The sequence below is a fragment of the Oceanobacillus sp. J11TS1 genome (genome assembly GCF_018333215.1).
Lineage (GTDB): Bacteria > Bacillota > Bacilli > Bacillales > Amphibacillaceae > Oceanobacillus.
This window is the reverse complement of record NZ_BORO01000001.1, coordinates 346,028-403,698: the sequence shown is the minus strand read 5'-3', so window position 1 is coordinate 403,698 and position 57,671 is coordinate 346,028. Positions and strand designations below refer to the sequence as shown.

General features: G+C 37.7%; 55 protein-coding genes, 2 tRNA genes, 1 pseudogene and 2 other annotated features (2 of these 60 running past the window's edge). Of the genes and pseudogenes, 9 read left to right on the top strand and 49 right to left on the bottom strand.

Going from position 1 to position 57,671, the window contains the following annotated elements:
• Window positions 1–232: the end of a BCCT family transporter gene (locus KI343_RS01885; RefSeq protein ID WP_212924729.1), read on the top strand. It extends 1,388 nt beyond the left edge of the window; the window shows 232 of its 1,620 coding nt (coding positions 1,389–1,620); the start codon falls outside the window, past its left edge; it ends in the stop codon at window positions 230–232.
• Window positions 233–302: 70 nt separating this feature from the next.
• On the opposite strand, the gene pheA is transcribed toward KI343_RS01885, so the two are convergent.
• From pheA to rplU, 6 genes are all read right to left on the bottom strand, one after another.
• Window positions 303–1,157, bottom strand: a complete 855-nt coding sequence (gene pheA, locus KI343_RS01880) for a prephenate dehydratase (RefSeq protein WP_212924728.1) — start codon at window positions 1,155–1,157, stop codon at window positions 303–305.
• A 110-nt stretch (window positions 1,158–1,267) separates the two neighbouring features.
• Window positions 1,268–2,548, bottom strand: coding sequence for a GTPase ObgE (gene obgE / locus KI343_RS01875; protein WP_212924727.1), 1,281 nt, complete (start codon window positions 2,546–2,548; stop codon window positions 1,268–1,270).
• A gap of 17 nt (window positions 2,549–2,565) precedes the next feature.
• Window positions 2,566–3,084, bottom strand: coding sequence for a Spo0B domain-containing protein (locus tag KI343_RS01870; RefSeq protein ID WP_212924726.1), 519 nt, complete (start codon window positions 3,082–3,084; stop codon window positions 2,566–2,568).
• A 284-nt stretch (window positions 3,085–3,368) separates the two neighbouring features.
• The gene (gene rpmA, locus KI343_RS01865) at window positions 3,369–3,659 is read right to left on the bottom strand and encodes a 50S ribosomal protein L27 (protein WP_212924725.1); all 291 of its coding nucleotides are present in this window, start codon (window positions 3,657–3,659) and stop codon (window positions 3,369–3,371) included.
• A gap of 14 nt (window positions 3,660–3,673) precedes the next feature.
• Window positions 3,674–4,003: a ribosomal-processing cysteine protease Prp gene (locus KI343_RS01860; RefSeq protein WP_212924724.1), complete on the bottom strand. Its 330-nt coding sequence runs from the start codon at window positions 4,001–4,003 to the stop codon at window positions 3,674–3,676.
• Window positions 4,004–4,020: 17 nt separating this feature from the next.
• Entirely contained in the window at window positions 4,021–4,329 is a 309-nt protein-coding gene (rplU, locus tag KI343_RS01855) for a 50S ribosomal protein L21 (RefSeq protein WP_212924723.1), read from the bottom strand.
• A 15-nt stretch (window positions 4,330–4,344) separates the two neighbouring features.
• Window positions 4,345–4,419: a sequence feature (ribosomal protein L21 leader region), on the bottom strand.
• Window positions 4,420–4,613: 194 nt separating this feature from the next.
• Here rplU and KI343_RS01850 point away from each other — a divergent pair.
• Window positions 4,614–5,396: a M23 family metallopeptidase gene (locus tag KI343_RS01850; protein ID WP_212924722.1), complete on the top strand. Its 783-nt coding sequence runs from the start codon at window positions 4,614–4,616 to the stop codon at window positions 5,394–5,396.
• Complete coding sequence (locus KI343_RS01845; protein ID WP_306432531.1) at window positions 5,380–6,246, top strand: M50 family metallopeptidase; 867 nt, start codon at window positions 5,380–5,382, stop codon at window positions 6,244–6,246. The genes KI343_RS01850 and KI343_RS01845 overlap by 17 nt, the downstream gene beginning before the upstream one ends.
• Window positions 6,247–6,422: 176 nt before the next feature.
• Here KI343_RS01845 and minD read toward each other — a convergent pair whose 3' ends face one another.
• The 8 genes from minD to KI343_RS01805 form a co-directional block, all read right to left on the bottom strand.
• Complete coding sequence (gene minD / locus KI343_RS01840; protein WP_212924721.1) at window positions 6,423–7,217, bottom strand: septum site-determining protein MinD; 795 nt, start codon at window positions 7,215–7,217, stop codon at window positions 6,423–6,425.
• On the bottom strand, window positions 7,210–7,896 hold the full coding sequence (gene minC / locus KI343_RS01835) for a septum site-determining protein MinC (RefSeq protein ID WP_212924720.1): 687 nt from the start codon (window positions 7,894–7,896) through the stop codon (window positions 7,210–7,212). The genes minD and minC overlap by 8 nt, the downstream gene beginning before the upstream one ends.
• 113 nt (window positions 7,897–8,009) lie before the next feature.
• A complete protein-coding gene (gene mreD, locus KI343_RS01830; protein WP_212924719.1) occupies window positions 8,010–8,534 on the bottom strand; it encodes a rod shape-determining protein MreD in 525 nt (174 codons plus the stop codon).
• Complete coding sequence (gene mreC / locus KI343_RS01825) at window positions 8,531–9,409, bottom strand: rod shape-determining protein MreC (RefSeq protein WP_212924718.1); 879 nt, start codon at window positions 9,407–9,409, stop codon at window positions 8,531–8,533. The genes mreD and mreC overlap by 4 nt, the downstream gene beginning before the upstream one ends.
• Before the next feature lie 15 nt (window positions 9,410–9,424).
• A complete protein-coding gene (locus KI343_RS01820) occupies window positions 9,425–10,462 on the bottom strand; it encodes a rod shape-determining protein (RefSeq protein WP_212924717.1) in 1,038 nt (345 codons plus the stop codon).
• Window positions 10,463–10,667: 205 nt separating this feature from the next.
• On the bottom strand, window positions 10,668–11,354 hold the full coding sequence (radC, locus tag KI343_RS01815; RefSeq protein ID WP_212924716.1) for a RadC family protein: 687 nt from the start codon (window positions 11,352–11,354) through the stop codon (window positions 10,668–10,670).
• 274 nt (window positions 11,355–11,628) lie between these two features.
• Window positions 11,629–12,498 (bottom strand): SPOR domain-containing protein, encoded by an 870-nt coding sequence (locus KI343_RS01810; protein WP_212924715.1) that lies wholly within the window; start codon window positions 12,496–12,498, stop codon window positions 11,629–11,631.
• 223 nt (window positions 12,499–12,721) lie between these two features.
• Window positions 12,722–13,966, bottom strand: a complete 1,245-nt coding sequence (locus KI343_RS01805) for a bifunctional folylpolyglutamate synthase/dihydrofolate synthase (RefSeq protein WP_212924714.1) — start codon at window positions 13,964–13,966, stop codon at window positions 12,722–12,724.
• 190 nt (window positions 13,967–14,156) lie between these two features.
• Here KI343_RS01805 and KI343_RS01800 point away from each other — a divergent pair, with 190 nt between their 5' ends.
• The gene (locus tag KI343_RS01800; RefSeq protein WP_212924713.1) at window positions 14,157–15,056 is read left to right on the top strand and encodes a RimK family alpha-L-glutamate ligase; all 900 of its coding nucleotides are present in this window, start codon (window positions 14,157–14,159) and stop codon (window positions 15,054–15,056) included.
• Window positions 15,053–15,901, top strand: coding sequence for an ATP-grasp domain-containing protein (locus KI343_RS01795; protein ID WP_212924712.1), 849 nt, complete (start codon window positions 15,053–15,055; stop codon window positions 15,899–15,901). The genes KI343_RS01800 and KI343_RS01795 overlap by 4 nt, the downstream gene beginning before the upstream one ends.
• Before the next feature lie 85 nt (window positions 15,902–15,986).
• On the opposite strand, the gene KI343_RS01790 is transcribed toward KI343_RS01795, so the two are convergent.
• Entirely contained in the window at window positions 15,987–18,632 is a 2,646-nt protein-coding gene (locus KI343_RS01790) for a valine--tRNA ligase (protein ID WP_212924711.1), read from the bottom strand.
• Between the two features lie 72 nt (window positions 18,633–18,704).
• Window positions 18,705–18,964 (bottom strand) — a binding site (T-box leader).
• Between the two features lie 274 nt (window positions 18,965–19,238).
• Here KI343_RS01790 and KI343_RS01785 point away from each other — a divergent pair.
• A complete protein-coding gene (locus tag KI343_RS01785) occupies window positions 19,239–19,427 on the top strand; it encodes a hypothetical protein (RefSeq protein WP_212924710.1) in 189 nt (62 codons plus the stop codon).
• On the opposite strand, the gene ysxE is transcribed toward KI343_RS01785, so the two are convergent.
• From ysxE to hemA, 7 genes are all read right to left on the bottom strand, one after another.
• Entirely contained in the window at window positions 19,424–20,422 is a 999-nt protein-coding gene (gene ysxE / locus KI343_RS01780) for a spore coat protein YsxE (protein ID WP_212924709.1), read from the bottom strand. The genes KI343_RS01785 and ysxE overlap by 4 nt on opposite strands.
• A 177-nt stretch (window positions 20,423–20,599) precedes the next feature.
• Window positions 20,600–21,769: a stage VI sporulation protein D gene (gene spoVID, locus KI343_RS01775; RefSeq protein WP_212924708.1), complete on the bottom strand. Its 1,170-nt coding sequence runs from the start codon at window positions 21,767–21,769 to the stop codon at window positions 20,600–20,602.
• Between the two features lie 242 nt (window positions 21,770–22,011).
• Window positions 22,012–23,298, bottom strand: coding sequence for a glutamate-1-semialdehyde 2,1-aminomutase (gene hemL / locus KI343_RS01770; protein WP_212924707.1), 1,287 nt, complete (start codon window positions 23,296–23,298; stop codon window positions 22,012–22,014).
• A 48-nt stretch (window positions 23,299–23,346) separates the two neighbouring features.
• Complete coding sequence (gene hemB / locus KI343_RS01765; RefSeq protein ID WP_212924706.1) at window positions 23,347–24,330, bottom strand: porphobilinogen synthase; 984 nt, start codon at window positions 24,328–24,330, stop codon at window positions 23,347–23,349.
• On the bottom strand, window positions 24,323–25,090 hold the full coding sequence (locus KI343_RS01760) for a uroporphyrinogen-III synthase (RefSeq protein ID WP_212924705.1): 768 nt from the start codon (window positions 25,088–25,090) through the stop codon (window positions 24,323–24,325). The genes hemB and KI343_RS01760 overlap by 8 nt, the downstream gene beginning before the upstream one ends.
• Window positions 25,091–25,092: 2 nt before the next feature.
• A complete protein-coding gene (hemC, locus tag KI343_RS01755) occupies window positions 25,093–26,019 on the bottom strand; it encodes a hydroxymethylbilane synthase (protein WP_212924704.1) in 927 nt (308 codons plus the stop codon).
• A gap of 191 nt (window positions 26,020–26,210) precedes the next feature.
• Window positions 26,211–27,584, bottom strand: coding sequence for a glutamyl-tRNA reductase (gene hemA, locus KI343_RS01750; RefSeq protein WP_212924703.1), 1,374 nt, complete (start codon window positions 27,582–27,584; stop codon window positions 26,211–26,213).
• Between the two features lie 366 nt (window positions 27,585–27,950).
• On the opposite strand from hemA, the gene KI343_RS01745 reads away from it, so the two are divergent.
• Window positions 27,951–28,430, top strand: coding sequence for a LiaI-LiaF-like domain-containing protein (locus KI343_RS01745; protein ID WP_212924702.1), 480 nt, complete (start codon window positions 27,951–27,953; stop codon window positions 28,428–28,430).
• A gap of 50 nt (window positions 28,431–28,480) precedes the next feature.
• Here the strand turns inward: KI343_RS01745 and yihA are convergent, their stop codons facing one another.
• The 14 genes and pseudogenes from yihA to KI343_RS01675 form a co-directional block, all read right to left on the bottom strand.
• Window positions 28,481–29,062 (bottom strand): ribosome biogenesis GTP-binding protein YihA/YsxC, encoded by a 582-nt coding sequence (gene yihA / locus KI343_RS01740; RefSeq protein ID WP_212924701.1) that lies wholly within the window; start codon window positions 29,060–29,062, stop codon window positions 28,481–28,483.
• Entirely contained in the window at window positions 29,052–31,388 is a 2,337-nt protein-coding gene (lon, locus tag KI343_RS01735) for an endopeptidase La (RefSeq protein WP_212924700.1), read from the bottom strand. The genes yihA and lon overlap by 11 nt, the downstream gene beginning before the upstream one ends.
• Window positions 31,389–31,606: 218 nt before the next feature.
• Window positions 31,607–32,884, bottom strand: a complete 1,278-nt coding sequence (gene clpX, locus KI343_RS01730; RefSeq protein WP_212924699.1) for an ATP-dependent protease ATP-binding subunit ClpX — start codon at window positions 32,882–32,884, stop codon at window positions 31,607–31,609.
• A 14-nt stretch (window positions 32,885–32,898) separates the two neighbouring features.
• Window positions 32,899–33,042: pseudogene (locus KI343_RS01725) on the bottom strand (ClpX C4-type zinc finger protein); the annotation flags it as partial.
• Between the two features lie 346 nt (window positions 33,043–33,388).
• Window positions 33,389–34,675, bottom strand: a complete 1,287-nt coding sequence (gene tig / locus KI343_RS01720) for a trigger factor (protein WP_212924697.1) — start codon at window positions 34,673–34,675, stop codon at window positions 33,389–33,391.
• 121 nt (window positions 34,676–34,796) lie between these two features.
• Window positions 34,797–35,771, bottom strand: coding sequence for a tetratricopeptide repeat protein (locus tag KI343_RS01715; protein WP_212924696.1), 975 nt, complete (start codon window positions 35,769–35,771; stop codon window positions 34,797–34,799).
• A 195-nt stretch (window positions 35,772–35,966) separates the two neighbouring features.
• Window positions 35,967–36,040: transfer RNA gene (locus KI343_RS01710), tRNA-Arg, on the bottom strand.
• 4 nt (window positions 36,041–36,044) lie between these two features.
• Window positions 36,045–36,118 (bottom strand) — tRNA-Gly (locus KI343_RS01705).
• A gap of 246 nt (window positions 36,119–36,364) precedes the next feature.
• Window positions 36,365–36,874 (bottom strand): metallophosphoesterase, encoded by a 510-nt coding sequence (locus KI343_RS01700; RefSeq protein WP_212924695.1) that lies wholly within the window; start codon window positions 36,872–36,874, stop codon window positions 36,365–36,367.
• A gap of 113 nt (window positions 36,875–36,987) precedes the next feature.
• On the bottom strand, window positions 36,988–37,581 hold the full coding sequence (locus KI343_RS01695; RefSeq protein WP_212924694.1) for an XTP/dITP diphosphatase: 594 nt from the start codon (window positions 37,579–37,581) through the stop codon (window positions 36,988–36,990).
• Between the two features lie 19 nt (window positions 37,582–37,600).
• On the bottom strand, window positions 37,601–38,347 hold the full coding sequence (rph, locus tag KI343_RS01690; protein ID WP_212924693.1) for a ribonuclease PH: 747 nt from the start codon (window positions 38,345–38,347) through the stop codon (window positions 37,601–37,603).
• Between the two features lie 190 nt (window positions 38,348–38,537).
• A complete protein-coding gene (locus KI343_RS01685) occupies window positions 38,538–39,605 on the bottom strand; it encodes a GerMN domain-containing protein (protein ID WP_212924692.1) in 1,068 nt (355 codons plus the stop codon).
• 237 nt (window positions 39,606–39,842) lie between these two features.
• Window positions 39,843–40,652, bottom strand: a complete 810-nt coding sequence (racE, locus tag KI343_RS01680; RefSeq protein WP_212924691.1) for a glutamate racemase — start codon at window positions 40,650–40,652, stop codon at window positions 39,843–39,845.
• 24 nt (window positions 40,653–40,676) lie between these two features.
• The gene (locus KI343_RS01675; protein WP_374705405.1) at window positions 40,677–41,093 is read right to left on the bottom strand and encodes a MarR family winged helix-turn-helix transcriptional regulator; all 417 of its coding nucleotides are present in this window, start codon (window positions 41,091–41,093) and stop codon (window positions 40,677–40,679) included.
• A 629-nt stretch (window positions 41,094–41,722) separates the two neighbouring features.
• On the opposite strand from KI343_RS01675, the gene KI343_RS01670 reads away from it, so the two are divergent.
• Window positions 41,723–41,947, top strand: a complete 225-nt coding sequence (locus KI343_RS01670) for a helix-turn-helix domain-containing protein (RefSeq protein ID WP_040981732.1) — start codon at window positions 41,723–41,725, stop codon at window positions 41,945–41,947.
• 254 nt (window positions 41,948–42,201) lie between these two features.
• Here KI343_RS01670 and KI343_RS01665 read toward each other — a convergent pair whose 3' ends face one another.
• The 4 genes from KI343_RS01665 to KI343_RS01650 form a co-directional block, all read right to left on the bottom strand.
• On the bottom strand, window positions 42,202–42,675 hold the full coding sequence (locus KI343_RS01665) for an acyl-CoA thioesterase (protein WP_212924689.1): 474 nt from the start codon (window positions 42,673–42,675) through the stop codon (window positions 42,202–42,204).
• A 125-nt stretch (window positions 42,676–42,800) separates the two neighbouring features.
• Window positions 42,801–43,565 carry a succinate dehydrogenase iron-sulfur subunit gene (gene sdhB, locus KI343_RS01660; RefSeq protein ID WP_212924688.1) on the bottom strand — a complete coding sequence of 255 codons (765 nt, stop codon included), beginning with the start codon at window positions 43,563–43,565 and terminating at the stop codon, window positions 42,801–42,803.
• A 15-nt stretch (window positions 43,566–43,580) separates the two neighbouring features.
• The gene (sdhA, locus tag KI343_RS01655) at window positions 43,581–45,332 is read right to left on the bottom strand and encodes a succinate dehydrogenase flavoprotein subunit (RefSeq protein ID WP_212924687.1); all 1,752 of its coding nucleotides are present in this window, start codon (window positions 45,330–45,332) and stop codon (window positions 43,581–43,583) included.
• A 34-nt stretch (window positions 45,333–45,366) separates the two neighbouring features.
• Entirely contained in the window at window positions 45,367–45,987 is a 621-nt protein-coding gene (locus KI343_RS01650; RefSeq protein WP_212924686.1) for a succinate dehydrogenase cytochrome b558 subunit, read from the bottom strand.
• A 426-nt stretch (window positions 45,988–46,413) separates the two neighbouring features.
• On the opposite strand from KI343_RS01650, the gene KI343_RS01645 reads away from it, so the two are divergent.
• The gene (locus KI343_RS01645; RefSeq protein WP_212924685.1) at window positions 46,414–46,866 is read left to right on the top strand and encodes a DUF2507 domain-containing protein; all 453 of its coding nucleotides are present in this window, start codon (window positions 46,414–46,416) and stop codon (window positions 46,864–46,866) included.
• Between the two features lie 27 nt (window positions 46,867–46,893).
• On the opposite strand, the gene uvrC is transcribed toward KI343_RS01645, so the two are convergent.
• The 9 genes from uvrC to KI343_RS01600 all read right to left on the bottom strand — a co-directional run.
• Window positions 46,894–48,702, bottom strand: a complete 1,809-nt coding sequence (gene uvrC / locus KI343_RS01640; protein ID WP_212924684.1) for an excinuclease ABC subunit UvrC — start codon at window positions 48,700–48,702, stop codon at window positions 46,894–46,896.
• 140 nt (window positions 48,703–48,842) lie between these two features.
• Entirely contained in the window at window positions 48,843–49,157 is a 315-nt protein-coding gene (gene trxA / locus KI343_RS01635; protein WP_212924683.1) for a thioredoxin, read from the bottom strand.
• Window positions 49,158–49,466: 309 nt separating this feature from the next.
• Window positions 49,467–50,450: an electron transfer flavoprotein subunit alpha/FixB family protein gene (locus KI343_RS01630; protein WP_212924682.1), complete on the bottom strand. Its 984-nt coding sequence runs from the start codon at window positions 50,448–50,450 to the stop codon at window positions 49,467–49,469.
• Window positions 50,451–50,529: 79 nt separating this feature from the next.
• Complete coding sequence (locus KI343_RS01625) at window positions 50,530–51,303, bottom strand: electron transfer flavoprotein subunit beta/FixA family protein (RefSeq protein ID WP_212924681.1); 774 nt, start codon at window positions 51,301–51,303, stop codon at window positions 50,530–50,532.
• Between the two features lie 26 nt (window positions 51,304–51,329).
• The gene (locus tag KI343_RS01620; RefSeq protein ID WP_212924680.1) at window positions 51,330–52,103 is read right to left on the bottom strand and encodes an enoyl-CoA hydratase; all 774 of its coding nucleotides are present in this window, start codon (window positions 52,101–52,103) and stop codon (window positions 51,330–51,332) included.
• Between the two features lie 27 nt (window positions 52,104–52,130).
• Window positions 52,131–52,718, bottom strand: coding sequence for a fatty acid metabolism transcriptional regulator FadR (locus tag KI343_RS01615; RefSeq protein ID WP_212924679.1), 588 nt, complete (start codon window positions 52,716–52,718; stop codon window positions 52,131–52,133).
• 121 nt (window positions 52,719–52,839) lie between these two features.
• The gene (locus KI343_RS01610) at window positions 52,840–54,552 is read right to left on the bottom strand and encodes a long-chain-fatty-acid--CoA ligase (protein WP_212924678.1); all 1,713 of its coding nucleotides are present in this window, start codon (window positions 54,550–54,552) and stop codon (window positions 52,840–52,842) included.
• A 320-nt stretch (window positions 54,553–54,872) separates the two neighbouring features.
• Window positions 54,873–55,283 carry a DUF350 domain-containing protein gene (locus KI343_RS01605; protein ID WP_212924677.1) on the bottom strand — a complete coding sequence of 137 codons (411 nt, stop codon included), beginning with the start codon at window positions 55,281–55,283 and terminating at the stop codon, window positions 54,873–54,875.
• Between the two features lie 143 nt (window positions 55,284–55,426).
• Window positions 55,427–57,671, bottom strand: the 3' portion of a protein-coding gene (locus KI343_RS01600; protein ID WP_212924676.1) for an endonuclease MutS2. It continues 101 nt past the right edge of the window; the window shows 2,245 of its 2,346 coding nt (coding positions 102–2,346); the start codon falls outside the window, past its right edge — the gene reads right to left on this strand; it ends in the stop codon at window positions 55,427–55,429.

Below are 57,671 nucleotides of genomic sequence, written 5' to 3'. Positions count from 1 at the left end.
TGACGCACTGCAATCAGCCGCAATAACAGCTGCACTGCCTTTTAGCATCGTTGTTATATTGTTAATTGTAGCCTTCTTTAAAGTTGCTAATGAAGAAAGAAAATTCTTAGGGTTAGCGATAAAGCCTAGTAAAAAAAGGATGCAAACCTATTTAGAAAAATCACCCGAGGAATACGAAAAAACATTAGAAAATTACAGAGAAAAGCAAAAAGACGATGCAAAAGGAATATAAAAAAGTGCTGAGACAGCCAATGTCTCAGCACTTTTTTTATTACCATTGTATGTACAAAGTGATTAAGCTCTTATAATATATCATAAACGGAATATGATCCTAGAATCGTTACCTGACATCCCAACGCCTCAAGTTCAGCCTTAACTCCAGGCAGCAGTACATCGTCATAGGCTTGATCCACATCAATAATAAAGAAATAATTACCTAATCCCGTTTTCGTAGGTCTTGATTCAATTTTAGATAAGTTCAATTTACGCCAAGCAAAAGCAGAAAGAATTTGATGAAGCGCACCCGCCTGGTCACTTGGTAAAGTGATTAAGAGCGTTGTTTTTTCGCTCTTTGGCTCACCCTTGATTTTTACTTTTTCTGGACGGTGAGAAAGAATAAGAAAACGCGTATGGTTATTGGGGTAATCATGAATATTTTCTTTATAGATCTCCAACCCATACTCTGAAGCCGCAGATCGATTTCCAATTGCTGCAATCGGTTTATCAGAACCACTCACTATTTCTGCAGCTCTCCCTGTTGAAGATGTAAATGCTATTTTAGCGTTATTTAAATTCTGGTGCAGGTACTGATGACACTGTGCTATCGCATGGCTATGAGAATGTACCTCTTCTATTTCGGATTCGTCGTGAATAACATCCCCGCGTACAAGTAAGTGCTGTTGAATCGGCACAACAATCTCTCCAACCACAGGTATACGTACTTGATGAATTAAATAATCAATGGTTAACTGTACCGTACCCTCAATGGCATTTTCCAAAGGGACAACTCCAATATCAATTTCTCCCCGATCTACTGCATCAATACATTCTGGAATCGTTTTAAAAGCTTCTTTATGTTCCCCATTAAATGTTGCGTCTACTGCTAATTTTGTAAATGTTCCTTTAGGACCTAAATAACCAATACTCGTCAACTTCATTTCCCCCTAAACATTAGAAAACTAAGACATTCGCCAATTCTTTGGCTGAATGCCTTCGCTGCACTTATGCAAATAGGAAAGTTTTTATACTTTCCCATTTGCCCAGAAAACTACTCAATAAAATCAAATTCATAATCTAATAAACGAACTGTATCACCGTCTTGTGCCCCGCGTTCTCGAAGCGCCTTATCAACACCCATTCCCCTTAATTGGCGGGAAAAGCGCTGCACAGCTTCATCATGCTGGAAATCAGTCATTTTAAATAATGTTTCAATCCGGTGACCATAGAGCACAAAAGCACCATCTGGATCCCTTGTTATATGGAAAGGCTCTTCTTCCTTTTGATAACGATAAACTACGGTTTCGTCTGCCTTTTCTATCTCTGGTTCATATTTTGGAATTTCTTCAAGCTTATCCGCCACTGCAAATAATAAATCTCTCAGACCATCTTTAGTAATCGCAGAAATTCGATATACTGGTGTTTCATCATCTAACCGCTCTTTAAATTTCTTTAAATTCTCTTCTGCATTCGGCATATCCATTTTATTAGCAGCGATGATTTGCGGTCTTGTTAGAAGTTTCTCATCATATGCGCCCAGTTCTTCATTAATCTTCACGTAGTCTTCATAAGGGTCACGTCCTTCTGTTCCAGCCATATCAATAACGTGAACAATAACCCTTGTCCGTTCAACATGACGCAGGAACTGGTGTCCCAGTCCAACTCCTTGAGAAGCCCCCTCAATTAACCCAGGTAAATCAGCCATAACAAAACTTCGGTGATCTCCAGTATCGACTACACCCAGGTTGGGAGCAATTGTTGTAAAATGATAAGCAGCCACCTTGGGTTTAGCCGCACTAACTACTGATAATAATGTAGACTTCCCTACGCTGGGAAAACCAACTAAGCCGACATCAGCAATAAGCTTTAGTTCTACTTTTATATTACGCTCCTGACCTGGCTCCCCATTTTCAGCCATATCCGGCGCCGGGTTTCGAGGACTGGCAAATCGCGTGTTGCCTCGTCCGCCACGTCCAGCCTTTGCAATTACTGCCTCCTGATCATGCTTTGTTAAATCAGCAATCACTTCGCCAGTATCTTCATCTATTACCGTGGTGCCTGGCGGAACAGGAATAATATACGGTGCAGCATTTTTTCCATGCTGCGTTTTACTCATTCCATTTTCGCCACGTTTCCCTTTAAAATGACGGTTATAACGGAAATCCATCAATGTATTTAAACCTTCGTCTACTTTAAAGACAATATCTGCTCCGTTTCCGCCATCTCCGCCTGCTGGTCCACCTTTAGGAACGTATTTCTCTCTTCGGTATGCAACAAGCCCGTTTCCGCCATCTCCAGCTTTTACATAGACACTAACCTGATCGACAAACATTGCTAATCACCTCTTTCTCATTTTGCTATAATCCATTCAATATTTGTTTGATCTTCTTCTTGCGTTATAGAAACATCACATTGTGTTTCTATATTTTTAATCTTTATTGTTTCAAAAATCGCGTCTTTTATGTTCATACGAAGAGCCCAATGTCCTGCTTTTTCCTCAATATGGAGGAAGAGTTCGTATACTTGCAAATCTTCCGTTTCCTCTAATAAAAAAGCTAATAACCTCTTACTAGTTGAAAGAAGTTTTTGATCATCAATGGAATTTGAGGATAACTCCATTAAATCAACGCGATAAGTTAATGTAAAAGATGGGTATACATCTTGAAACTGTAAAATCCAAATCAAAAATTTATCGGCATTTAACCGCATTAATTTTCGTTCTTCCTCATAAAAAGCAAGCACATTTTCTAAACTTTCCTTTGCTTTATCTGCTTTTCCCATACTCAAATAACCGGAAACAATTTGTAATCGGTTCATTAAATCATGACGATAATTTTGTATCAAACGAATTATTTCCTTTTCGCCCATAAATTCACCTCATTAAAATTGAGTATAGCAGAAAACCCTAGAAATCAAAAGACACAAAAAGGTATACTTTCTATACGATAATGCATTTTTGGTTAAAAATAAAACAAGGCTGCCGAGAGATTATCTCGACAGCCTAGATCGTTGAAGTAAGAAAGTATACAATTGAACATGACGTAATTCTTATTCGTGAAAAGCCATGTCCAGCCCTAAGCGCCGAACTTTAGAGCAAATCAGGCGCTTTTTCGCTTTTTAGCCTCTCTATTCAACTAAATAACATCCAAGAATTAAGCTTCTTTGGCTACAGGATAAACACTAACTTTTTTGCGGTTTCTACCGAAGCGTTCAAATTTCACAACACCATCGATTTTAGCGAAAAGTGTGTCATCCCCACCGCGACCAACGTTCTCACCTGGATAAATTTTTGTACCACGTTGACGATAAAGGATTGAACCACCAGTTACAAACTGTCCATCAGCACGTTTAGAACCAAGTCGTTTTGATTCTGAATCACGACCGTTTTTAGAACTACCTACACCTTTTTTAGCTGAGAAAAACTGTAAATCAAGACGTAACATGAAAATGCACCTCCTTATAAAAATTTCAGTTGAACATGCTCGCCATAACTCTCTTCAATGGTTTGTAAAGAGACTATCATTCCCTGAACTAACCATTGAACCTTATCGAGTTTTTCCGAGTTTATATTCGTTGGAAGCTTCACAGCAAGATAACCGCCGTCGGCTCCCTGATCGATATTAAGGTCTGTCTCACATAGCTTCATAATTGCATTCACAGCACCAAATGTTACAGCCGAAACGCCTGCACAGACAAGATCATATCCATAAGGACCGCTCTCTGCATGTCCAGTAAGCTCAAATGCTGTAACCTGATTATCTGATTGAAAAACAGTTATTTGAATCATTATGAACCACAGAGCCCTTATAAGCTAATTTTGTCGATAACAAGCTTCGTATATGGCTGACGATGACCTTGTGTACGATGATAGTTCTTTTTAGGTTTGAACTTCGTAACAGTGATTTTCTTTTGACGGCCATGTTTTTCAACCTTAGCTGTTACAGATGCGCCATCAACATATGGAGCACCAACCTTCACATCGTCACCACCGACGAATAGGACTTTTTCAAAAGTTACTGTGTCATTAACTTCACCAGCAACCTTCTCTACATAGATTTCTTGTCCTTCAGTTACTTTAACTTGTTTACCACCAGTTTCAATAATTGCGTACATTTATATGCACCTCCTCATTAAACTCAGACTCGCCATTCAGGTACTGCGCTTGGCAGTTTTAACACCTGTTCTGCGCGGTTGTAGCACGGGTGCGCTACTTAGAATAACAGATAAATCTTATCATTTTATAGACACCCTTGTCAACCTTTTTCACAAATCCGATTGTTATTAATGCTACAGAGCAACAGACAATAAAAAGTGGTAATTCCATTTTCATTGTTCATATAAAGAGCTTGTTCATCATATACATACTTGTACAATGAATAAAAAGGATTGTGAGATGTATGGATAAAAACGTAAAGAAAATTCGTAAATCAATTGAAATGCGTCAAAAAGCAAAAGGATTAAATAAAGCAAAGCCGAATAAAGAAGACTATTTACAAAGTAATGTATTACCCGATATGGAAGAATCTCATGGTTTTTATCCTTCCATTTCTACTGGCCATACAAATTCAGCAACTCCTAAAAACCATTCTCGTATCACTAATATCGCTGTCAAAGCAATGTTATCTGTTTCTCTATTTTTAGGAACAGCATTTGTTACCGAGGTGGATAAGCCTTTTATGGATCAACCAAAAGAATGGGTCACAACCTCCTTAACAAATCAATTTCCTTTTGCAAAAGTGAATGCATGGTACTCAGAAGCATTTGGAAACCCATTATCTTTCAGGCCCAGTACCGTTACTACTGAAGAGGTTACCTCTGACACAGCCTATCTTCCGGTCAACGGGACTATCGAAGAACATTTTCATGAAAATGGCCAAGGCATCTATATAGAAGCTGAAGGAGGAGAAAATGTTGCTGCTATTCAAGAAGGAATCGTCGTATTCGCCGGGAATGATCGCAATACTGATAAAACGGTAAAAATCCAACATGCAGATGGTTCTACCTCCCAGTATGGATTTTTGGATTCTATTGATGTTCATCTATATCAATATATTTCGAATGGGCAGGTGCTTGGAACCTTGGAATCAGGAGGTAATCATCAATCCGTGTTTTTTGCGATAGAGCACGAAAACCAATATATTGATCCTGAGCAGGTGATTCTGGTTGATCAACAGCCTTAAACATACAATACAGCTTATTCATTTCCACCCCATTCTATTAATATTTATATTGATATCTTTTTTGACAGGTTCTTTTACAGAACTCGTAATTATTTTTAGCATTGTCCTTCTTCACGAGCTAGGACACTATATTGCAGCAGCATCTTTTAAATGGCGAGTCTCAGCTATTGTCCTTTGGATATTCGGAGGCGTTATGAAAACAGATGAACATGGTAGCCGACCTATACGTGAGGAAGCAATCGTTATATTAGCCGGACCATCTGTACAAGTTCTCATTTTTGGTTTACTTTATGGAGCATCTTCCTTTGGAATGGTTCCAGACTATTATTATGAGCTAATTCTTTATTATAACGCAATTATTCTCCTATTTAACTTACTGCCTATTTGGCCTTTGGACGGCGGGAAGTTGGTTTTTTTACTACTCACTTCCGTCTTGTCTTTTAAGAAAGCATATTATATAACAATTATTGCTTCTTTAACAATATGTGCAGGGATCATTTTAATACAGCTTCTCTTCCTCCCTTTTACTTTAAGCAGCTTTCTAATTTGGCTTTTTTTAATACATGAAAATTGGCAGGAGTGGAAGTATCGTTTTTATGTATTTATGCGATTTCTATTAAAGAGATATGAAGGTGGAAATTTTGTGAGCGCCATCCAGCCGATTTATGCGTCACCGCAGGATAGCTTCTTAGAGGTATTAGCCCGCTTTCACCGTGAGAAAAAGCATACCATCTATATTGAGTATCCTAACAAAGAACGCATTTCTGTAGAAGATAATGAATGCTTAGCATTTTATTTTAATGAAAAACCCTATCGCAAAACAATTGGCGAGGCTTTTACAGGCTATTAAATGGTTACGTCCGAATACGAAAAAAAGCAGGGATACTATTTATGCAGGCAACTGATAATGGGACGTATTTTCTAAGCAGGAGCGGCAGGTTTTTGGCCGCCCCTGTTTATTTTTAAACTACAAAAAACACCCGAAAAAAGCTTCGATCTTTCGGATGTTTTATAAGATTATAACTATTATATTTTAAAGAATTCTTTTACTTTCTGCATAAAACCTTTTTCATCTTCTAATGATTGAAGCGGAACTGTTTCTCCTAAAATTCTTCTTGCTATATTACGATAGCTAATAGATGCTTTGAAATTTGGGTTTAACGCAATTGGTTCTCCTTTATTAGAAGCTTTGATCATTTCTTCATCATCAGCTACAATACCGATTAAATCAATTGCTAAAAGTTGAACAATATCATCCACGTCGAGCATATCCCCGTTTTTCATCATATGATTACGAATTCGGTTAATAACTAATCTAGGCGGTTCATCCATATCCGTTTTCTCGAGAAGCCCAATAATTCGGTCGGCATCACGTACACTGGAATTTTCAGGTGTAGTTACAACAATCGCTCTGTCAGCTCCGGCAATTGCATTTTGAAAACCTTGCTCTATACCGGCAGGACAATCTATAACGATATAATCGTATTCTTGTTTTAGTTCCGTAACAATTTCTTTCATACCATCCGTTGTTACAGAAGATTTATCACTCGTTTGTGCAGCAGGTAATAGTGAAAGGTAATCAAAACGTTTATCTTTAATTAAGGCTTGCTGCAACTTACAACGGCCATGAATAACATCAACAATATCATAAATAATTCGATTTTCGAGTCCCATAATTACATCTAAGTTGCGTAGACCAATATCCGTATCAATTAAACATACTTTCTTGTCCATCAAAGCTAGAGACGTTCCAATATTTGCAGATGTTGTTGTTTTACCAACCCCACCTTTCCCGGATGTAATAACAATTGCTTCACCCATTATTCATTCTCCTCTCAAATGCGCTAATCACCTTTCTCTGTTTAGAAAGTATTTTTATCGAATCAATGACAATCTTATTCTGAACAGGATCGATGATTCCGCATTCCATATATACTCCATCAGCTTCATAATCAGGTGCCCGGCTAATATACTCTGCAATTCGAAGCTGAGCTGGTTTCATATAAGAAGCAGCTATAAAGGCTTCATAATCACCTTCTGTGCCAGCATGCGCAATTCCTAGTAAATTCCCCATAATATAGATATTCCCGCTAGCCCTCACTCTACCGCCAGGATTCACATCCCCAATTAAAAGCAAATCACCTTTTGTTTCCAGGACTTGACCAGATCTGACAATCTGATTAACTACTTTTAATTGACTTTGGTCCAGCCAAGTTTTTGCATCACTTATCGGTATAACATCCGATTCCATTGCTTCAATTTGAAAACGATTCTTCTCTTCAATGATTTCTTTTAATTGACTTCGCTGTTCTTCCGATAAATAACGATTACCAAGTTTTACTTTAACAGAAACAACAGGCTCTTCTTTATTTGGGCTACTAGCGTCTAGCTTTTTAATCAAATCTTTTATAATTTCTTCAAAGGAAGAGTTTTCATCAATGAATATAATTAAACCATCTCTTGTTCCTTTAATCGTGATGGTCGGTTTGGTTTCTTGCACGATAAATTCACCTCTTTTTTCTACAGTCAACTTATGAACATGATGCTGACTGGGAAGAGTCTGTCGCTCTTTCAAAAATATACGACTTGATCGATTTATTTAAAACGATTTGGTTACATTAATTCTGTACCCCATTTTCGCATTGGTTTTATTATGAAAGGATAGATTACTATCAAGAATAAAAGATTCATTAAAACCGTAGGTATTAATCGATTCAATAGATATGTTTCTATCGGCATATCCACTAGTCCAATAACAACGAAAATAGTATAAATACTAAGCTCAGCTATGGCTATTCCAAAAGCTGATAGCAGTAATAACACATAAAAGTTTCCCTGCAGCAATTTCTTCAAGCCTCGAACAATGTAAATAACAAGTGCGTAAGAGAACATATACACCCCTAGAACGCCAGTATATACGACATCAAAGAGCAGACCAAAAATGAGCGCATATAAAACAGCATAATATGTGTCATTACGATCATAAAAGATAGCAATATAAATCAGGATGACAAACAGCCAATGGGGAACAATCATATATGCCCCCATTAATAACTGATGGGGGAGAAGCTCTAAAGCTACCCCTTCTAAAACCATAACAATAAAGAGAATTAAAGGGAATATTATACGTCTAGTCAAGACTCGTCATCCCCTTCTTCTTCACCTTCTGGCTGTTCCATCGAACGGTTGACAACAATCACATTTCGAATATCAAATAAATCTGCGGCTGGTTCAACCATGGCAATTCTTGTTAAACCATATTGATCTGCAACCACTTCTTTTACTTCACCGATTGTAATGCCTTCTGGAAATTCTCCGCCTAATTCTGAAGAATACACTGTGTCTCCTTCTTTTATATCTTCATCAGATTCTTCAATAATACGGAACAGCAGCATCTCCGTTTCATCGTCAAATCCTTCTATCATTCCGAAAATATCGCTCTTATCTTTACGTAAAACGGTTGCCGAGACTCGGTTAAATTCATCAAAACCGGTCAATAATTGCACTGTTGACGTACCACGAGAAGTATGAAGGATTTTTCCAATCATTCCTTCCGCCGTTCGTACAACCATATTCTCCTGTACACCATCATTCGTTCCACGATTAATGGTTACCTGGTCCACCCATTGTTCTGGGGAACGAGCAATAACACTTGCATAGATTGGTTCATAATCGCGCGCCGTGTTTGTCATATCAATGATAGAACGTAACTCTTCGTTTTCCTCTTCTATTTTTTGCAAGTCATAGACTAGACTCTTCTGTTGGGACAATTGTTCTCTTAAAACCTGATTTTCTTCATATGTGGTTTTAAATTCACTAATATTTGACGTAACATCCGTTACAAATGTAACTGGAGCTTGAACAACATTCTGGACCCAGCCCACTGCATCACTTACAACTTTCTCTGCAAAATTTAAATGTCCTCGACTATTTAAGGAATAGCCTATTAGTACAACTAATAGAATAAATCCAATGAGGATAACAAATAACTTCTTACTCCGAAAAAAATTCATACTAACACCTACTTATTAATTTAACGCGCGTGAAGACACACTTGGAGCGGTACGAAACTGATCAATATAATTAAGCGATTTGCCCGTACCGATCGCTACACTTTCTAGTGGTTCATCTGTAACAAATACTGGGATTTTTGTTTCTTCACTGATTACTTTATCAAGATTTTTTAAAAGTGCTCCACCACCAGATAAAACAATACCCCGATCCATAATATCAGCTGATAATTCTGGAGGAGTAGTTTCCAATGTTGATTTTACAGCATTGACAATTGCGTCAATATTATCATCCAATGCTCTAGAAATTTCTTCAGATGTAACTGTAATTGTTTTTGGCAATCCAGTCAACAAATCGCGCCCGCGGAGATCCATTTCTTCTCCAACAATATATTCTTTTGCTGCTGCTATATCCATTTTAATCGATTCAGCTGATCTTTCACCAATCATTAGGTTATATTTTTTTCTTATGTAAGAAATAATCGCCTCATCCATATCGTCTCCTGCGATGCGAATGGAATTACTTGTTACAATTCCTCCTAGTGAAATAACTGCAATTTCAGTCGTTCCCCCACCAATATCGACAATCATACTTCCTGTCGGTTCCCATACAGGCAATCCTGCTCCAATTGCTGCGGCAAAAGGCTCTGCAATTGGATATGCTTCTTTTGCACCGGCTTGTTTTGTTGCATCAATGACTGCACGCTCTTCAACCATAGTAATTCCTGATGGAACACAAACCATTACATTTGGTTTCCTGGCAAAGAGAGAGCGATTTTTCATCGCTTTTTTCATATAGTAATTCATCATAATAGATGTTGTATCGTAGTCTGCAATTACACCATCTTTCATTGGGCGAATAACAGAAATATTTCCGGGTGTACGTCCAATCATCATTCTGGCATCACTTCCGACAGCCTCTACAGCACCTGTTTCTAAATTTTTTGCTACAACGGATGGTTCTCGAACAATAACTCCCTTGCCTTTTACATAAACCAATGTATTTGCCGTTCCTAAATCAATTCCTAAATCCTGTGAAAAATTAAATATTCCCATAAGTATCATCCTCTCTCATGCTCGCATCAATAAATATATTTCAGCTTTCCATTTTATATTATACCTTGTTGATAGTCTCCTTTTATCACTTAAACACTGTTTTTACAATCTTAAGAAGCGCCACTTTTATATTTCTCCTAAAAAATGGCGCTGAAAATCAATTCCATATACAATTATACGAAAATTTTTCTAAAATAGATAGTGTTTATAAGTATCCTTTTTGTTTTAATGATACAAAACGTTCATTCCCGATAACAAGATGATCAAGAACCTCTATACCAATTATTTTCCCGGATTCAATCAAACGCTTAGTAACAAGGATATCTTCTTGTGATGGTGTCGGGTCTCCTGAAGGATGATTGTGGCATACGATTACGGAAGCAGCAGAGCGTTTGACTGCCTCCCGAAAAAGTTCACGAGGGTGTACAATTGAAGCATTCAAAGAACCGATAAAGAGGGTTTGTCGGTGAATGATTTGATTTTTTGTATTTAAAAAAAGGGCTACAAAATGCTCTTGTGCTAAATTGCGCATCTCTTCCATCACATAATTAGCCCCGTCCTCTGGAGAACGTATTATATAAGCATCCAATGGCTTATAAGTGCTAATCCTTTTCCCCAGCTCAATCGCAGCCAGTATGATTAGGCTCTTCGCTATTCCTATCCCTCTAATCGCTGTTAATTCTTCTACTGTAGCGTCTCTTAATAATTTAATGCCTTCAAAATGCATAAGAATACGATCAGCGAGAACTTGAACAGGATCATCTTTGGAGCCACTACCAATTAATATAGATAGTATTTCTTGATTACTCAGCTTATCTGCCCCGTTTTTTAATAAACGCTCTCTTGGTCTGTCTTCGGTTGGTAAATCTCGAATAAAGATTGGTTTCCCCATGGTATCCCGCCTTTCTTTTACTTATATCATAGCTACACCAATCTTTTTCTACAACTCGGTATTTACTCATTTTAAAGATAATTATTTATGTAAAATCATTTTTTTGCAAGAAGAAATTGAAACTTTATCTACATATTTTTCAAATAAAAATAGATTTTCATATAATTAGAATTAAAACGAGCCCCATTTTTTACAAACCACCCATAACAACGCCCCGGAGGCGACTCCGTTAGCTCTAACCTCCGGGATTATTACTTTGTAAGGGATTCCTTCCTTATAATTGGTCATATACCTTCATCCAGTTCAACAATTGATAAGGAGAGGCCTCTCCCTTCATTTCTGTTAAACTAGTTACTAATATATCTATTGTATCTGCTTTCTCTGGGGCCTTATCCACCAAAGCAGTAATCTCCTCATCTGTAACCGATTGATGTAGATCAACTTGTTGCAGTTGTTCATTAAAAAAAGTTTGAAAATCAATTATCCAATCCCTCTCTGCGTCACTCATCTCGATTTCCTTCGCTTCGGTACGCCATTCCTTTACATAAAGGTCTATCTGATTACTAGAAAGAGATGCAGCGAGCGATTTTGCAACTTCTTCATTTGGACCAACACCTGCCATCAAAAAAAGTTGCCCGTCCTTTTCGATTAATGTCGATGGGATATTCAAACGATTGAGGTTTGTAATCATTTCATCAGCATTCGCTTGTTCCGAAAATATTCCAGCCTGAAGAATATACATTTCTAATGAATCCAAAGAACCCAGCACTGTTTCAGAGCCTTTATTCCCTTCTTCCTTTTGTACAGCCGGAGTTGTCCCTTGCAATGGAGTCTCTGCATTTGTAGGTGTATCAACGTGAACAAACATCCGAAAAAGAAAGAACCCTATCATAGACCCAACAAGAATGGCGGCTATCATACTAAACAAAACTGCTTTCCAAGCTTTATTTATTTTTTTCATAGACGGGCCTTTATTTGAACTTTTGACAGCTGATAGCTCCGTATAATAGTTTGGTTCTTCCTGTTCTTTTTCAACTGTCGCTGCGGATTCCCTGCCTATTGCATCTTCTTTGGAGGATGTGTTGACTTTATATGTCCATGTTCCTTTCGTGTTTTTTATAATGTGAGGTTTATGTTTTGTCATTCATTCCGCCCTCCAATACTAGCGTTTTTTTAACTCTAGCATATCTCTTTTAAAAAGTAAGGCGAAATCTGACACTTCTATCTGAAATCGTTCTACAATTTTTTCTATAAGTGCGTATTCAATAAGTTCGATAGATAGAACCAAATCGGCTAACTGACCATGCCATTTTACGGGACTCTTTGAAACATCCTCTAGCTTTATAAACTTTCTACCTATTCTCTTTCTACAATGACTTTACAAAAGAGCGCACTAAATCAATAAAATGAAGGGATCCCGTAACCAAAATCGGAGTTGTTGCGTCTTTTATCTGGTCTTCTATCCATGTCTGCCAGCTATGAACCTGTATACCTTTCCCTTTCCACGGATAATCTGTTAATGCTGTTGCTCGTGGATGATCAAAAGATGTTATATACAAATTTGAGAAAGCATCACCTAGTAACCTTTGCATTTCTTTGATATCTTTATCTTTAAAAGCCGCAAACAAAACATGTACATTTCCCTTGGGATAGATTGCTTTCACTGTCTCAATAAATACCTTTATTCCCGCTTCATTATGCGCCCCGTCTACCATAATAAATGGATTATCATGAATTTTTTCCATTCTTCCTGGGATTGTTACTTTCTGCATTGCTTCAATAGCAAGCTGCATATCTATATGACCATATCTATTTTTTAATACTTTCAACGCTTGAATAGCTACAGAGGCATTATGATGTTGGTGTGAACCCGGCGTTTTCAACCTCACCCGATAACGCGAAGCTAAATTTTTCCATTCAAATTCATCAATCTGTGTATCTGAAAAAGAAAAGTCCATTCCAAATCGATATAAAACAGCCCGCTTCTTATTTGCTTCATTAATAATAGGTATGATTCCTTCTCCCTCTACACCCGTGATGATAGGTGTAAAAGGTTTAATAATCCCAGCTTTATGTTCCGCTATTTCCTCCAGTGTATCCCCTAAAAAAGCTGTATGGTCTTTGGATATCGTGGTTATAATCGATAAAATGGGTTGGATGACATTCGTTGTATCTTCCCTACCGCCCATCCCAGCTTCGATAATAGCAATATCGACATTTCTGGAAAAATATAGAAATGCCAACGCAGTTATAATTTCAAAATGACTTGGCGCTTTCCCTGCATTATCCATCTGTTGAATAATGGGATAGATTTCATGAAATAGTTCCGCGAAAGCATCCTCCGAAATTGGCTCTCCATTTATTAGAATAAAACCTGTTAAACCATGTAGACTCGGTGACGTAAACATTCCTACACGATTGCGATTCGCTTTTAATGCAGATTGAATAAAAGTTCCTGTAGATCCTTTCCCATTCGTTCCGGCAATATGAATCGATGCAAACTTTTTTTCCGGATGATCTAAAGCTGCCAGCAATGTCTCTATTCGTTTCAGCCCTGGCTGTACACCAAGTTGTTGACGCTTGTCGAAAAAATCATTTATGTTTGGAAACATCTTTCTTTCCCCCTTCATCTATTCATCGTATACTAATTATCACGGCATGGTTGCCCGTATTACCCTCTAATACATATGGAAAAAAGGGGGGAAACGGGCTCTTCATCTCCTGATTGGTTCAACTACGATTTAACGGGAAAGAGCGCCCGCTAAATCTAGTTCCACCTTATAGCAGAAAGGATGTTCTATTTTGAATTATAATGGTTGGATTATCATTAATGGAAGTATTGCGACAGACAAGTTTCTAGACTATGCAGCTATGGTTCAAGAAGCCGCTGCAAAGCAAGATATTAAAACGATTTGTTTAAAGAATGACGATGTATTAACTTTATTATGCCCGAAAAATGGATACGTGTCATCTATACGAAATAACGGAAATATATTGCCAGATTTCGCGTTTTTTATCGACAAAGATATCTACTTGGCAAGACAATTGGAACAACTAGGAGTTCGTGTGTTTAACTCTTCTAAAGCAATTGAGATTAGCGACGATAAAATATATACCTACCAAATACTTGCAAAACATCAACTCCCAATCCCGAAAACAATAATAGCTCCTAAAAAATATAATGCAGGAAGTTTTTCTTCCTTGTATATACAGAAAGTAATTGATAATTTAGGATTTCCGTTGATTATTAAAGAAGCCTTTGGATCATTTGGTGAACAGGTCCATTTAATCAATAATAAAGATGAATTAACAACCATCATCTCTCATATGCAACAACGCCCTTTTCTATTTCAGGCATATATTGAGGAGAGCAAGGGACGTGATATCCGTGTTCAAGTGGTTGGTGATAAGGCAATTACAGCTGTTGAACGTCAAAATAGCCAGGATTTCCGAGCGAATGTAACCAACGGGGGTAGGATGTTGCCTTTTTCCCTTCAAGATGAACTAAAAGAACTGGCAGTAGCAGCTACACAAGCTATTGGAGCTGATTTTGCCGGGGTTGATTTATTATTCGGCCAAGATAACACCATGTTGATTTGTGAAATAAATGCCAATGCGCATATTCGAAATCTATACGAATGTACAGGCATTAATGCTGCTGACCACATGATAACGTATATAAAAAAGGAGCTTTTACAATGAATGGCTGGTTAATATATACAAAGGCTGATTCAATTAGAAATAAGAGTTATATTGATTGGTTCATTGATGAAGCAAATAAGCAATCCATTGATTTAACTTTACGAATACTAGAAGATATTTCTATTGGTATTCAAAAAAATAAACAGGTTATCTATTATGCCGGAAAAGAAATATACGCTGATTTTGCAGTCGTTCGCACAATGGATCCCATACTTAGTAAACAGCTTGAGCAAATGGGGATCACTGTATTTAATGCTGCCATTATCTCTGAAACATTTAATCATAAAGCTCAGGCATATCTCGCTATGCACCAATTAGGAATAAACGTACCAGAAACCTATTTCTTTCCAGGGAACATAGCACCTTCCTCGCCACCGCTAGATTTTCCTTTTATCTCTAAAGCAGCTCGTGGCAAAGGAGGAAGTCAAGTTACAATGCTTCATAATTTGAAAGAATGGGAGGATTATAAACAAACTTGCGTGGAAGACTATCTATTACAGTCTCCTAAAAATATTCAACCAGGAAAAGATTTACGTGTATTTGTTGTTGGCAAGAAAATCATTGCGGCTGTTTTGCGATCGAACGCAAATGATTTTCGTGCGAATTATTCGCTTGGAGGAACACCATCGCTGTATCCCTTAAATAAAGCGGAAAAATTAACCGTTCAAAAAATCATTGACGCTTATGATTTCGGGCTTGTAGGTATCGATTTTATGTTCACGATGGATGGAGAATTAATATTTAATGAGATTGAAGATGTTGTCGGCTCGCGCACTTTAAGCTTTGTTAGTGACATTAATATTTTAAAAGCGTATGTAAGTTATATAAAAGAAAAAATGGCATAAAGAAAACTTGGCAATCTTGCGCCTTTAAAGCTGCAGGATTGCCAAGTTGCGTTTTTACTTCACTTAAATTCTTTATATTTTTTATTTATTTCTTTAATTCCTCTAAACGCGCTTTTACTTTGGCCTGTTTATCCAAATAGTCTTTTTCCTTCTGCTTTTCTTCTGCTACAACAGCTTCTGGTGCTTTACTTACAAAGCCTTGATTCGAAAGTTTCTTTTGTACTCTTTCTACTTCCTTGTTCCATTTTGTAAGTTCGCTTTCTAAGCGCGCAATCTCTTTATCAAAATCAATTAAACCTTCTAGTGGAAGGAAGATTTCTGCGCCAGTTACAACAGAAGTCATCGCTTTATCGGGAGCTTCTATATTAACTGCAATTTGTAATGAGGCAGGGTTACAGAAACGCTCCAAATATTCCCTGTTTTTCTCTAATTCTTGAACGAGAACTTCATTTTCTACAGAGATAAGCATATCGATTTGCTTCGACATTGGTGTATCCACTTCAGCACGGCTGTTACGAACCGATTTGATAATAGCAACCAAGCGCTGCATCTCTGATACTGCTTCTTTATCTTCAAAGTCCGGATTAACTTTTGGCCATTCACTAACCGTAATAGATGGCCCAACGTGCGGAAGCTGCTGCCAAATTTCCTCCGTGATAAATGGCATAAATGGATGCAGCATACGCATTGTCTGATCTAAAACATGCGCTAAAACAGAACGTGTCGTCTTTTTCTTCGCTTCATCTTCGCCATATAGCGTCAGTTTTGCCATTTCGATATACCAGTCACATAGTTCATCCCAAATAAAGTTATAGAGATGTCTGCCTGCTTCTCCAAATTCATATTTATCAGCATTTCTTGTAACATGGTCAATGGTTGCATTCAATCGGGCTAATATCCATCTGTCAGCAACAGAAAGATTACCGCTCAGGTCAATATCCTCATATTTGAAGCCTTCCATATTCATTAATGAGAAACGTGATGCATTCCATACCTTATTGGCAAAATTCCAAGTGGATTCGATTTTTTCCCAATGGAATCGCAAATCCTGACCAGGGGTTGAACCAGTCATTAAGAAATAACGCAGGGAATCGGCACCGTATTTATCGATTACATCCATTGGGTCTACGCCATTGCCTAAGGATTTACTCATTTTTCTTCCTTCTGCGTCCCGGATTAAACCGTGTAACAGCGTATCTTCGAACGGACGTTCTCCCATAAATTCTTTGGATTGGAAAATCATTCGGGATACCCAGAAGAAAATAATGTCATACCCTGTAACTAACACATTTGTAGGAAAATAGCGTTTCAAGTCTGCTGATTCTTCATTTGGCCAGCCCATTGTAGAAAATGGCCATAGTGCAGAAGAGAACCAAGTATCTAATACATCCTCATCCTGCTCCCAATTTTCACTGTCTTCAGGTGCTTCCTTACCTACATAGATTTCTCCCGTTTCTTTATGATACCATGCTGGAATACGATGTCCCCACCATAATTGCCTAGAAATACACCAATCGCGAATGTTATCCATCCAGTTGAAATATGTTTTTTCAAATCGGTCCGGAACAAAATTCACTTTCTCTTCATCAGAATCCTGCATTTTTAAAGCTTCTTCTGCCAGCGGCTCCATTTTTACAAACCATTGTGTAGATAAGTATGGCTCAACAACTGCTCCGCTTCTCTCAGAATGCCCAACTTGATGCGGACGTTCCTCAATTTCAAACAGTACATTTAAGTCTTGCAGATCCTTGACAATTTGCTTGCGACACTCAAAACGGTCTAGTCCTTGATACTTACCAGCGTTTTCGTTCATTGTACCATCTTCATTCATGACAAGCACACGCTCTAAATCATGACGATTCCCAATTTCAAAGTCATTTGGATCATGAGCTGGAGTAATTTTAACCGCTCCAGATCCAAGTTCCATATCTACATAGTCATCAGCAACAATCTGTATCTCTCTTCCTACAATCGGTAAAATAACAGTTTTACCAATTAAATGCTGATAGCGTTCGTCTTTCGGATGAACTGCAACAGCAGTATCCCCAAGCATTGTTTCTGGACGTGTTGTCGCAATCTCAATGGTTTCATCACTATCCTTAATCGGATAACGCATATGATAAAACTTCCCTGGGATTTCCTCATAAATAACTTCAATATCAGAAAGTGCTGTTTTTGTGGAAGGATCCCAGTTAATAATATATTCCCCGCGATAAATGAGTCCTTTTTCGTAAAGCCGTACAAACACTTCGCGGACTGCTTCGGATAATCCATCATCTAACGTAAAACGCTCACGAGAATAATCTAAACCGAGTCCAAGTTTCTCCCACTGCGAGCGAATAAAGCTTGCATATTCCTCTTTCCACTCCCATGCTTTGTCAAGAAACTTCTCACGTCCCAATTCATAGCGATTCGTTCCCATTTCTTTTAATTTTGCTTCTACTTTTGCTTGTGTAGCAATTCCCGCATGGTCCATTCCAGGAAGCCATAATACATCATAGCCTTGCATCCGCTTCATACGTGTAATGGTATCTTGCATCGTTGTATCCCAAGCATGCCCCAAATGCAAACGGCCTGTTACGTTTGGCGGCGGAATAACGATGGAATAAGGCTCCTTCTCTGGATCATCTTTTGCTTCAAAAAATTTTCCTTCTAACCAAAATTGATATCTGCCAGCTTCAACATCTTGCGGATTATATTTTGGGGGAAGCTGATTTTGTTTTTCTGTCATTTTCTATAAACCTCCTTAAATCATTCAAAACTTATTCCGCGGAAAACTAAAAAAACCTTTCCATCCTTATAAATAAAGGACGAAAAGGTTATTTCCGTGGTACCACCTTTGTTTGCTTATGAACATAACCTCATGCAGCATTAGCTGAAGAGATTTAAAAAGCACACTCAAGGTCATTGATATCGGTTGACAACCGGAATCTCCTACAATTTTCATTTCAGAGACTCTACATCAGAGACGACTTCAAGAATAACTTTCTCAGGAAATTTTCACCACAAGATTTCCCTCTCTAAGAGCGTTTATTCTCTACTACTTCTCATCAACGTATTTCCATGTTTTCTTAGTAGTATTTATTTTATCTTTTCCTCTGCATAACGTCAACTAAATTTTGATTTATTTGTTGAAATTAGGCAACTTCCTATACAGTATTAAAGTAAAACGCTTCTCGGATTGGATAATACCGTTTTCTTTTTCTCATCAGGAAACGATGAACGCAACGTAAAAAGTGTATCTATATTATTGACACACTTTTTATGACTTTATACATAACATAATATATCAAATTCGAAAAGCCTAACTTTATTTGATTTTTTAGGAGGGAAAAATATGTCTCGATTATATCGATACCGGCTTCCACCTTGGGCTAGAAAATGTATTTTTGTTGCTGAAACTGTTGCTACACCGATTATGATTTTCCAGCTGATTCGCACGCTTTTAATCCCCACAACGCTTGATATCTTGGTTCTTGGTATACTGATTGGATTGGTTGTTGCTTTTTATATGGAATGGATTTAGTCTGGCTGATTCTCCTTCGACTCATAGTTTTCTTGTACGAAGTCAACCCAATTCATAGCAAATTGTAAACGCCGAAATTGCTGCTGAAGCTGTTTTATCTGATGTATCATCGATTTTTTTGTACGATGTTCCGTATAATTTTCTAATACGTTTAAATAAGGCGATGGATTTAGTAAATAAACAGAAACAAGGTGTATCTCTCTTACAGTTAAATAATTTGTCTTCCGATAAACATCAAATGCTTGTTGGATGGTTTTTTCAGGTTGGTTATAATAACCAGTTAACGAACGAAAATAATGTGATAAATCTCGGGCTGGATGTTCATATCCTCCTGATTCCCAATTAATTAAATATCCGCCCTTACAATGCGTATCATCGACTTGTTGATGACATAAACTTGTTGACCATGGAAACTCAGTCTCTTCCTCTCCATAAATTTGGTCGAGTTTTTCTTGTAATAATTCTATAGCATGACAAACGCCTTTATAATGCGTACAATAAAGAAGTTCGAATGGTGACATGTATTTTCTGCTTTCATAATCCGTAACGCGTTTATGGAGCTGATCTATAGACTGCTTACAAAAATCCGAAAATCCTTGAAATGACTTTTTGAAAACATCCGGTTTGATGCGGCTGCTCTGCTTTGTTTTCTTATGAATTTGCGCAAGCGTCTGCAAGGTTCTCTCTATATTATACGTAGGATCGGTCATTACTGGCGCATCAATCCAAGGAGTTAAATAGTAATAAAAATGCTCTTCCTTATGAAACAACGAATTATCCCTAGTCAAATAAACCGGTAAAACCTCCGTCACGTTTTTTTCACGAGCAATATGGTAGACATGCTGCCAATTCTCAATCGTTTGTTCTGTTAAAAAACTGCGCTTTAATGCGTATTCTTGCATACCATCAAATACCTTGACAACGCGCTCTGTTTGTCTCTCGATACTCACTGGAAAGATATGATACGCTTCAAGAACTTTTTTCCATATATCCATTACATGTCACCTCACATTCGAAAAAATTATAATCCTCAGCCTTTTAGATATTTTTGCTACATCGAAATCTACTTTGCTTAAATTTTATAATCACCTAAGTAAAATACAGAAATTTGATTATGTAATCCTCCCACACAAATAATCGCTTCTTTTATTTGTGTAGGATTTTTTATTTTATTATTTTACAGGGATATAGAGCAGCTGCCCTTCATTCACTTCAGAATCCGCTTCTAACTGATTATGTTTAATTAGTTGCAGCGCACTGACTGCAAAGCGTTCGGCTATTGTATCAATCGTATCGTTCTCCTGTACAATACATAACCGCATCTTCACATATTGATCCTGCTCTGCTTCCCGGAAAATTTCGGATAATATGGATACATTTTCAGATTGTTCTTTCTCTTGGTCTGAATCTTCCTCCAGCAATTCTTCTTTCTCCATTTCTTCCTTCTCCATCGCTATTTCCTCTTCCCTAGGCGTATCTGGAAAGGCTGTATCCACTATATAATCAATTACCTCTGATTCGTCGTCAACGTCCCAGCTTAGTTCGTCATCTTCTATTTCTTCCGTTTGTTCAACTTTCTTCTCCTTTTTCTTTACCTCTTCACACTCCTCCACGTCCGTTTCTTTCTTCTCCGTTTCCTCGGATTTGGATAGAGACTGAAAATATTCAGATAAAGACTGTGATTTAATTTTCCAGCGATCTGGATCCTCTTCAAATACCTCTTTATCTTTATCTTGCTCTATATCTTGCTCTTGCTCTATATCTTCCTCTTCCTTCTCTTTCTCCTCATTGCGTGTTAACACCTCTTCTGGATGTTCGATTTCAAATGAGAAAATGTCTCCCACCTGTTCTTGATTTGCTTCTGCTGTCTCTAGATTCTCTTGCTCTTCAACAGGTCGAAACGCTTCATCCTGTAAAATTCCTTTAATTTCTACCGTGGCGGTAATTCTCAAACTATCCGGTCCCAGTAAATCATAATCAAACGACTCGATTTGAACAGTTACATCCTCTAAATTCTTTACTCGATGTGGAGGGACTGATATATCTACAGGAAATTTATGTGTAAATACATAGAGTCCATTGACCTCTCGAATACTTTCTACATAACGCTTTGCTTGAATTTGATCAAAATCCACGATTTCTTCCTCTTCTTCATCGACGTTTACTCTCTGGTATTCTCCTAGGAGTTCGATTGCCCCGTTAATAGAAATATAGTTATCTAATGATTGAATCGTTATTTCGGGTTCAATCGAGATACCCCTGATTTCTTCTACTTCCTGTCCTTTTTCGAAAAACAGCGATTCTTCGAGTTCAAAAATTAATGAATTAGAATCTACTGACAAATGTATTCCTCCTCTCGCAAACAGTCCAGATGCGAATCATTCGTTATCATTTATATGATTTAGCCAGTGGGAATATGCTAAGGAGGATAAATTGCTTGTAGGGCTGTATTCTTGAAATAGGTTTATAAAAGTCCATCGTGCTTACAATATTTGGATACAACAAAAAAAGCTTGTAATTCGTAACATGATAGCTGTTAGAGATTACAAGCTTTTGTTTTAAATGAACCTTTTAGACTACAAAATTATTTTTTAAACTTAGAAAAAGCTGTATGAATTGCTTCAATCGTCTTATCAATATCCTCATCCGTATGTGCAGTGGATAAGAATAATCCTTCAAATTGAGATGGTGGCAAGAATACGCCCTCTTCAATCATACCGCGATAATATTGCGCAAAATAGTCTAAATTAGAAGATTGAGCTGTTTCAAAGTCAACCACTTCTTGATCCGTAAAGAATACGCCTACCATAGAACCGGCACGATTAATATGAAGCGGAATATCATATTTATCTGCAGCTTGGCGGAATCCATCTGCGAGTCGGTCAACTTTTTTATTAATTTCCTCATAAGAAGCCTCTGTCAAAGCAGATAAGGACTCATAACCAGCTGTCATTGCTAATGGGTTACCAGATAATGTTCCAGCTTGGTAAATCGGTCCGGTCGGTGCAACTTGTTCCATAATTTCTCGTTTTCCGCCATAAGCTCCAACAGGAAGCCCGCCACCGATTACTTTACCTAGACAAGTTAAATCAGGAGTTACATAAAAATGACCTTGTGCACTATGATAACCTACACGAAATCCTGTCATAACCTCGTCAAAAATAAGCAACGACCCATTTTCTTCTGTAATTTCGCGTACAGCTTGTAAGAAACCGTCTTTTGGCGGAACTACGCCCATATTTCCACATACAGGTTCCATAATAACAGCTGCTATTTTGTCACCATAATGTTCAAAAGCAAGTTTTAGGCTATCCATATCGTTGTATGGCACTGTAATCGTATTTTTTGCAATATTTTCTGGCACTCCAGGGCTGTCTGGAAGACCTAGTGTTGCTACACCGGAACCAGCTTTAATCAGCAAGGAATCTCCATGTCCGTGATAGCTTCCTTCAAATTTAATAATTAAGTCTCTGTTTGTATAGCCTCTAGCCAGACGGATAGCGCTCATGGTTGCTTCGGTACCTGAATTCACCATTCTAACCATCTCAATAGACGGAACACGTTCGATAACAAGCTTTGCCAGCTTATTCTCCAACAAAGAAGGTGCCCCAAAGCTTGTCCCTTTCTCAACAACGTCTTTTAAGCTGCTTGTCACACGCTCATCTGCATGCCCTAAAATTAGTGGGCCCCAGCTTAACACATAATCAATGTACGTATTCCCATCAATATCGGTAATTTTAGAGCCTTTTCCTTTTTCCATAAAAATCGGATCTAACCCTACAGATTTAAATGCACGAACGGGCGAATTTACACCGCCAGGCATTAAATCAACGGCTTCTTTATAAGCATCTACTGACTTTGTATTTATCATGTGTATCCTCCTAATTAATTTGTGTGTGAAATTTTTAGTAAGTGATTTTTATTCCTCTTCTTTCAACCATTTTGCCATATCTTTTGCAAAATAGGTAATAATTAGGTCGGCGCCTGCGCGTTTCATAGAGAGCAATGTTTCTGTAACCACTTGTTTCTCATCAATCCAACCATTTAAAGCAGCTGCTTTAATCATGGAATATTCCCCACTTACATTATAGGCAACGACAGGAACATTAAAATTGTCTCTTACTTCTCTCATAATATCCAAATAAGATAGGCTCGGTTTTACAATTAAGAAATCTGCGCCTTCTTTGATATCAGAGCTTGCTTCGCGTATTGCCTCTAAACGGTTGGCCGGGTTCATCTGATATGTCTTCCGGTCGCCAAATTGAGGTGCACCGTCTGCTGCATCACGGAAAGGACCATAATAAGCGGATGCATATTTTACTGCATAAGACATAATCGGAATATGGTGAAAGCCAGCTTCGTCTAAAGCATGACGGATTACGGTAACAAAACCGTCCATCATATTGGAGGGAGCAATAATATCTGCACCTGCTTGAGCTTGCGAAACTGCTGTTTTAGCTAACAGCTCTAAAGAAGCGTCATTCGCAACATCATTATTTTCAATGACACCGCAGTGACCATGTGAAGTGTATTCACATAAACAAGTATCTGCAACAACAAGCATTTCTGGATACTTATTTTTAATCATTCTTGTTGCTTCTTGAATGATTCCATGATCGTGAAAAGCGCCAGAACCAATTTCATCTTTTTCTTTCACTACGCCAAATAGAATAAGGGAACGTATGCCTAACTGGTATGCTTCTTCCACTTCTTCTAATAAGTTATCAAATGACAGCTGGTAAACTCCTGGCATGGAAGAAACCTCATTTTTCACGTTTTCTCCTTCAATAACAAATATCGGATAAATAAAGTCTGTTGCCCGTAAGTGTGTTTCTTGTACAAGTGCACGCATCGAAACGGATGAACGCAAACGTCTATGTCTGTCAAATGTATATTCACTCATGATTAATCTTCCTTTCATTACTTATCTTCTCTATTAAAGTTACCATCGCATCTGTCGTATAGGGAGACGATGTGTATAAATTAGGAATTCCTAATTCTTTTGCCTTTTCTTCGGTTGTTTTGCCAATACAAATATAAGTTGCTGTGTCCGGTATATATTCCGCTAACAAAACAAAGGCTTCTACCGTTGATGGACTTGTAAACGTTATATATTCCACTGATGAGAGTACCTGATCCAGCTTCTGTTTCGATTCCTTACAGTATGTTGTCTCATATACTTCCAAAATTTCATAGGGTATTTGTTCTTCTCGTAATTTTTCTGGAAGCGTCGGTCGTGATAAATTACCTCGAATTAAGAGTACTGGCTTATCTAATTTATAGAAAGATAAAAACTCTTCCGCCATTGTAGACGCATCAAATGTTGCCGGAACAAAAGAAGCGGTATGGCCATACGAATGCAATACCTCCTCTGTTTTCTTCCCGACAATTCCTATCTTTAATGCTTTCGGAAGTTCTATATGCTGTTTTCTGAGCAACTGAAAAAAACCATGTACACCATTTGCACTTGTGATAAATACCCAACCAAAATCGGATAGCTGCTCCAATATCGTATTATTTTCAAGGGTCTTTATAAAATTGATTTCAATCATTGGGACAATAACCGGAATTCCACCTACATTTGTGACCTTTTCAGCCATCTCAGCAGCTTTTGTCTCTTCTCTAGTAATTAATATGCGCTCCCCATGAAGCGACTTTCCCATGATTATTCCATCTCCTCTTTGACTTGCTCTACAATCTCTTTGGCCCCCTGCTTAATTAATGTCTCTGCAGCTTCTTTACCAACTTGCTCGGGGTCATTTCCTCGGACAACTTCTTTTAGAATCGTTTTACCGTCTGGCGTAGCTACTAATGCGGTTAATACAATTTCTTCTCCGTCTAAATAAGCATAGCCGCCAATAGGAACTTGACAGCCTCCTTCCAAGAGGTGTAAGAAAGTACGTTCAGCAGAAACTGTTTTTTCTGTATATTCGTCATGAATTTTTTGGACAATTTCTTTTAGCTCCGTATCATCTGCACGGCTTTCAATCGCAAGAGCACCCTGCCCTACAGCTGGCACACAGATTTCCGGATCGAGATATTCTGTAATCAAATCCTCACTTAAACCAACACGTTTTAAACCAGATACAGCTAAAATAATTGCATCGTAATCCTCTTCATTTAATTTTCGGATACGCGTTTCCACATTACCTCGAATCCATTTAATCTCTAAATCCGGTCTGGCAGCAAGAATCTGCGCTCCCCTGCGTAAGCTGCTCGTTCCAACGATAGACCCTTCTTTTAGATTTGCTAATTTCACGTTATCTTTTGCAATATAAGCATCACGGTGGTCTTCCCTGACAGGAATTGTAGAAATTTCTAATCCTTCTGGAAGGGCAGAGGGCATATCTTTCATGCTATGGACAGCAAAATCAATCTCTTTTTCAAACATAGCCTTTTCTATTTCTTTTACAAAAAGACCTTTCCCTCCAACTTTTGATAACGTTACATCAAGAATTTGATCTCCTTTTGTAACAATTTTTTTAATCTCAAATTCATTTTTAACACCAGCTTTTTTTAGCTGATCAATAACCCATTTCGTTTGTGTAATTGCCAAATTACTTTTTCTAGAACCAACAATTATTTTTCTCACGATGTTTCCTCCTTGATTCTTTCCCTCTTTAATTTCCTTAACAAGTCTTAAAGGCGGTTTGCCCTAGTTACTTTATACTTCACTTCATCAAGTCTTCATTATTTTTAAGGTGCAATAAAAAGCAACCAGAAAGTGAATAGGTTACCTTCTGGTTGGTTTTAAATGATGCAGGATGACCAATTCCAGCCTAATTAAGCAGTCGTTACGCGTTTAACGGCTTTAAAAGAGGCAATTTCCTCTTGAGTGATTTTGGTTAATGTATCGTTTTTTTTCATTTGTTTCTCAAGTTCCTCTTTTACTTCATCTTCAATTCCAAAAATATCTATAAATAATTGCAAGTACTCTTTCGCTTGTTCTGTACCGGCCAATTCTTTCGCTTGCGTAATTGGGTCTTTAAGCAACTGATTGATAATACTTTTTGTATGCTTGTTAAGTACTTTTTTCTCACGAGCTGTTAAGTTTGGAATTTTTCGTTCGATACTATTCATTGTCTCTGACTGAATAGACAATGCTTTTTGACGTAATGCGGATATAACAGGAATAACACCGAGCGTTTTCATCCATTCTTTAAAATGAACAATTTCTTCTTCCAGCAATAATTCAATTTGCTCTGCCGCTGCTTTTCTGGACTCTAAATTATCATCTACAATATGTTGAAGATGATCAATATCATATAATGAAACATTATCCACATCTGCAATTTCTGGCTCAATATCCCGAGGGACAGCAATATCAACTAAGAATAATGCTTTTTGTCCGCGTTCCTTTTGTACCTTCTCGATGTCTTCTTTGGATAAAATAATGGATTCTGATCCGGTAGAACTGATTAAAATATCTGCATCTGTTAAAACAGAGGAAAGTTCATCCATTGTCGCCGCGTTTGCATTAATGTTATCTGCCAAAAGCATTGCTTTTTCTTTTGTTCGATTAATTACAGTAATCTCTGCTACTCCGGCACCTTGTATGTTTTTCGCTGCCAGTTCGCCCATTTTTCCAGCACCTAAAATAGCAACATGTTTATCACGCAAGTCTCCGAATTTTTTCTTCGCTAATTCAACAGCTGCATAACTGATGGAAACGGCGTGTTCTCCTATACCTGTCTCATTATGCGTACGTTTACCGAATGTAATAGCTTGTTTAAATAGCTCGTTAAAAATAGTGCCTGTTGTATTAGCTTGCTGTGCTGTTAAAAATGCTTGTTTTATCTGGCCTAGAATTTGTGTTTCTCCAAGCACCATCGAATCAAGTCCAGTTACAACACGAAATAAATGTTCAATTGCACCATCGTTTTCTGTAATATGCAGATAGGTTGAAAATGATTCTTTTTCCGTACCAAACCAATCTGCCAAGAATTGTTTTATATAATATCTTCCTGTATGCAATTGGTCAACAACAGCATAAACTTCCGTCCGATTGCATGTTGAAACAATTACATTTTCAAGAATACTTTTCTGATCCTTTAATGTAACCATTGCTTGTGATAATAGTTCTTCATTAAACGTGAACTTTTCCCTAATTTCTACAGGGGTTGTTTTGTAATTAAAACCAACCTTTAAAATATGCACAGTACTACCCCCACTACGATAAAATGATTTATACTTTTTATTATTATTATCTAATAATCATTATAACATGTAATAAAATGCTTTTCGTGCTAAAATGTGAACAGAATCTGAAACAATTTTTATGTAGTATCCAAACTAAAAGCATAGAGTGCCCGTAAAAAAAACGAACTTTCTCTACCTTTAAAACAAGATTATGGTTTCAATTCAACGTTCTAAGTAAAAGGCGCTTCATACAACAATCTATTCCGACTGTAATGTAACATACCTAACTTTTTATAGCAAGGAACTCGTTTTAACGAGTCCCTACACCATAGGGATTTTAGGGTTATGCAATACAGTCACACCTAAAGAAAAGGAGGTGCTTTTATGAGGAAAAAGCATTCACTGCTTGCGTATTTATGCATCGGGATTGGAATTTTTCTATTACTTCGAGAACTCCGTATTCCATTCTTTGTTGACTTTTATTCATGGCAATCCTTATTAATCGTGATTGGTCTTGGAATTATTATTCATAGCTATACAACAAAAACATATCAAAATTTATTTATCGGTACAGCCTTGTTTGGCATCGGTATTCATCTGCATGGAATAAAACATTATTCCTTTTGGGTAGATGATTGGTCTGTTTACCTTATTATAGTCGGACTTTCCTTCATTATTCGTTATACAAAAACAAAGAAAGGATTTTTCTCAGGGCTCGTTTTCATTTTATTAGGGATGCTATTTCTCTTTTCGGAACAACTTTCTATTTATACGGACTGGTTAGCGCCGATCGTCGTATTCTTTGAACGTTTTTGGCCTATTCTCCTCATCCTCTTAGGTATTATTATACTTAAACGCAAATAAGGATACAGTTGGAAGCGAAACTTCCAACCGTATCCTTATTTTTATATCTTCTACATGAAAGACTTAATTGCTCCCCAAACAGCATCTTTACCTTCTGATGTTTCTGCGGAAAAAGGAATAAAAATATCGTCCGGATCCATTTCCAGAACTTTTTTCGAGCGTTTAATATGCTTAGGCTGTTTTGTTTTTGGAATTTTATCCAGTTTTGTACCAATGACAATAACAGGGAGCTCAAAATACTTCAGATAATCATACATCTGAATGTCATCATCTGTTGGCTCATGCCGTAAATCTGTAATCAAAATGACAGCCCGGAGTGTTTCTCTATTCTTGAAATACTCTTCCATCATGCCGCCCCATTTTGCGCGTTCCTTCTTAGACACTTGTGCATAGCCGTATCCTGGAACGTCCACAAAATAAATAGACTCATTGATTAAGTAAAAATTCAGCGTTTGTGTTTTGCCTGGTTTGGAAGAAGTTCTAGCAAGGTTCTTCCGATTAATCAGTCGATTAATTAAGGATGACTTTCCAACATTAGACCGTCCCGCGAGCGCAAACTCAGGGTACTGCTCTGTTGGATATTGCTTCTCACTAACAGCGCTGATAACAATTTCTGCTTGATTAACCTTCATACTGTTCATCCTCCTTCACTAATGCGATTTCTAATACTTCATCTAAATGTCTTACTGGTATAAATCGAAGCCCTTCTCGAACACTTTCTGGAATGCTTTCTATATCCTTTTCATTTTCCTCAGGTAAAATAATCGTTGTTAATCCTGCTCGATGTGCACTTAATGCTTTTTCTTTTAATCCACCAATTGGCAAGACACGGCCTCGAAGCGTAATCTCACCAGTCATCCCTACTTCTCTCTTAATAGCGCGTCCAGATAAGGAAGATACTAATGCTGTCGCAATGGTAATTCCGGCGGAGGGACCATCTTTTGGAGTCGCACCAGCAGGTACATGAATATGAATGTCATACTTTTCATAAAAGTCTATTTCAATATTTAACTGCTCTGCGCGTGATCGTACATAGCTAAAGGCGGCCTGTGCAGACTCTTGCATCACATCGCCAAGCTGACCAGTAAGCTTTAAATTACCTTTCCCAGGATAATGACTCACTTCGATGGATAAGATATCACCGCCAGCTGCTGTATAGGCAAGACCTGTTGCAGCACCAATTTGATTTTCTTTTTCCATCAGTCCATATCGATATGCTGGTTTTCCTAAGTATTGTTCTACAATACGATCCGTAATAACAATGCGCTCTTTGCTTTCATCAGAAACCAATTCCTTCGCTGCTTTACGGCAAAGTGTAGCAATTTGTCTCTCCAATCCGCGAACACCAGCTTCTCGTGTATATGTCCGGATTAATTTCATGATAGCAGACTCCCGTATCTGTAAGTTACGCTTCGTTAATCCATTTTCTTTAATTTGTTTCGGCAACAAATGTTTTTTTACAATATAAAGCTTTTCAACCTCGGTATAGCCAGGTATAGAAATTAACTCCATACGATCTAGCAGAGGCTCGGGAATACTATTTACGTTATTTGCTGTAGCGATGAACAAAACATTGGATAAATCATAAGTTTCTTCAATGTAATGATCACTGAAATTATGATTCTGTTCTGGATCCAAAACCTCTAGCATTGCTGAAGAGGGATCGCCGCGAAAATCATTTGACATTTTTTCAATCTCATCTAATAAAAACACCGGATTAATGGTTTCTGCCCGGCGCATTCCCTGCATGATTCTCCCTGGCATTGCCCCAATATACGTGCGCCGATGGCCGCGAATTTCCGCTTCATCCCGAATACCACCTAAAGAAATACGTACAAAATTTCGATCAATTGCATTAGCGATAGACCTTGCTAATGAGGTCTTCCCAACTCCTGGAGGCCCAACTAAACAAAGAATCGGTCCTTTTATCGTATTGGTAAGCTTTTGAACTGCTAAATATTCTAATATGCGTTCCTTCACCTTGTCCAAACCATAGTGATCTGCGTTTAATACTTTTTCTGCTTTCTTCATTTGAATATTGTCTTTCGTTTTTGTTTGCCAAGGAAGAGCTACAAGCCATTCGATATAATTTCGGATAACAGAACTCTCTGCAGATGACTGCGGCACCTTCTCATACCGGTTTAGCTCTTTCATCGCAACCTTTGTAATTCTTTCCGGCATATCTGATTGCTCAATCTTTGTTCGGAGCTGTTCCAAATCACTTGATCTGCCATCACGTTCTCCCAGCTCTTTTTGTATAACTTTTAATTGTTCCCTTAAATAATATTCTTTTTGTGTTTTTTCCATGGAAGTTTTAATTTTCTGTCCGATTTTCTTCTCAATGGATAAAATCTTTCTCTCATCTGCAATAATTTGTAATAGCTTATGTATTCTTTGCGTTACGTCAAAACATTCTAAGATTTCCTGTTTATCCTGTATTCTTAGAGAAAGATGGGACGTAATCATATCCGCTAAACGAGCTGGATTATCAATATCACCAACTGTTTCAAACGTCTCTTGTGTTAATTTCCGGGAAACTTTAATGTATTGTTGAAACTGTTCAAGCAAAGTACGCATTAAAGCTCGCGTCTCATATGCATCACCAACGATATCTTCCTTTTCCTCTATCTCAACAATAAAGTTTTCCTCTTCTTCTATATAACGAATAACCTCTGCTCGATAATGTCCTTCTACCAATACCCGTTGTGTCCCATTTGGAAGCTTCGTAATTTGTTTAATCTCAGCAACCGTTCCAATACTGTATATGTCATCAGAACCGGGATCATCTGAATTCATTTTCTTTTGTGATGCTAAGAATATGTATTGATCAGCTAACATTGCTTGTTCTAAAGAAGTAATAGATTTATCTCTGCCAACATCAAGATGTAATACCATCGATGGAAATACTAATAAACCTCGTAAAGGCAAAAGTGGCATCTTTAAATAGTTTGCTGTCATACATTCACCCCCTATTAATTATTTATTTTTCTCGCTGTAAGGCTCTTACTCAGTGTAAAAAATTTTTCTCTAATTGTAAATACCGTCATACCTTCTTTTAGTATAAACAGTTATACAGGTATCTATGATTATTACACTTATTTAACCATAAGGAAAGTTTTATGTAAAAAACAAAGAATGCAGTTTCTTTTTAGAACCTGCATTCTTCACATTCATGCTTATGCACTTTCTTTTGGAAATGTCTCGTTTCCGTATTGAATGGTTCCATCTTGGAAAATGAGTTTTGGACTGCCATCTTCTTGTATGACTGTGTCCTTCGTAATCACGCATTTTTCTACATCTTCTCTCGAAGGCAGATCAAACATAACGTCTACAATAATTCCTTCTATGATAGAACGCAACCCACGTGCACCTGTTTTTCGCTCAATTGCCTTCTTCGCAATTTCTTCCAGTGCTTCTGGCTCAAATTCAAGCTCCACGTTATCAATTTCAAATAATTTTTGATATTGTTTAACAAGTGCATTTTTTGGTTTAGTTAAAATCTGAATAAGCGCATCTTCATCAAGTGGTGTTAGACTGCCAATTACCGGAATACGACCGATAAATTCTGGAATGAGTCCATACCGTAATAAATCTTCTGGAAGAACTTTAGATAGCAACTGTGCTGTATCTAATTCTTCTTGCTCTTCATTTGCACCAAAACCGATAACTTTTTTACCAATACGGCGTTTAATCACTTGGTCAATACCATCAAAAGCACCGCCGACAATAAATAAAATATTTGTTGTATCGATTTGAATAAATTCTTGATGTGGATGCTTTCTTCCACCTTGAGGAGGTACACTTGCTACTGTCCCTTCAAGAATTTTTAAGAGGGCCTGCTGTACACCTTCCCCTGAAACATCTCGTGTAATAGATGGATTTTCAGATTTTCTGGCCACTTTGTCAATCTCATCAATATAGATAATTCCTTTTTCGGCTTTTTCTACATCATAATCCGCAGCTTGGATTAGTTTGAGAAGAATGTTTTCCACGTCTTCCCCTACATATCCTGCTTCGGTTAGTGATGTCGCATCTGCCATTGCAAATGGAACATTAATAATTCTTGCTAATGTTTGAGCTAAAAGCGTTTTACCGCTACCAGTCGGCCCAATCATCGCAATATTACTTTTAGAAATTTCTACATCGCTATTATTCAAGCTTGAATTAACACGTTTATAGTGATTGTAAACCGCAACAGAGAGGTTTCTTTTTGCTTTATCTTGCCCAATTACGTAGTCATCAAGGATATCACAAATTTCTTTAGGCTTTGGAATTTCATTCATTTCCATGCCTTCTTCTGTACCAATTTCTTCCTCAACAATCTCTGTACATAATTCAATACATTCATCACATATATAAACGCCTGGACCAGCTACTAACTTTCGAACTTGTTCCTGGCTTTTGCCACAAAAAGAACATTTTAATTGTCCTTTTTCTTCATTAAATTTAAACATTACTTTCCGCCGCCTTCCTCAACAATTTCTGAGCCTTTCGCAACACATTCATTACATATATAAACGCCTGGACCGGCTACTAACTTCAGCACGTCTTCTTCTTTCTTCCCGCAAAAAGAACATTTTAATTGTCGCTCTTCCTTATTCGATCTCGTCATTCCCATTCACCCCTATATGCGCAATTACAGATCAGCAGTTAGCTTTATAATTCATCATATCAGATACAAATAGAAATACAAAACAATATACTTCTCGTATCCTTAATGAGATTGTTCACGCACTTAAAGGCAATTGTATGATAAGTCTGTCATTACAGTATGAATCATTTCATTTAAATGTCAACTATTTGCAATTCTATCTATTATATTATGCATGATAACGCAGGGAAAATGCGACTTTTGACAAAAGATTTGTTTTTTCGACCCTATCCTAATTAACAGGAAAGACAAGGCACGTTTTGGAGCGCACCTTGTCTTATTTATCCTTTTTTACTTGTTTAATTGTTTATTTCGTTTTGCTGTTGTCAGCTAAGAAATCAATTGCCGCACGCATTTTTAAGTCATTTTCTAATGTTTCTGTTGAACCGCCAAGCATTTGAACAAGCTGCTCTTTTTCAATACCGTACATAGAACCCATTTTTTCAAGCTCTGCATCGATATCTTCTTCAGATGGTTTAAGTCCTTCAGCTTCTGCGATAGCTTCTAAAGTAAGATTTGTTTTTACACGTTTTTCAGCATCGGCACGCATTTGTTCTTTAAGCGCATCCTCATCTTGTCCTGAGAATTGGCTGTACATTTCCAAAGTCATGCCTTGCATTTGAAGTTGTTGCTCAAATTCGCGAACCATTTGGTTAACTTCTGTATCAACCATTGCTTCAGGAATTTCTACTTCGATGTTATCTGATGCTTGTTGAAGCAATGCTTCACGTTTTTCATTTTCAGCTTGCTGTTTCTTATTTGTTTCAAGCTCTTCACGTTTCTTTGTTTTTAATTCATCAAGTGTTTCTACATTTTCATCCACATCTTTTGCAAATTCATCATCAAGCTCTGGTAATTCTTTTGCTTTTACCTCATGAATTTTCACTTGGAACACAGCTTCTTGACCAGCTAAGTCTTCGGCATGATATTCTTCAGGGAAAGTTACCTTAACTTCTGTTTCATCACCAGCTTTTTTGCCGATTAATTGTTCTTCAAAGCCAGGGATAAATTGGCCTGAACCAATTTCAAGTGAATGATTCTCCCCTTTTCCGCCTTCAAATGCTTCGCCGTCTTTGAAACCTTCAAAGTCAATTACTGCTGTATCGCCTTCTACAATTTCACTGTCTTCTTTTACAACTAATTCTGCATGGCGTTCGCGAAGATTTTCAATTTCTTGCTCTACATCTTCATCTGTCACTTCCACAGATTGTTCTTCTACTTCTAATCCTTTGTATTCACCAAGTTTCACTTCTGGTTTCACTTCTACTTCTGCAGTGAAAACAAGAGGTTGTCCTTTTTCAATTTGGTCAATATCAATAGACGGTTGTGCAATCGGGAAAATATCAGCTTCATCAACTGCTTTAGAATAAGCACTTGGAAGTACAATATCTACTGCATCTTGATATAGAGATTCTACACCAAAGCGCTTTTCAAAAAGACCGCGGGGAATTTTCCCTTTACGGAACCCAGGAATTTGTACGTCCTTTGATACTTTTTTAAATGCTTGGTCTAACGCTTGATTAAAGTCTTCAGCAGATACTTCAAACGTTAATACTCCTTTATTACCTTCTTGTTTTTCCCATTTCGTTGTCATATTATTATTCCCTCCAAAATCAAATCTATCATTGCATTTCATTATTCATTTGATCAATAGTTTTTTCCAAATTTACAACCACCTCATTATAACATATATCTTATGGGTTTCAAGCATTTTACTACTCTTCAATAATACTTAAATAAAGGGAGTTGCAAATTTTTATCTTTTCCATCCACGTTTCAACGGATTCATCCAGCTCCTCGAATGTGGTATCCATTTGTAAATAATCGTTCCCGAGTAAATAAATCGCCTCTGCCAAAGAAGAAATATCACTTTTTAGAGGTGTGAATGGATAGGTTACATAAAAATAGCGATACACAAGCTGTTGGAGCAGCTTGAGCAAAGTAGGATTAGATTCTACACGATTTTCTAAGTATTCCATCAAGACTATATAACTTTTCTCCTTGGAGATTTGAGATAAATCAGCCGGCTGAATCATCCTGCTTGAATCAAACTTATGTATATGGATTGTTTTTTTTACATTAGATTCTCTTAACCATTCTAATATACCAGTTTTAATCACTGGATGAACTTGATGGCCTTCAAGCAGCTGGATAACTTCTTCTTTCGGATCCGCATGTATTAATCGGAGCTGCTCAATAAGGCTCCACTGTTTCAGATAATCTTCTTCTTTCACCGCTTGTTTGAGTTCTTCTATATAACCGATGGCATTATCTTCATCAATTCCGATTTTTAAATTAGCGCTCATTTCATACAATTGCTGAAATGGCTCTTGAAGCATCTCCGGTATATTGTTGTTGTCAAACTCTATCTCTAGCAAATCCATCAAATGCTGATACTGACTTGTTTGAAAAAGTATCGTTAAATAAATATGTAGGTAGTGATGATAATGCGTATCTTTATTGGCCAATAATTCTTCACTAAGTTGTTCAGCTTCCTTATAGTTTCCTAATTCCATTAAACACATTAATTTTCCAATATATATTTCGTAACCACCTGCATGATAATCAATCAGACAATTTAATTTCTCTAATGCTTCATTGTATTTCTTTTCCCTTAAAGCATGTAATCCTTCTTCTTCTAGCTGCTTTTTCGTATTTGGAAATAAAATTACTTTCGTACTCTCTTTCATTTGTTCACCTCTATTCTATTACAAAAAAACCATCAAAACTTGTTATACCCTATTCAGCATAATTTAAACCATTTAGGACTATTTTTATTATATGTTACCTTTAAAAGCTGAAAGGGTCTATACTAATTTGAATAAAATATAAAAAAAACAAAAAGCTCAATCTCTTATATAGGAGATTGAGCTTTTATGAAGTTACGTCCCAGGCAGGATTCGAACCTGCGACCCACAGCTTAGAAGGCTGTTGCTCTATCCTGCTGAGCTACTGGGACATTATGGAGCGGGTGAAGGGAATCGAACCCTCGTCATCAGCTTGGAAGGCTGAGGTTTTACCATTAAACTACACCCGCAATCACTGCATTTCTTATGTATCGCGTTATGTGAATCTTTTTTAACGGACAAGTAATATTATATGAGGGATAGAAGGTTTTGTCAACAGATTTTCAAATATTTTTTTCACATCTATCAAAAAGTCTTACAAAACCTTGTTTAACAGGGAAACACGCCCCCTATTTTCTCTATGAGAGAGAAGAAAAAAGCAGCTCCTACTCTTCATTTCTACTAAAAGTAATATGAGCTGCTTTTTGAACGTCCTCTTATAGAGATACTTGATAACTCATACCTTCCACCTTTCCGCTATCTAAGGTATAAAAATCTACTTGTACTTGATTAGAACTTTCCCAGCTTAAAATAGCGTACGTTTTCTCAACACGGTTTCTAGGCATACGAATACTGCCCGGGTTGATAAATAATTGATTACCAATTTTTTCAGCACCGGCAATATGTGTGTGTCCAAAGCAGACGATATTTGCTTCTTGTTCTTCCGCTGCATAAGATAGATTTGTTAAATTCCCTTTAACTTGATGGAGGTGACCATGTGTCACAAAGAAACGAAGGCCGTTTAGATCCAGCACTTCTTCATCTGGATAACGTGTGTCGAAATCACAATTACCGCTCACTTTATAATAAGCACTTAACTCCGCTGCATCAAATTCCAGCTCAGAATCACCGCAATGAATATATAAATCCACATCATGCTTTTCTTTCATCGCATCAAGTTCTTTTGTAAGACCATGGCTATCACTTGTAATTAGAACACTTGTCATCATACCCCTCCTCAATATAATTCCTCATCATGTGTGTTCAAAAAGCCCCCGTCAAAAAAAACTTGCCATTACAGAAACCCCACATATCAGCCAGGCGCTTTTTGAACACCTTCCTATAACAAATGTATTCTTTTTTCCAATTGTTTCATCGCCTGTTTTCGGTGACTTATTTCATTTTTTTCGGATGGACTAAGCTCGGCCATTGTTTTCGAATAGCCTTCTGGTACAAAAATAGGATCATAACCAAAACCGTTTTCTCCTGTTTGCTCCTTCTGGATATGTCCTTCGCAGTAGCCCTTTACAAAAACCGTTTCCTCGCCGGGACGGGCAATAGCTAGAACGCAAATAAAACGGGCAGCACGATCTTCGTCTGGAATATCTTTCATTTCTTCAAGAACTTTATCGATATTCGCTTGATCATTTGTCGGTTCTCCAGCATATCGTGCGGAATAAAGACCTGGTCTTCCATCTAGTCCATCAATAATCAGTCCCGAATCATCTGCAAGTACTGGCTGATGAAAACGATTTGAAATTTGCTCTGCTTTTAAAGCTGCATTTTCTTCAAATGTTTCTCCTGTTTCTTCAATATCAGGAATTTCCTCTTCCAAATCAAGTAAAGAAATAACTTCAATTTGGTGATCTGCAAAGAAAGATCTAAATTCCTTTACTTTTCCTTTATTTTTTGTCGCAATGATAATCTTCTTCATGGTAAATCCCCCAATGAAATTAATCTTGACTTACCAGGTCTGCGATAGCGCCAAGCGTTTCTTTCTGTTGGTCAATTAATTCATTAATCCCTTGTTCTCCCAGAGCGAGCAAAGCTTGTAATTGCGCAGAACTAAAAGTAGCTTCTTCTCCAGTTCCTTGCAGCTCTACAAATTCACCTTTTCCGGTCATAACAATATTCATGTCCACATCTGCAGCGCTGTCTTCTTTATAATTCAAGTCAAGTACTTCTTGTCCGTCCGGCAATACACCAACAGAAATAGCTGCCAAGAAATCTGTTACAGGAAGCTTGGCAAGTACTTTATTTTCAACAAGCTGATGTAAGGCAATTACCATAGCTACATAAGCCCCAGTAATCGAAGCCGTCCTTGTTCCGCCATCTGCTTGGATAACATCACAGTCAATCCAAATTGTACGCTCACCAATTTTTGAAAGGTCAACAACAGAACGTAAGGCACGTCCAATCAGGCGCTGAATTTCCATCGTTCTTCCACTTACTTTCCCTTTAGAAGACTCACGAATATTACGCTGTTCTGTTGCACGCGGCAACATCGCATATTCTGCTGTAATCCATCCCTTACCTTGCCCTCTCATAAAGGGTGGTACTCTATCTTCAATACTTGCGTTACAAATAACTTTGGTTTCCCCCATTTCGATTAATACAGACCCTTCTGGATGTGTAATATAACCTGTCGTTATTTGAATCGGTCGCAATTCATTTTTTTGTCTATTATCATGTCTTCCCATTTGTCTTCCTCCTTATTTCACATTACATAGCTTATCATATTTTCAGGAAAAGAAACATGCGAATAATGGAAAATACCTAGAAAACCAACACACATTGCGTTCTTGATAATATGTCAATCTAAAATGAAAAAGAAGCTTCTAAAGAGCAGAATACCCCTCTCTAGAAACTTCCTATTATCTTGTTTTCTCCCTATAATTCTTCGCTTGGCGTATATAATTCTGCAGACACTGGTTCAGAATAAGGCTCCCCATTTTCATTAAATACTTCATCCACATTCTCAACTTGAACATTAACCGAATCTACATTTGGCTGCTCTGTTAAAGTTCTCACCATTGTCTCCATCACTTCATCTGCAATAATTTGCTGCTCTTTATTCATCAAGATTCCATCATTAAATGTCAAATGAAGGACACCTTCCTCTATCACCGGTTCGCTTGTTAAAGCCGCTTCTGGCTGGAATACGTTAACAACATTATTCTCATAACCCGGACCATCCACCAGCTCCTCTACCACACTTGTTATATCATTTTCATCCTTCATCTCTACATATTGCGTGATTGGTACATAGTAGCGATTATTTTCTTTTTCTACTGGATAGAACATGGTTACAGGTCGGCTATCCAGATAATCTAACGTATCATTATGTGTCAGATTAATGCCATTTGCCCGTGTATACCCGTCATTTATCGGTGTGCCGTTTACAGGCATTTCTTTCAGGTCAGCCCCCTCTACTCTGAGCTTGACTTTATGGACGTTATCGAATTGAGTAAGCGTATGCGTAATCGCCTCTAACATAGGTACCTCGGATGATGCTTCATACTCTGAAAATTCCTTAGATAAATCAACGACAATTGTACCATCTTCCTGAAGATTAACACCAAGTACTTCTGTATCTTCCGGAAGCACAGCCTGGAAACCATTTGGCAGCATCGGCGTGATTGGTCCGCCTTTAACCATATATTCAAGGACCTGCTGTGCCACTTGATTTGCTTCAGGAACTGGAAGCTCAACAATTTGAGAAGCGACCATGCCATTAGAATCAATTAAATACAATTCCCTCGAAACCGTATCTGCTGCTTCCTCTGCTTCATCAGGAGTAGCTGCACCTTCCTCTCCATCCACTGTTTCTTCACTATTTACCGCTTCTGCATTTTGTGGAGGATCGACCTCTTTTGATGATTGCTCTCCCTTAAAACATCCCGCCAGCAAGACTAATATACCAAAAGCTCCTATTAATTGGATTATCTTTTTATTCATGCAACTACCTCCCAAGATGGTTTGTACTATTAATCATACGAGCTCACCTTTTGAAATAGACCATGAATTCCATTGTTTACAAACAAAAATTTATACAATAAGAATAGAACGAACAATATGTAAAATTTTGCGGCCACCATTGCTTCCTCCATTGCTCAGAACGTTTTTTATATAATAAAAACTCCTATTTCACAAAATCAGTTCTCATTTGTAAAATAAGAGTTTTATCCGCAATGATTATGTAAGATCAGCATGCTTAATCGTAAGCATTTCAAAATTACTATCCCTAAATATTTTCTGCGTGATTTCAATAAATTTTTCTAGATCTCCTGTAGTATAAAATTGATGAGGAGGAATAGAGTCATTATAATTAAAATTTTGATGAATATCTAATGTTGTGCTCGTTTCTCTAGCTGTCTCTTCACTCGAAGATATAACAGTAATTTTTTCACCCATTACTTCTTGAATCGTTTTTTTCAATAATGGGTAATGCGTACAACCTAGAATCAACGTATCCATTGCATCATGTTCTAGTAGCGGTGTTAACGCAGTTTCCACTACCTGCCTCGCTTCTGGCCCATCCAGTATACCTTTTTCCACCATGGGAGCAAGCGATGGACAAGCTAAGGAAATGACCTCAATATCAGGTTTAATTTTCCGAAGTGCATGTCTATATGCTCCACTGCGAATCGTACCCTCTGTTCCAATAATGCCCACATGGTTATTTTCTGTTGATTTAATCGCAGCCCTCGCACCAGGCTTAATGACACCTATTACAGGAATATCCAATTTTTCTTTTAAATCTTTTATTGTGAATGCAGTTGCCGTATTACAAGCAATAACAAGCATTTTTATATTCTTTTTAAGTAAAAAACGCACCATTTCCCATGTATATTGTTTTACCTCTTCTTCCGTTCTGGGACCATAAGGACATCTTGCTGTGTCACCTACGTAAATAAGCGGTTCTTTAGGAAGCTGTCTCATTAATTCATGAACCACCGTTAACCCGCCCACACCTGAATCAATTACACCAATTGCTTGTTCCAAAATACTCTCTCCCTTTTTTCTACTCTACTTTTCATTTACTTTCTTCATTTCGTCATGAAGAAGGCTCAACAATTCATTTAATGTTTCTTTTTGTTCATCCGAGAATCCAGACATTACATCTTGCAGGTATTCTTGCCGTTTTTGAATGACTTCTTCAATGATATGCTTACCTTTTTCTAACAGATGAATTTGTACGACACGCCGATCTTTCGTACCACGAATCCGTTCAACCAATTCATTTTTCTCCAATCGATCGACTAAATCTGTGGTGGTGCTAAATGCATGACTAATACGATTAGACAGTTCTCCAACTGTCAAATCCCCTTCTTCCAACAGCCATTGTAGAGCGATAAACTGAGGTAAAGTAATCGGATAATGATGCAATATTTTTCTACCGTTTTGTTTAATCATTCCAGAAATATATCTTAACTTTTTCTCCATTTTATTCACTGCTTCTATTTCTTGCTTCTTTTCCAAACTGGTACCTCCTAAATCTACAGTCCACTCCATGTATTTACATATGATTTACCGCAACCCAAGTATTTTTCGCCGCAGGTAAGTTCATCGTATCCCACAATAAAACCTCATTTTATAGCATTTATTAAGTCACTGAACATATTGTAATACATAGTAAACTAAAAATCGATTCTTGAAAACTTTTTTAAAGGAAAACCTGTAAACCTCTTTAAATTATGTTCAAAAAGCTGATAAAAAGAACCTAGTGCGGCGTCCTGAGACTGCGGTCATCAATATTGTCGAGGTAATAAAACTGATTACGTAGTAAATTAAAATAAATGGAGAGCTAGCGGCAGTTTTGGCGGGACAAACCTCGTAAGTCTCTTTGGAAAAGAAAGCTAACTAGCTCCTCGTAGGCCGAGGTGTTAGCTGCGTTATCCACACGGTTTTGACATTCTAAGTTGAAGTTTCTTTTTCGGTTGGGTCAAATTTATTGGGTTTTTTAAACATCCTCTTAAAATGTACGCACTCTTTTGTTTCAGCCTTCATAAGCTATATCGACTAAATAATTTCCCTTCATGACGCAGTTCTATAAAGCAAGGAGGGGGTAACATTTGAAGGATAATGGGTACAAACCGAAGCAGCTATTAACCAAACGCGAGAAAGAAGTGTTTGAACTACTGGTACAAGACAAAACAACAAAAGAGATTGCCCAAGAACTTTTCATCTCAGAAAAAACTGTGAGAAATCATATTTCAAACGCGATGCAAAAATTAGGGGTAAAGGGCCGATCACAGGCTGTTGTCGAATTACTTCGTATGGGTGAGTTAAAACTGTAAGAGTGTGAAAAGACGAATACAGATAAGCGAAACATTGTTCAAAATCAAAAATACATTTACTTTTATTTTTAAAACTTTCTTTCATTTTGAGCTTTGAACAATATATGCGTTTTCGGGTAAGATTTTCTGGCGCTTTTCTTTCCTTTTCATGTATTCTTTATTATCATTCCTTACAGATAAAATCTCAGGCTATATGGAGGTATTATGTAAGTCTGAGCTTTTAGGAAATAAATAAGCTCAGACTTTTTTTATTTTCACAGGTTGGCAGCCACATTATCAAAATGCAAAATGTCCGAAAGTAATTTCTGCTTCATCTCATCCGACAATTTCCTCGGCACTTTTTTCTCTGTATCAATGTAAACCAATCTGCCTCTTGCTGTTAGAACGACTTCTTCTTCCCTCACAACCTTATAATGGATATCAAAGGAAGTAGTGCCAACAGAAGCTGTTTTAACATAAACCCGAATATCGTCTCCAAAATAAATTTCCTTCAGATAATTACATTGCAAATCGGAGACGATAACTCCTTCTGTCTGCCGCATATCCTTTGATATAACACCTAAACTATTTAAATAAGCGATACGCGCCTCCTCAAAATAAATAAATGGAGAAACATTATTCACATGACCATACATATCTGTCTCCGAAAAACGAACCGATATCGGGACATAAAACGAGAACTCTTTCTCCCATGCTGAAAAATCTTCAATATAAGAAATACGGCTCATAAAACAATTACCTCTCTTGTACGTTTTTTTAAGTATATTATATTCCCTTTATATAAAGCGTTTTCAATAGTTATCTAAGAAAAACCCTTTCCAATCTAATTGGCAGGGTTTTTCAATTATGTCTATTAAAGCGCAGTGTCACTTCCAAAGAAGTTTTTGAACGCTTGGATGTTGGTTGCACGGTTCATTGCTGCGATAGATGTTGTTAATGGAATGCCTTTCGGACAAACCTGCACACAGTTTTGTGAATTTCCACAGCCATCAATCCCTCCAGCTTCCATTAAACCGTTCAAGCGATCGCTGGCATTCATCTCTCCAGTTGGATGTGCGTTAAATAAACGCGCTTGAGAGATAGCCGCAGGACCGATAAAATTGGAACTGTCATTTACATTAGGACATGCTTCCAGACACACGCCACATGTCATACATTTAGATAATTCATACGCCCATTGCCGTTTTTTCTCCGGCATACGCGGCCCAGGTCCTAAATCATGTGTTCCATCAATTGGAATCCAGGCTTTTACCTGTTTCAACGCATCAAACATACGCTCACGATCGACAATAAGATCACGAACAACCGGGAATGTAGACATTGGCTCCAAGCGGATCGGCTGCTCCAGCTGATCAACCAATGCGGCGCAGGATTGTCTCGCTGTTCCATTGATAACCATAGAACAAGCACCACAAACCTCCTCCAAACAGTTCATATCCCACATAACAGGGGTTGTTCGCTCTCCTTTGCTATTCACAGGATTCTGTCTGATTTCCATTAAAGCAGAAATAACGTTCATATTCTGTCTATAAGGCACCTCAAACGTTTCCTCATAAGGAGCAGCGTCTGGGCCATCTTGTCTAGTTATAATAAAAGTAACTTTACTTTGTTCAGCCATTTCATTTACTCCTTTCTAGTGTTTCGTTGTATAATCACGTTTTCGAGGCGGAATTAAGGAAACATCTACATCTTCATAGCTGAATACAGGCTCATTTTTTTCTGCGTCATATTCAGCAATCGTTGTTTTTAACCATTCTTCATCATTACGCTCTGGGAATTCTGGTTTATAATGCGCCCCACGGCTTTCATTCCGATTGTATGCACCAATCGTAATGACACGCGCCAATTGAAGCATATGTTTTAATTGCCGTGTGAACATAACACCCTGGTTGCTCCAGCGAGATGTATCATTAATATTAATATTTTTCCAGCGCTCCATTAATTCGACAATTTTTTTGTCTGTTTTTAATAGTTTTTCATTTTCACGAACAACGGTTACATTATCTGTCATCCATTCACCCAGTTCGCGATGAATTTGATATGCATTTTCTGTCCCCTGCATATTCATTAATGCGTCAAAATCTTTACGTTCTGCTTCTTCACGAGATTCATAGAGGTCATCTGGTAAATCCTCTACATGCTCTGACAAACTATCAATATATTCGATGGCACTAGGTCCAGCAACCATACCTCCGTAAATTGCAGATAACAAGGAATTTGCGCCCAGGCGATTTCCACCGTGCTGCGAGTAGTCACATTCTCCAGCAGCGAATATCCCTGGAATGCTTGTCATTTGTTTTTCATCAACCCATAATCCACCCATAGAATAGTGTACTGCAGGGAAGATTTTCATCGGCACCTTACGAGGATCTTCGCCGACAAATTTCTCATAAATCTCAATAATGCCCCCAAGCTTAATATCAAGCTCTTTCGGATCTTTATGAGATAAATCCAGATAAACCATGTTTTCTCCATTAATACCAAGTTTTTGATTCACACACACATCAAAGATTTCACGTGTGGCGATATCACGAGGGACAAGGTTACCATATGCCGGATATTTTTCCTCAAGGAAGTACCAAGGTTCTCCATCTTTATAAGTCCAAATACGGCCACCTTCCCCACGAGCAGATTCACTCATTAGTCGAAGTTTATCGTCGCCTGGTATAGCTGTTGGATGAATCTGTATAAATTCCCCGTTTGCATATTTTGCACCTTGTAAATATAGCTTACTTGCAGCAGAACCTGTATTAATCATTGAGTTGGTAGATTTACCAAAAATAATTCCCGGTCCTCCCGTCGCAAAAATCGTTGCATCGGAGCGAAACGCTTTAATTTCATGTGTTTTAATATTTTGAGCCACAATTCCTTTACCGACGCCTTGTTCATCAATAACCGCTTCAAGGAATTCCCAACCTTCAAATTTAGTAACTAATCCTTCCACCTCATAACGGCGAACTTGCTCATCTAATGCGTATAATAATTGTTGACCTGTCGTTGCTCCTGCATATGCAGTGCGGTGCATTTGAGTACCACCGAAACGACGGAAATCTAGTAATCCTTCCGGCGTACGGTTGAACATAACCCCCATACGATCAAACATATGTATAATACCTGGCGCAGCATCACACATTGCTTTTACTTGCGGTTGATTTGCAAGGAAATCTCCACCATAAACCGTATCATCAAAATGAAGCCAAGGAGAGTCTCCTTCTCCTTTTGTATTTACCGCTCCGTTAATGCCACCTTGTGCACACACAGAGTGAGAACGCTTTACAGGTACGATTGAAAATAGATCTACTTTCACACCAGCTTCAGCAGCTTTGATTGTAGCCATTAATCCAGCTAAACCACCGCCGACAACAGCAACTTTTCGATTACTCATCCGTTAGCTCACTCCTTCTTTCATTCCATTACCATTAAACGCCGTACGCAAATGCGATTAATGATCTTACCCCTAAATAGCCTACTGCTAGGAAAATAACTAGACATACATACGTAGAAACCCGTTGCGATTTTGGTGTTTGTGTAATTCCCCATGTTACTAGGAAACTCCATAATCCATTAGCAAAATGGAATACAGCCGAAAGTACTCCGACCACATAGAACCAAAACATTGGTGTACTGGACAGAATGCCTTCCATCAGGCTGTAGTTTACATCTACATTCCCTAGACCAACTTGCACCCGCGTTTCAAAGACATGCCATGCAATGAAGATAACAAGAACAATACCAGTAAAACGCTGTATTGCGAACATCCAGTTACGGAAAAAACCATAACGGCGTGTGCTATATCTAGATGTAAATACAATGTAAACCCCTAGAATCGCATGAAATAAAATTGGTAGATAGATTACTAATGTTTCCAGCACCAATACAAATGGTAATTCATGCATGAAATTAGCTGCAGCATTAAACTTTTCTTCTCCATACACAGCAAGATGATTGATAAATAGATGTTGCACCAAGAAAATACCAATTGGCACAACTCCTAGTAGTGAATGTAGTCTTCTAAAGAAGAACTCACGTTGCTCTGCCATGTTTACCCCCCCTTTAAAACATTATCCCTAAATATATGTAGCCTATAAAAAATAAAGCGCTTTTACAATCATGTAAAAATATATTTTTTATAGTACTGACAACAACATATTTATTGTACTTCTTACAGTGTAAAGCGTCAAGAATTCCCAATCACCTTCTTAAAGAGTGTTTCAAATAGTCCAATAAAAATAACCTCCGCCTTGCTTTTACATAGAGATAAGTTGACGTACTAGATTCTCAGAAAAAGATTTAGAAAAAGTGCAGGTAATGTTATGATAATAGAGGTATTTAACTTCATTTATGAACACAGACGGCATTCGTCCTGTGAAATGTAAAATAAATTAGTTCCTATACTTGCTTATTAATAGACGAAAATAGATAATAAACTTAAATATATTCATCATGGACGAGGCAGGATGGAAAGGATGGAAACAGTGTTAAAGATTGACGGTAATCAAAAATTAGAAATAAAAGAACTGGAGCAATTAAATAGCAGCGGTGCAGGATATGACATTCTACGCTATATTGGACTACCAGAATTATTTGGAGAAGAGAAAGAAACGTTACTTTATTTTTTAGGCAGAAATCTAGCACGCAGATTTGAATTTAATAGCCTTGAAGACTTACGTTTGTTCTTTGAAAAAATGGGTTTAGGAGTACTGGACTTGGTAAAAGAAAAAAAGAATTTAAAAACATTTTATCTTTTATCCGACGCTGTTGTAGCTAAACTGCAATCAAATATCGAAACGGACTTCCGGCTAGAAGCAGGAATAATAGCAGAAGTAATGCAACAATTAGAAGGTGTGGATTGCGAGTGTATCGAATCTATACACCGTCGCGTGAAACAAGTTGAATTTACTGTTTACATGCAGGACTAATTATAAAAAGAAAAAACGATCGCGAACTTATTCCATTTCACGATCGTTTTTTTCTTTTTCCTGTTCTTTTAAATGCCCGATAATTTCTTCGGCAATATTTTTCGGTATACCGATTTTACGCATTTCCTCCAATGAAGCATTTTTTATTTCTTCTATCGATTTGAAATGTGTCAGCAAAAGCTTCCGCCGCTTTTCACCAACTCCCGGTATACGGTCAAGCTCTGACTGAAACAATCCTTTTCCTCTTAATTGTCTATGGAAAGTGATTGCAAAACGATGCACCTCATCTTGAATCCGCTGGACGAGATAAAAAGCCTGTGACTGCCGTTGTAGAGGAATAACTTCAGGAGGATCACCGTACAATAGTTCACTTGTTTTATGTCGATCGTCCTTGGCTAGACCAGCAAGCGGAATACTTAGACCAAGCTCGTTCTCTAAAACATCTGTCGCTGCTGACATCTGTCCTTTCCCTCCGTCCACGATAATTAAATCAGGTAAAGGCAGTTCTTCACGAAGGACTCTCGTATAACGACGACGAATTACTTCCCGCATCGTATCATAGTCATCGGGACCTTTAACATCCCTGATTTTATATTTCCGATATTCCTTTTTATTGGGCTTTCCATCCTCAAAAACAATCATTGCTGAAACAGGATCTGTTCCTTGTATATTAGAGTTATCAAACGCTTCAATTCGATGGGGCAGTTCTATATTCAGGTGATTTCCTAAGTCCTCAACTGCTTGAAACGTTCTTTCTTCATCACGCTCAATTAATTGAAATTTTTCATTCAAAGCTATTTTAGCATTTTCACCCGCTAATTCTACCATTTCCTTTTTACGGCCACGCAGCGGTGTATGGACATTAACTTCAAGTAATTTTTCTAAAATATCATCATCAATACCTATTGGAATAAGTACTTGTTTCGGCTTCAAATGATTTTCTTGCAAATAAAAACGAGCAATAAAGCTAATTATCGTTTCCTCCGGCTCATCGTAAAACGGGAATATGCTGACATCACGTTCGATCAGTTTTCCTTGACGAATAAAAAAGACCTGTACACACATCCAACCCTTATCATAGCTGTAACCAAAAACATCCCGATTCACTAAATCATTCGCTGTCATTTTCTGCTGCTCCATCGTCGCATCTATATATTGAATTGTATCTCTGAGTTCTTTTGCTCTTTCAAAATTTAGTTCTTCACTTGCTTCCATCATTTCTTTTGTTAAACGATTACGAATATCTTTGAAGCCGCCATGTAAAAAAGAAGTAATCTCTTGAACAATTTTTTGATACGTTTCTTTAGAAGGTGGATTTTTGCTACAAGCAAGGCATTGTCCCATATGATAATAAAGGCAAGGCCTTCCAGGCGGGTTTTTACATTTCCTTAAGGGATAAATCCGGTCGAGAAGCTTTTTGGTTTCTCTAGCTGCAATAACATTCGGATAAGGGCCGAAGTATTTCCCTTTATCTTTTTTCAAATGTCTCGTGACAATTAATCGCGGATGTCGCTCTGACGTGATTTTTAAATAAGGATAGGATTTATCATCCTTTAGCATCACGTTATATTTAGGGTCGTACTTTTTTATTAAATTCATTTCTAAAATAAGAGCTTCTATCTCTGAAGATGTAACCATATATTCAAAATCTGCAATCTCTTGCACTAAACGTTGTGTCTTCCGATCATTCGCCCCACGAAAATAGGAACGAACACGATTTCTGAGCTTTTTGGATTTGCCTACATAAATAATTGTTCCATTCTTATCCTTCATTAAGTAACAGCCTGGCTGCATTGGAAGGATAGATAGCTTTTTCTCAATTGCCTCTTTACTCATACAACCAATCCTCTATGCATCAGAAAATCCCTTCTCATCTGCTTGATGACAAAGGGATTCTCTTTTTTCTAGTAAAAACTTAAAAAGTTCATTCTGTTACCAGTTTACTGTTGTGATAACAGAACTAAAATTCTATTATATTAGGCATGTTTATTAATTAAATCAGTTAATGCCTCTTTAGGTTGGAAACCAATAACTTGGTCTACTACTTCACCGTCTTTGAATAAAAGAAGTGTCGGGATACTCATGACACCAAATTTTCCTGCTGTCTCTTGGTTTTCATCGACATCTAATTTGACGATTTGTACTTTTTCTTCCATTTCTCCATCAATTTCTTCTAATACAGGAGCGATCATTTTACAAGGTCCACACCACGGAGCCCAGAAGTCAGCTAATACAAGACCTTTTGACGTCTCTTCTGCAAAGTTTTGATCCGATACATTTTTAATTGCCATTATTTTACCTCCTTAAAACATCATCAGCTTATAATAAGCTTAGTATGAGTATATCACCGTATAAGTATACTTCCTAATAGTTTGCTTGTATGATACGAAAAGCGCTAGCCGCTCCCATTAAAAACGCAGATCCCGTTCTTTGGGATCACTCCACAATAGATGAATTTCTTTTGCTTAAGACAAAGGAATTCTGCCTACTAAAAATTGACACATGGCCATTCTTGACTTTCTTAAAGTGTGCAAAAAAGCATTTTAAAAAAAGGCCTGTGTCATAATAATTCTCACAGGCCTTCTGTTCTAAACTTATTGCTAGGATACTGCTATTTTACTTTTTTTAATCTCTTCAATAAGCAATGGGATTACTTCGAATAAATCACCTACGATGCCATAGTCAGCAACATTGAAGATATTTGCTTCTGGATCCTTATTTATTGCAACAATAACTTTAGAATTGGACATTCCCGCTAAATGCTGGATCGCGCCCGATATCCCCACAGCAATATATAAATCCGGGGTTACTACTTTTCCAGTTTGACCAATTTGAAGCGCATAATCACAATAATCTGCATCGCAAGCTCCGCGAGATGCCCCCACAGCTCCGCCTAATACCTCTGCAAGTTCATAAAGAGGCTTAAATCCATCCGCACTCTTCACGCCGCGACCACCTGCAACAATAACATTCGCTTCAGAAAGATCAACCCCCTCAGAGGCCTTACGTACCACATCTTTTACAACCGTGCGTAAATCTTTAATATCTATATCTTTATTTGTTACTTCACCAGTTCTTGAGCCATCCTTTTCCAATGCAGGTATATTATTTGGACGAATGGTTACGAAGATAAAGTCATCCTCAAAAGTTTTTTTCTCAAATGCTTTCCCCGAATAGATTGGACGTATATACACGCTGTCATCACCGTCTTTCTCAATATCAACAACATCTGAAATAAGCCCTGCCGATAACCGGCTTGCAATTTTCGGGGTTAAATCCTTTCCAATCGATGTGTGTCCCATAACAATACCGCTTGGAGTTAATTCATCAATAATTTCTAGAATCGCCTGTCCGTACCCTTCCGATGTATACGTTTCCAAGTTTTCGTGAGTTACGGTTATGACACGATCCGCTCCATAAGCAATAAATTCTTCCCCGGCACTTTTTAAATCAGTACCGCCAAGTAATACCCCTACGATTTCAGCATCGTCACTTATTTGTTTTGCTGCTGCAATTGCTTCAAATGAAACATTCCGTATGTCCTTATCTCTCACTTCACCTATTACTAGTAACTTGTCACTCATTATTATTATCCCCTTTCCCTATCAACTGCATTCTATACGTGTACGCCACATGCTTTTTGATTGACTTTTGGGCTTTCGCCTATAGTACCTTTTTATCGTTTCTTAATAGCGTAACAAGCTCTTTAACTTGATCCTCTACTTCTCCTTCAAGCACCTTACCAGCTTCTTTTTCAGGAGGCAGATAAATATCAATTGTTTTCGTTTTTGCTTCCACATCATCTTCTTCTAAATCAAGATCATCAATTTCTAACTCCTCTAGCGGTTTTTTCTTCGCTTTCATAATCCCTGGTAAAGATGGGTAACGCGGTTCATTTAGACCTTGTTGACATGTAACTAATAAAGGAAGACTTGTTTCTATTATCTCCACGTCTCCTTCAACATCCTTTTCAATCGATACAGCATCCCCTTCTATGGACAGCTTCGTGATGGTGGTTACATACGGGATACCTAAAAGCTCTGCAAGTCTTGGTCCAACTTGACCGCTTGCTTCATCAATAGCAACATTTCCTGCTAATATTAAATCCGCTTCCTTATCTTCAAAATAAGCTTCTAAAATTTTTGCTGTTGTGAACTGATCTCCATCCTCCAGATCTTCTTCCGTATTGATAAGAACTGCTTTATCTGCACCCATTGCAAGGGCTGTACGAAGTTGTTTTTCAGACGCTTCATCACCAATCGTGATCACTGTTACTTCACCGCCATGTGCATCTCTTTGCACGATTGCTTCTTCTATTGCATACTCATCATAAGGATTAATAATGAATTCTGCGCCCTCATCTTCAATTCTACTGTCTTGAACAACAATCTTTTCTTCAGTATCAAACGTTTTTTTCAATAATACATAAATGTTCATCCTTTTTCCTCCTAACAAACTAAAATCTATTTATCTTGAAAGTTAGCTGCTCTCTTTTCTATAAAAGCGCTTACACCCTCTTTAGCATCAGCTGAGCCAAAAATTTCGCCAAATAACCTAGCCTCTTGTTTGACCCCTTCTTCAAATTGACTTGTATTTGCATATGGAATTAATTTCATAATTCGATTAATCCCAGGCTTACTTTTTGCAGCAATTTTTCGCGCTAGATTATGAACCTCGTTTTGAAACACATCTTCTTCAAAAACACGGTTAATCAATCCCCAGGCTTCCGCTTGTTTTCCAGAAATAGGCTCACCGGTTAAAATCATCTCATACGCTCTTGCATTTCCTACATACCGAGGTAACCGCTGCGTTCCTGCAAAGCCAGGAATAATGCCTAAATTCATCTCTGGCAACCCTATCTTTGCATTCGCAGTGGCATACCTTATATGACAGGCCATCGCAAGTTCTAACCCGCCACCTAATGCAGCCCCGTGAATAGATGCTATAACTGGTATCGGAAAATGCTCGACTTTGTTAAAAATTCGTTGTCCATTCTCTGCTAAGGATTCATATTCTGCGGCCTCTTGATGTGATGTGAATTCTTTAATATCTGCACCAGCCGAGAAAAATTTTCCTTCTCCTTGCAAAACAACAACTTTAGCTTTATCTTCTTTTTCAATCTGCGTCAAGAGCTCATCCAGCTTTGTAATGATTTTTGAAGATAATGCGTTGGCAGGAGGGCTTTTTATCGTTAAATAAGCAACCTTCTCTTCTATTTTTAAATCAATTATTGGCAAGAATACCACTCCTTTTTAATATATACCCTACCGTTCCGTTGCTAAGGCACTAACCAGCATTTTGTGAATCTCAGGAACCAGTTTGTTTAAGTCATATTTTTGTTCTTTCATAACCCAATTCGTAACAATCTCATCCAGCGTTCCAAAAATCATCTGCCTTACTAAAGGTATATTTAAATCCTCTCTAAATTGATGCTGCGCAATCCCTTTTTGAACAATACCATCAATCACTGTTAAATAAGGTTTCAATACTTGATTTATTTGCAGTCTTAAAGAAATATTTGATTGTCTGAGTTCCAGTTGTGTCACAATTGCCAAATGATAATCCGAAGACAACTGCTGAAAGTGCGTTTCAATTAATGTATATAGTTGATCAGAAGCAAACTCAGTTCCTTCAATTGCCTTCACGATCTGATTAATAAATTCTCCCATTTTCACTTTGAATAAAGAAACAAGAATATGCTCTTTATTCTTGAAATATAAATATATTGTGCCGTCAGCAACATTTGCTTCCTTCGCTATTTTAGAGACTTGTGAGCCATGATATCCATTTTCAGAGATTACTTTCACAGCAGCTTCAATGATTTGATGATATTTTGGTTTTTGATTGTTCATGATTTTCTCCTTGATTATTATCTAAAAATGAGTGAATAGTCATTCATATTTTTAATATACAACCAAGGAAACACAATGTCAATGAAAAGCTATATTTTGAAAGAAAAAAAGAGCACGAGGCTCAAACAGATGCGGCTTCTTGTTTTTGTTTCTCTTCATCGATCAGTTTTCTTCTTAAAATTTTTCCAACTGCGGTTTTGGGTAGTTCATCACGGAATTCATAAATTCTTGGTACTTTATAGCTTGCTAGATATTTCCTCGAGTATTCATTTAATTCTTCTTCTGTTACACTAGCCCCTTCCTTTAACACAACATAAGCTTTTACAGTCTCCCCTCTGTACGGATCGGGTACACCAGCTACAACTGCTTCTTGGATAGCTTCATGTTCATATAAAACTTCTTCTATCTCGCGCGGATAAATATTAAAGCCGCCGGCAACAATCATATCCTTCTTCCGGTCAACCACATAGAAAAAACCGCGTTCATCAACATAGCCTAAATCACCGGTTAATAACCAGCCATCTCTTAAAGTCTTTGCAGTCTCTTCTTCATTATTCCAATACCCTTTCATAATTTGGGGCCCTTTAACAGCAATCTCTCCTATTTCTCCAGTATCAACTTCTTCCAAATTCTCCCCATTCATTTGAACAATTTTTGCATCTGTATCGGGCCATGGAACACCAATACTGCCGTTAATACGTTCAGCATACACAAAATTTGCATGGGTTACAGGGGAAGATTCAGTCAACCCATACCCCTCTACTAATTTTCCTCCAGTAATTCTTTCAAAACGTTCCTGAATTTCTACAGGTAAAGGAGCCGATCCGCTAATACACGCTTCGATAGAGGATAAATTATATTTCTCAATATCTGGATGGTTCAACAGACCAATGTAGATTGTTGGGGCACCCGGGAAAAGATTCGGCTTTTGCTTATCGATTACCTTTAGCAAATCGCCCGCATCGAATTTAGGAATAAGAATAATTCTTGCTCCTTTTTTGATTGCAAAATTCATAACGGCTGTCATCCCGTACACATGAAAAAATGGCAAGATACCTAGAATCGAGTCTTGACGATGTTTTTCAGGAGTATCTGAATTGCGCGAAAGCCATGTTTCACACATCTGTACGTTCGAGCTTAAATTAAAATGAGTAAGCATAACACCTTTTGGATTCCCAGTAGTCCCTCCGGTATATTGTAAAAGTGCAAGATCCTCCTCGGGATCAATAGATGATTCCAAATAGTCCGCAACGGATTGTTCCATTATTTTCTTCCAAACATGGGTGTCATTACTAGCCTCCACTTTAACAACCATGTTGTATTCGCGTTTTTGGATATATGGATAAATAATATTTTTAGGAAATGGCAGATAATCCTTTATACCAGTTACAATAACATGCTCGATGGTAGTGTGTGTACGAACGCCATTTACACGCGGTAATAAAATATCTAAACAAATAATAGCTCTTGCTTGTGAATCATTCATCTGGAACACTAATTCTCTTTCCGTATATAACGGGTTAGTAGGAACGGCAATAGCCCCTGCCATTAAAATGCCATAATAACTTATGACAGCTTGAGGTGTATTCGGTAAGTAGATAGCAACGCGGTCTCCTTTTCGAATTCCGATAGATTGTAAATAGTTTGCGATTTTCTTTGCTTCTTCACACAAATCTTTGTAGGTTATTTCTTTCCCCATAAAGTAAAGCGCTTTCTTTTCTCCGTGCTGCTCGCCGGCATCCAGTAAATCTTTGTAGAGGGGGCGTTTATCATACTCCATCGTTATCGGTATATCTTCGGGGTAACGATCATGCCAAACTCTTTTCTCCAACATTCAATCATTCCTCCTTTATTATATTCTATACCTATTATAACGATTAATTTCTATTATTGAAAATATTATCTGATTTTTTCTTATATTTCGCTCCTTCTAAGCTATTCCTTGCCGAAAAACTTCCTTGGAATTACAGCTACCCATCTCATCAGAAAACTGGGACTGGGACTGGGTCTGCGATTACTCGCCCCACCGAAAAGCGTTGCGATTACTCGCCCCGTCTTAACGCAGAAATAAATAAATAATGCCTACTGCAAAGAAAATGATTCCTACTGCCATTAATATCTTGGCTAACCTTTCAAATACCACCATTCCCACTCCTAACCTACTATACTAGCTCCAATAACATAAGCCAATCCTACAGAAATAACCATAGAAATAAACCCGACCGCTTTGTTACCATTTCCGATTTCTTCATCGACTTTCATAAATGGAGTTAAAAATTCAAAAAAGAGATAACCTGCTATTAATAGAATAAAACCAAATAATCCCCATCCCATAGATACCAATAAACGGTCATTATGTTCAATGGAAAACCTAAAAATCATTGCTATACCAAATAATTTTCCACCAGTAGCCATAGCAACAGCCAGGTTTCCATTTTTTATCTCTTCCCAATTTTTATAGGAAGTCACCAACTCAAACACAGCTAAAAAGAGCAAGGTTGATAAAATAAACACACTATATCTGGCTGCTGTAATTACTAAAATATTTTCCCAAAAACCTTCCATGCAACTCGCTCCTTCATTGAGATAGAAGGGATTAATTGTGTAGCTCTATCACCATCCGAAATAATTAACATTACTTCTAGCCGACTTCCTGGTTAATCCCTTCTTCCAATGTTCCTACACATTAAATTTAATTGTAACATTACTTATTCAAAGCGTATGACTGTTACACCGCTTCCGCCTTCTCCAGCTTCCCCTGATCTGGACCCTTTAATATGCGGATGCCGTTTCACGAATTCCTGTACACCTTTGCGTAATGCTCCGGTTCCTTTTCCATGAATAATCGACGCTTGTGCATACCCTGCCAATAAGACATCATCCACATACTTTTCAAGTTTGTGCATTGCATCCTCATAGCGTTCACCACGTAAATCTAATTCTGTTTTCACATGTTGATTGCTGCCTCTAACAGTTGCAACTGGCTCAGCCTGCTTCTTTTTCTTCTTCTTGACAAGATCCAAATTAGATCTTTTCACTTTTACTTTCATCATACCGACTTGCACCATATATTCCTTGTTATTTACTTTTTCAACCACTTCACCAAGTTGATTCACGGTAAGAAGTTTAATCTCATCGCCAGGTTTTAATTCGCTCTCTTCCTGAGCTTTTTTAGGCTGATTCTTTGATTTGTCATTGGTTAAGTTTGGCATCGCATCGTCCAGCATCTTTCTAGCTTCTATCCATTCATGCTCTTTCATACCCGCTTGATTGCTCATACTCCGCATCATTTGAACAATTTCTTCTGCTTCCTGACGGGCTTTTTGCAATGCTTTTTCGGCCTTTTCTTCTGTTTTTTCATAAATCTTTTGTTTTTGATCTTCCCATCTGTTCATTGCTTTCATTAATTCTTCATGAAGTTTTTCACTTTCCATTAGCACTTGATGTGCTTTTTCATAATCTCTTTCTGCCTCAGTATGTGATTGCTCCAAGGAAGCAATCATATTTTCTACTTGATGCGAGTCCACGCCGATTAACTGCTTCGCATGGTCAATGATAGAGCTATCAAGACCTAATCGCCTCGAAATTTCAAATGCATTACTGCGCCCTGGAACTCCAATTAGTAATCGATAGGTCGGTCTTAAGGTCTCTACATTAAATTCAACAGAAGCATTTACAACTTGCTTCCGATTGTATCCATAAGCTTTAAGTTCTGGATAATGTGTTGTTGCAATGACACTTGCTTGTTTCGACAGAACTTCATCAAGTATAGACATTGCTAAGGCAGCCCCTTCTTGGGGGTCAGTGCCAGAACCTAATTCATCAAATAAAACAAGAGATTGATCTGTCACATGCTTCATAATCTCTACAATATTTGTCATATGAGATGAAAAAGTACTTAAATTTTGTTCAATGGACTGTTCATCACCAATATCTGCAAAAACCTCATCAAACACTGGCATTTCACAGCCATCCAAAGCAGGTACTTGCAGTCCAGATTGAGCCATCAATGTACAAAGCCCAACCATTTTTAACGTCACTGTTTTCCCGCCTGTATTCGGTCCTGTAATGACTATGGCTTGAAAATCCTTTCCCATTTCAATATCGTTGGGAACAACCTGATCTTCTGGAATATATGGATGTCTCGCTTGCAACATCTTTATATAACCATTTATATTCATCTTAGGTCGAACAGCATGCATTTTTTGTGCAAGTTTTCCCCGAGCACTAATAAAATCAATTTCTGAAAGCCAATACACATTATTTAAAAGTTCCTGTTCATAAGAAGCGATGTATCCGCTAAGTTCCTTTAAAATACGATCGACTTCTTGTTTTTCTTTAGAAAATAACTCTTGTAATTTATTATTCATATCTACTACTGCTTTTGGTTCCATAAATAACGTTTGGCCGGAGGAAGACTGGTCATGAACAATTCCGCCAATTGCTGAACGATATTCTTGCTTAACTGGTAAAACATAACGATCATTTCGAATGGTAATAATCGCATCTGAAAGCATCTTGCTATTCGAGCGCGTATAACTCTCTAATTTACTACGAACACTGCTTTCATAGGTGCGGATTGAACTTCGGATAGCTCGTAATGTGGAGGAAGCCCCGTCCATAATATTACCGTGATCATCTATACAGCTATTAATTTGCTGTTCTAAATCACGGATAGCAATAATATTTGAAGCAGCAGATAGAAGAATAGGTATGTCTACATCTTCCAGCTGCTCTAAAAAGCTTTTGGTTTGTCTGCCGCCATATAATGTGTCTCCAACACGTAAAACTTCGTCTGCGGAAAGAATACTTCCTATAGCGCTGCGTTTTACGCTAGACCGAATATCTGATATTCCTCCTAGGGGAATCACTTTATTCAACCGAAATATTTGTACTGCCTCATCGGTCTCTGCTTGTAATCTCTCTACTTCGTCCAATGTAGTTTTTGGACGT

Coding starts and splice junctions, on each gene's coding strand:
- pheA (WP_212924728.1), bottom strand. CDS start 1,157: ATGAAGTTGACGAGTATTGGTTATTTAGGTCCTAAAGGAACATTTACA.
- obgE (WP_212924727.1), bottom strand. CDS start 2,548: ATGTTTGTCGATCAGGTTAGTGTCTATGTAAAAGCTGGAGATGGCGGA.
- KI343_RS01870 (WP_212924726.1), bottom strand. CDS start 3,084: ATGGGCGAAAAGGAAATAATTCGTTTGATACAAAATTATCGTCATGAT.
- rpmA (WP_212924725.1), bottom strand. CDS start 3,659: ATGTTACGTCTTGATTTACAGTTTTTCTCAGCTAAAAAAGGTGTAGGT.
- KI343_RS01860 (WP_212924724.1), bottom strand. CDS start 4,003: ATGATTCAAATAACTGTTTTTCAATCAGATAATCAGGTTACAGCATTT.
- rplU (WP_212924723.1), bottom strand. CDS start 4,329: ATGTACGCAATTATTGAAACTGGTGGTAAACAAGTTAAAGTAACTGAA.
- KI343_RS01850 (WP_212924722.1), top strand. CDS start 4,614: ATGGATAAAAACGTAAAGAAAATTCGTAAATCAATTGAAATGCGTCAA.
- minD (WP_212924721.1), bottom strand. CDS start 7,217: ATGGGTGAAGCAATTGTTATTACATCCGGGAAAGGTGGGGTTGGTAAA.
- mreC (WP_212924718.1), bottom strand. CDS start 9,409: ATGAATTTTTTTCGGAGTAAGAAGTTATTTGTTATCCTCATTGGATTT.
- KI343_RS01820 (WP_212924717.1), bottom strand. CDS start 10,462: ATGGGAATATTTAATTTTTCACAGGATTTAGGAATTGATTTAGGAACG.
- radC (WP_212924716.1), bottom strand. CDS start 11,354: ATGGGGAAACCAATCTTTATTCGAGATTTACCAACCGAAGACAGACCA.
- KI343_RS01810 (WP_212924715.1), bottom strand. CDS start 12,498: ATGACAAAACATAAACCTCACATTATAAAAAACACGAAAGGAACATGG.
- KI343_RS01805 (WP_212924714.1), bottom strand. CDS start 13,966: ATGTTTCCAAACATAAATGATTTTTTCGACAAGCGTCAACAACTTGGT.
- KI343_RS01795 (WP_212924712.1), top strand. CDS start 15,053: ATGAATGGCTGGTTAATATATACAAAGGCTGATTCAATTAGAAATAAG.
- KI343_RS01790 (WP_212924711.1), bottom strand. CDS start 18,632: ATGACAGAAAAACAAAATCAGCTTCCCCCAAAATATAATCCGCAAGAT.
- KI343_RS01785 (WP_212924710.1), top strand. CDS start 19,239: ATGTCTCGATTATATCGATACCGGCTTCCACCTTGGGCTAGAAAATGT.
- ysxE (WP_212924709.1), bottom strand. CDS start 20,422: ATGGATATATGGAAAAAAGTTCTTGAAGCGTATCATATCTTTCCAGTG.
- hemL (WP_212924707.1), bottom strand. CDS start 23,298: ATGATAAATACAAAGTCAGTAGATGCTTATAAAGAAGCCGTTGATTTA.
- hemB (WP_212924706.1), bottom strand. CDS start 24,330: ATGAGTGAATATACATTTGACAGACATAGACGTTTGCGTTCATCCGTT.
- KI343_RS01760 (WP_212924705.1), bottom strand. CDS start 25,090: ATGGGAAAGTCGCTTCATGGGGAGCGCATATTAATTACTAGAGAAGAG.
- KI343_RS01745 (WP_212924702.1), top strand. CDS start 27,951: ATGAGGAAAAAGCATTCACTGCTTGCGTATTTATGCATCGGGATTGGA.
- yihA (WP_212924701.1), bottom strand. CDS start 29,062: ATGAAGGTTAATCAAGCAGAAATTGTTATCAGCGCTGTTAGTGAGAAG.
- lon (WP_212924700.1), bottom strand. CDS start 31,388: ATGACAGCAAACTATTTAAAGATGCCACTTTTGCCTTTACGAGGTTTA.
- clpX (WP_212924699.1), bottom strand. CDS start 32,884: ATGTTTAAATTTAATGAAGAAAAAGGACAATTAAAATGTTCTTTTTGT.
- tig (WP_212924697.1), bottom strand. CDS start 34,675: ATGACAACGAAATGGGAAAAACAAGAAGGTAATAAAGGAGTATTAACG.
- KI343_RS01715 (WP_212924696.1), bottom strand. CDS start 35,771: ATGAAAGAGAGTACGAAAGTAATTTTATTTCCAAATACGAAAAAGCAG.
- KI343_RS01700 (WP_212924695.1), bottom strand. CDS start 36,874: ATGACAAGTGTTCTAATTACAAGTGATAGCCATGGTCTTACAAAAGAA.
- KI343_RS01695 (WP_212924694.1), bottom strand. CDS start 37,581: ATGAAGAAGATTATCATTGCGACAAAAAATAAAGGAAAAGTAAAGGAA.
- rph (WP_212924693.1), bottom strand. CDS start 38,347: ATGGGAAGACATGATAATAGACAAAAAAATGAATTGCGACCGATTCAA.
- KI343_RS01685 (WP_212924692.1), bottom strand. CDS start 39,605: ATGAATAAAAAGATAATCCAATTAATAGGAGCTTTTGGTATATTAGTC.
- KI343_RS01675 (WP_374705405.1), bottom strand. CDS start 41,093: ATGGAGAAAAAGTTAAGATATATTTCTGGAATGATTAAACAAAACGGT.
- KI343_RS01665 (WP_212924689.1), bottom strand. CDS start 42,675: ATGAGCCGTATTTCTTATATTGAAGATTTTTCAGCATGGGAGAAAGAG.
- sdhB (WP_212924688.1), bottom strand. CDS start 43,565: ATGGCTGAACAAAGTAAAGTTACTTTTATTATAACTAGACAAGATGGC.
- sdhA (WP_212924687.1), bottom strand. CDS start 45,332: ATGAGTAATCGAAAAGTTGCTGTTGTCGGCGGTGGTTTAGCTGGATTA.
- KI343_RS01650 (WP_212924686.1), bottom strand. CDS start 45,987: ATGGCAGAGCAACGTGAGTTCTTCTTTAGAAGACTACATTCACTACTA.
- KI343_RS01645 (WP_212924685.1), top strand. CDS start 46,414: ATGGAAACAGTGTTAAAGATTGACGGTAATCAAAAATTAGAAATAAAA.
- uvrC (WP_212924684.1), bottom strand. CDS start 48,702: ATGAGTAAAGAGGCAATTGAGAAAAAGCTATCTATCCTTCCAATGCAG.
- trxA (WP_212924683.1), bottom strand. CDS start 49,157: ATGGCAATTAAAAATGTATCGGATCAAAACTTTGCAGAAGAGACGTCA.
- KI343_RS01630 (WP_212924682.1), bottom strand. CDS start 50,450: ATGAGTGACAAGTTACTAGTAATAGGTGAAGTGAGAGATAAGGACATA.
- KI343_RS01625 (WP_212924681.1), bottom strand. CDS start 51,303: ATGAACATTTATGTATTATTGAAAAAAACGTTTGATACTGAAGAAAAG.
- KI343_RS01615 (WP_212924679.1), bottom strand. CDS start 52,718: ATGAACAATCAAAAACCAAAATATCATCAAATCATTGAAGCTGCTGTG.
- KI343_RS01610 (WP_212924678.1), bottom strand. CDS start 54,552: ATGTTGGAGAAAAGAGTTTGGCATGATCGTTACCCCGAAGATATACCG.
- KI343_RS01605 (WP_212924677.1), bottom strand. CDS start 55,283: ATGGAAGGTTTTTGGGAAAATATTTTAGTAATTACAGCAGCCAGATAT.